This is a genomic window from Micromonospora sp. NPDC000089, from assembly GCF_042899365.1.
Taxonomy (GTDB): domain Bacteria; phylum Actinomycetota; class Actinomycetes; order Mycobacteriales; family Micromonosporaceae; genus Micromonospora.
On the sequence record NZ_JBIAZT010000003.1, the window covers coordinates 449093 to 506763 of the forward strand.

General features: G+C 73.7%; 50 protein-coding genes and 1 pseudogene (1 of these 51 cut by a window edge). 35 read left to right on the top strand and 16 right to left on the bottom strand.

Translation table 11 applies throughout. The features are described from left to right. Window positions 1-169 precede the first annotated feature (169 nt). The 15 genes and pseudogenes from ACFY3U_RS08800 to ACFY3U_RS08870 all read left to right on the top strand — a co-directional run bounded on the left by ACFY3U_RS08800 (window position 170) and on the right by ACFY3U_RS08870 (window position 18167). Window positions 170-535, top strand: a complete 366-nt coding sequence (locus ACFY3U_RS08800; RefSeq protein WP_387197216.1) for an NADH-quinone oxidoreductase subunit A — start codon at window positions 170-172, stop codon at window positions 533-535. A gap of 14 nt (window positions 536-549) precedes the next feature. Beyond that, window positions 550-1227, top strand: coding sequence for a NuoB/complex I 20 kDa subunit family protein (locus ACFY3U_RS08805; RefSeq protein WP_387197219.1), 678 nt, complete (start codon window positions 550-552; stop codon window positions 1225-1227). 112 nt (window positions 1228-1339) lie between these two features. Next, entirely contained in the window at window positions 1340-2077 is a 738-nt protein-coding gene (locus ACFY3U_RS08810; protein ID WP_387197222.1) for an NADH-quinone oxidoreductase subunit C, read from the top strand. After that, window positions 2074-3399 carry an NADH-quinone oxidoreductase subunit D gene (locus tag ACFY3U_RS08815; protein WP_387197226.1) on the top strand — a complete coding sequence of 442 codons (1326 nt, stop codon included), beginning with the start codon at window positions 2074-2076 and terminating at the stop codon, window positions 3397-3399. Before ACFY3U_RS08810 ends, ACFY3U_RS08815 begins: the two co-directional genes overlap by 4 nt. Further along, window positions 3396-4146 (top strand): annotated as a pseudogene (nuoE, locus tag ACFY3U_RS08820) (NADH-quinone oxidoreductase subunit NuoE); the annotation flags it as partial. The gene ACFY3U_RS08815 and the pseudogene nuoE, both read left to right, overlap by 4 nt. A gap of 658 nt (window positions 4147-4804) precedes the next feature. Further along, window positions 4805-6121: an NADH-quinone oxidoreductase subunit NuoF gene (gene nuoF, locus ACFY3U_RS08825; protein ID WP_387197229.1), complete on the top strand. Its 1317-nt coding sequence runs from the start codon at window positions 4805-4807 to the stop codon at window positions 6119-6121. Between the two features lie 55 nt (window positions 6122-6176). Continuing rightward, a complete protein-coding gene (locus tag ACFY3U_RS08830; RefSeq protein WP_387197231.1) occupies window positions 6177-8705 on the top strand; it encodes an NADH-quinone oxidoreductase subunit G in 2529 nt (842 codons plus the stop codon). A 31-nt stretch (window positions 8706-8736) separates the two neighbouring features. Beyond that, on the top strand, window positions 8737-10086 hold the full coding sequence (gene nuoH / locus ACFY3U_RS08835) for an NADH-quinone oxidoreductase subunit NuoH (protein WP_387197234.1): 1350 nt from the start codon (window positions 8737-8739) through the stop codon (window positions 10084-10086). Window position 10087: 1 nt separating this feature from the next. Beyond that, window positions 10088-10729 carry an NADH-quinone oxidoreductase subunit NuoI gene (gene nuoI, locus ACFY3U_RS08840; RefSeq protein WP_387197236.1) on the top strand — a complete coding sequence of 214 codons (642 nt, stop codon included), beginning with the start codon at window positions 10088-10090 and terminating at the stop codon, window positions 10727-10729. Further along, on the top strand, window positions 10726-11496 hold the full coding sequence (locus ACFY3U_RS08845) for an NADH-quinone oxidoreductase subunit J (RefSeq protein WP_387197239.1): 771 nt from the start codon (window positions 10726-10728) through the stop codon (window positions 11494-11496). Before nuoI ends, ACFY3U_RS08845 begins: the two co-directional genes overlap by 4 nt. Window positions 11497-11554: 58 nt before the next feature. After that, on the top strand, window positions 11555-11854 hold the full coding sequence (gene nuoK, locus ACFY3U_RS08850; RefSeq protein WP_132260981.1) for an NADH-quinone oxidoreductase subunit NuoK: 300 nt from the start codon (window positions 11555-11557) through the stop codon (window positions 11852-11854). Window positions 11855-11865: 11 nt separating this feature from the next. Then, window positions 11866-13824 (top strand): NADH-quinone oxidoreductase subunit L, encoded by a 1959-nt coding sequence (gene nuoL / locus ACFY3U_RS08855; RefSeq protein WP_387197242.1) that lies wholly within the window; start codon window positions 11866-11868, stop codon window positions 13822-13824. A 61-nt stretch (window positions 13825-13885) separates the two neighbouring features. Beyond that, window positions 13886-15418 carry an NADH-quinone oxidoreductase subunit M gene (locus tag ACFY3U_RS08860; protein ID WP_387197244.1) on the top strand — a complete coding sequence of 511 codons (1533 nt, stop codon included), beginning with the start codon at window positions 13886-13888 and terminating at the stop codon, window positions 15416-15418. Between the two features lie 27 nt (window positions 15419-15445). Beyond that, window positions 15446-16999 carry an NADH-quinone oxidoreductase subunit NuoN gene (gene nuoN / locus ACFY3U_RS08865; protein WP_387197247.1) on the top strand — a complete coding sequence of 518 codons (1554 nt, stop codon included), beginning with the start codon at window positions 15446-15448 and terminating at the stop codon, window positions 16997-16999. A 91-nt stretch (window positions 17000-17090) separates the two neighbouring features. Next, a complete protein-coding gene (locus tag ACFY3U_RS08870; protein WP_387197250.1) occupies window positions 17091-18167 on the top strand; it encodes a polyprenyl synthetase family protein in 1077 nt (358 codons plus the stop codon). A 127-nt stretch (window positions 18168-18294) separates the two neighbouring features. On the opposite strand, the gene ACFY3U_RS08875 is transcribed toward ACFY3U_RS08870, so the two are convergent. Then, window positions 18295-19479: an MFS transporter gene (locus tag ACFY3U_RS08875; protein ID WP_387197254.1), complete on the bottom strand. Its 1185-nt coding sequence runs from the start codon at window positions 19477-19479 to the stop codon at window positions 18295-18297. A gap of 158 nt (window positions 19480-19637) precedes the next feature. Between ACFY3U_RS08875 and ACFY3U_RS08880 the strand changes: the two genes are divergently transcribed. Further along, the gene (locus tag ACFY3U_RS08880) at window positions 19638-20420 is read left to right on the top strand and encodes an IclR family transcriptional regulator (protein ID WP_387197257.1); all 783 of its coding nucleotides are present in this window, start codon (window positions 19638-19640) and stop codon (window positions 20418-20420) included. 88 nt (window positions 20421-20508) lie between these two features. Here the strand turns inward: ACFY3U_RS08880 and ACFY3U_RS08885 are convergent, their stop codons facing one another. Next, window positions 20509-22635: a PhoX family protein gene (locus tag ACFY3U_RS08885; protein WP_387197259.1), complete on the bottom strand. Its 2127-nt coding sequence runs from the start codon at window positions 22633-22635 to the stop codon at window positions 20509-20511. A gap of 237 nt (window positions 22636-22872) precedes the next feature. Here ACFY3U_RS08885 and ACFY3U_RS08890 point away from each other — a divergent pair, with 237 nt between their 5' ends. Together ACFY3U_RS08890 and ACFY3U_RS08895 are read left to right on the top strand one after the other, a co-directional pair. Further along, window positions 22873-23367, top strand: coding sequence for a sigma-70 family RNA polymerase sigma factor (locus ACFY3U_RS08890; protein WP_387197649.1), 495 nt, complete (start codon window positions 22873-22875; stop codon window positions 23365-23367). Continuing rightward, window positions 23364-24098 (top strand): anti-sigma factor family protein, encoded by a 735-nt coding sequence (locus tag ACFY3U_RS08895; protein WP_387197263.1) that lies wholly within the window; start codon window positions 23364-23366, stop codon window positions 24096-24098. Before ACFY3U_RS08890 ends, ACFY3U_RS08895 begins: the two co-directional genes overlap by 4 nt. Before the next feature lie 125 nt (window positions 24099-24223). Here ACFY3U_RS08895 and rarD read toward each other — a convergent pair whose 3' ends face one another. The 4 genes from rarD to eccE all read right to left on the bottom strand — a co-directional run bounded on the left by rarD (window position 24224) and on the right by eccE (window position 27943). Continuing rightward, complete coding sequence (gene rarD / locus ACFY3U_RS08900; RefSeq protein WP_387197266.1) at window positions 24224-25165, bottom strand: EamA family transporter RarD; 942 nt, start codon at window positions 25163-25165, stop codon at window positions 24224-24226. After that, window positions 25162-25650, bottom strand: a complete 489-nt coding sequence (locus tag ACFY3U_RS08905; RefSeq protein WP_387197269.1) for a GNAT family N-acetyltransferase — start codon at window positions 25648-25650, stop codon at window positions 25162-25164. Before ACFY3U_RS08905 ends, rarD begins: the two co-directional genes overlap by 4 nt. 75 nt (window positions 25651-25725) lie before the next feature. Continuing rightward, window positions 25726-26112 (bottom strand): phage holin family protein, encoded by a 387-nt coding sequence (locus ACFY3U_RS08910; protein WP_387197272.1) that lies wholly within the window; start codon window positions 26110-26112, stop codon window positions 25726-25728. Window positions 26113-26161: 49 nt separating this feature from the next. After that, a complete protein-coding gene (gene eccE, locus ACFY3U_RS08915) occupies window positions 26162-27943 on the bottom strand; it encodes a type VII secretion protein EccE (RefSeq protein ID WP_387197652.1) in 1782 nt (593 codons plus the stop codon). Between the two features lie 362 nt (window positions 27944-28305). Between eccE and ACFY3U_RS08920 the strand changes: the two genes are divergently transcribed. After that, window positions 28306-28623 carry a WXG100 family type VII secretion target gene (locus ACFY3U_RS08920; RefSeq protein WP_387197275.1) on the top strand — a complete coding sequence of 106 codons (318 nt, stop codon included), beginning with the start codon at window positions 28306-28308 and terminating at the stop codon, window positions 28621-28623. Window positions 28624-28650: 27 nt separating this feature from the next. Next, window positions 28651-28944, top strand: coding sequence for a WXG100 family type VII secretion target (locus ACFY3U_RS08925; protein ID WP_387197278.1), 294 nt, complete (start codon window positions 28651-28653; stop codon window positions 28942-28944). Window positions 28945-29079: 135 nt separating this feature from the next. On the opposite strand, the gene mycP is transcribed toward ACFY3U_RS08925, so the two are convergent. After that, window positions 29080-30468, bottom strand: a complete 1389-nt coding sequence (gene mycP, locus ACFY3U_RS08930; protein ID WP_387197281.1) for a type VII secretion-associated serine protease mycosin — start codon at window positions 30466-30468, stop codon at window positions 29080-29082. Window positions 30469-30621: 153 nt separating this feature from the next. Between mycP and ACFY3U_RS08935 the strand changes: the two genes are divergently transcribed. Together ACFY3U_RS08935 and ACFY3U_RS08940 are read left to right on the top strand one after the other, a co-directional pair. Further along, a complete protein-coding gene (locus tag ACFY3U_RS08935; RefSeq protein ID WP_387197284.1) occupies window positions 30622-33735 on the top strand; it encodes an SseB family protein in 3114 nt (1037 codons plus the stop codon). Continuing rightward, entirely contained in the window at window positions 33732-34097 is a 366-nt protein-coding gene (locus ACFY3U_RS08940; RefSeq protein ID WP_387197655.1) for a hypothetical protein, read from the top strand. The genes ACFY3U_RS08935 and ACFY3U_RS08940 overlap by 4 nt, the downstream gene beginning before the upstream one ends. An 18-nt stretch (window positions 34098-34115) precedes the next feature. Here the strand turns inward: ACFY3U_RS08940 and ACFY3U_RS08945 are convergent, their stop codons facing one another. The 4 genes from ACFY3U_RS08945 to acs form a co-directional block, all read right to left on the bottom strand. Beyond that, the gene (locus ACFY3U_RS08945) at window positions 34116-35048 is read right to left on the bottom strand and encodes an alpha/beta fold hydrolase (protein ID WP_387197287.1); all 933 of its coding nucleotides are present in this window, start codon (window positions 35046-35048) and stop codon (window positions 34116-34118) included. A gap of 60 nt (window positions 35049-35108) precedes the next feature. Then, window positions 35109-35528, bottom strand: coding sequence for a hypothetical protein (locus tag ACFY3U_RS08950; protein ID WP_387197290.1), 420 nt, complete (start codon window positions 35526-35528; stop codon window positions 35109-35111). A gap of 254 nt (window positions 35529-35782) precedes the next feature. Beyond that, window positions 35783-38263, bottom strand: a complete 2481-nt coding sequence (locus ACFY3U_RS08955) for an immune inhibitor A domain-containing protein (protein ID WP_387197658.1) — start codon at window positions 38261-38263, stop codon at window positions 35783-35785. 349 nt (window positions 38264-38612) lie between these two features. Further along, the gene (gene acs / locus ACFY3U_RS08960; RefSeq protein ID WP_387197293.1) at window positions 38613-40607 is read right to left on the bottom strand and encodes an acetate--CoA ligase; all 1995 of its coding nucleotides are present in this window, start codon (window positions 40605-40607) and stop codon (window positions 38613-38615) included. Between the two features lie 272 nt (window positions 40608-40879). Here acs and ACFY3U_RS08965 point away from each other — a divergent pair, with 272 nt between their 5' ends. Beyond that, window positions 40880-41626, top strand: a complete 747-nt coding sequence (locus ACFY3U_RS08965; protein WP_387197296.1) for an oxidoreductase — start codon at window positions 40880-40882, stop codon at window positions 41624-41626. Window positions 41627-41663: 37 nt separating this feature from the next. Here ACFY3U_RS08965 and ACFY3U_RS08970 read toward each other — a convergent pair whose 3' ends face one another. Both ACFY3U_RS08970 and ACFY3U_RS08975 read right to left on the bottom strand, forming a co-directional pair. Then, a complete protein-coding gene (locus ACFY3U_RS08970) occupies window positions 41664-42467 on the bottom strand; it encodes an HAD family hydrolase (RefSeq protein ID WP_387197299.1) in 804 nt (267 codons plus the stop codon). Between the two features lie 429 nt (window positions 42468-42896). Then, window positions 42897-43730: a hypothetical protein gene (locus tag ACFY3U_RS08975; protein ID WP_387197301.1), complete on the bottom strand. Its 834-nt coding sequence runs from the start codon at window positions 43728-43730 to the stop codon at window positions 42897-42899. Between the two features lie 445 nt (window positions 43731-44175). Here ACFY3U_RS08975 and ssd point away from each other — a divergent pair, with 445 nt between their 5' ends. From ssd to ACFY3U_RS09010, 7 genes are all read left to right on the top strand, one after another. Further along, window positions 44176-45231 (top strand): septum site-determining protein Ssd, encoded by a 1056-nt coding sequence (gene ssd / locus ACFY3U_RS08980; protein ID WP_387197661.1) that lies wholly within the window; start codon window positions 44176-44178, stop codon window positions 45229-45231. Beyond that, on the top strand, window positions 45228-46436 hold the full coding sequence (locus ACFY3U_RS08985; protein WP_387197304.1) for a TadA family conjugal transfer-associated ATPase: 1209 nt from the start codon (window positions 45228-45230) through the stop codon (window positions 46434-46436). The genes ssd and ACFY3U_RS08985 overlap by 4 nt, the downstream gene beginning before the upstream one ends. After that, entirely contained in the window at window positions 46433-47539 is a 1107-nt protein-coding gene (locus ACFY3U_RS08990) for a hypothetical protein (RefSeq protein ID WP_387197307.1), read from the top strand. The genes ACFY3U_RS08985 and ACFY3U_RS08990 overlap by 4 nt, the downstream gene beginning before the upstream one ends. Before the next feature lie 269 nt (window positions 47540-47808). After that, window positions 47809-48507 carry a type II secretion system F family protein gene (locus tag ACFY3U_RS08995; protein ID WP_387197664.1) on the top strand — a complete coding sequence of 233 codons (699 nt, stop codon included), beginning with the start codon at window positions 47809-47811 and terminating at the stop codon, window positions 48505-48507. Window positions 48508-48571: 64 nt separating this feature from the next. Further along, window positions 48572-48700: a DUF4244 domain-containing protein gene (locus ACFY3U_RS09000; protein WP_208418639.1), complete on the top strand. Its 129-nt coding sequence runs from the start codon at window positions 48572-48574 to the stop codon at window positions 48698-48700. Continuing rightward, window positions 48700-49065 (top strand): TadE family type IV pilus minor pilin, encoded by a 366-nt coding sequence (locus ACFY3U_RS09005; protein ID WP_387197667.1) that lies wholly within the window; start codon window positions 48700-48702, stop codon window positions 49063-49065. The genes ACFY3U_RS09000 and ACFY3U_RS09005 overlap by 1 nt, the downstream gene beginning before the upstream one ends. Next, complete coding sequence (locus ACFY3U_RS09010) at window positions 49062-49442, top strand: Rv3654c family TadE-like protein (protein ID WP_387197310.1); 381 nt, start codon at window positions 49062-49064, stop codon at window positions 49440-49442. Before ACFY3U_RS09005 ends, ACFY3U_RS09010 begins: the two co-directional genes overlap by 4 nt. A gap of 175 nt (window positions 49443-49617) precedes the next feature. Here ACFY3U_RS09010 and ACFY3U_RS09015 read toward each other — a convergent pair whose 3' ends face one another. The 3 genes from ACFY3U_RS09015 to ACFY3U_RS09025 form a co-directional block, all read right to left on the bottom strand. Continuing rightward, entirely contained in the window at window positions 49618-50196 is a 579-nt protein-coding gene (locus tag ACFY3U_RS09015; protein ID WP_387197313.1) for a hypothetical protein, read from the bottom strand. 46 nt (window positions 50197-50242) lie between these two features. Next, on the bottom strand, window positions 50243-50518 hold the full coding sequence (locus ACFY3U_RS09020) for a hypothetical protein (protein WP_387197316.1): 276 nt from the start codon (window positions 50516-50518) through the stop codon (window positions 50243-50245). 68 nt (window positions 50519-50586) lie between these two features. Then, on the bottom strand, window positions 50587-53025 hold the full coding sequence (locus ACFY3U_RS09025; protein WP_387197318.1) for a DEAD/DEAH box helicase: 2439 nt from the start codon (window positions 53023-53025) through the stop codon (window positions 50587-50589). A gap of 138 nt (window positions 53026-53163) precedes the next feature. Here ACFY3U_RS09025 and ACFY3U_RS09030 point away from each other — a divergent pair, with 138 nt between their 5' ends. From ACFY3U_RS09030 to ACFY3U_RS09050, 5 genes are all read left to right on the top strand, one after another. Next, window positions 53164-53511, top strand: coding sequence for an STAS domain-containing protein (locus ACFY3U_RS09030; protein WP_334491466.1), 348 nt, complete (start codon window positions 53164-53166; stop codon window positions 53509-53511). Continuing rightward, window positions 53508-53945 (top strand): ATP-binding protein, encoded by a 438-nt coding sequence (locus ACFY3U_RS09035; RefSeq protein WP_387197321.1) that lies wholly within the window; start codon window positions 53508-53510, stop codon window positions 53943-53945. The genes ACFY3U_RS09030 and ACFY3U_RS09035 overlap by 4 nt, the downstream gene beginning before the upstream one ends. A gap of 363 nt (window positions 53946-54308) precedes the next feature. Next, entirely contained in the window at window positions 54309-56669 is a 2361-nt protein-coding gene (locus ACFY3U_RS09040; RefSeq protein ID WP_387197324.1) for a sodium-translocating pyrophosphatase, read from the top strand. Between the two features lie 101 nt (window positions 56670-56770). After that, a complete protein-coding gene (locus ACFY3U_RS09045) occupies window positions 56771-57313 on the top strand; it encodes a hypothetical protein (protein WP_387197327.1) in 543 nt (180 codons plus the stop codon). Then, window positions 57304-57671, top strand: the 5' portion of a protein-coding gene (locus ACFY3U_RS09050) for a hypothetical protein (protein WP_387197330.1). The gene runs 253 nt beyond the window's last position; 368 of the gene's 621 nt are visible here — the first part of the coding sequence; its start codon is at window positions 57304-57306; its stop codon lies beyond the right edge, outside the window. Before ACFY3U_RS09045 ends, ACFY3U_RS09050 begins: the two co-directional genes overlap by 10 nt.

The following is a 57671-nucleotide window of genomic DNA, read 5'->3' on the forward strand; positions in this document are numbered from 1 at the left end:
AGTCGCGAAACGTAAGCCGGCGCCGTATAGAGAGGCGTGCCCGGGCCGGCGACGGTCCGGGCACGGACAAAGATCGACCCCCGCTGACGAAGGTCACGAGGGACGTGAATAGTGTGATTTTCGTCAAGCACCGGCACCACGGGCAGGGGAAGGACGAGCAGGAGAAGACATGTCGCTCTCGCCGTACGCACCGATCATCGGGCTGTTCGCCCTCGCCGCGGGGTTCGCGCTGTTCTCCGTGGGCGCCGCCCGCTTCGCCGGCCCGCGCCGGTTCAACAAGGCCAAGCTCGAGGCGTACGAGTGCGGCATCGAGCCCAGCCCGCAGCCGGTCGGCGGCGGGCGGTTCCCGATCAAGTTCTACCTGACGGCGATGCTCTTCATCGTCTTCGACATCGAGATCATCTTCCTCTACCCCTGGGCGGTCTCCTTCGACGCCCTGCCGATCTTCGGCTTCGTGGAGATGGTCATGTTCATCGTCGCGGTCTTCGTCGCGTACGCCTATGTGTGGCGGCGCGGCGGCCTGGACTGGGACTGAGGGAGGAACGTCAGATGGGCATCGAGGAGAAGCTCCCCGCCGGCGTCCTGCTCACCTCCGTGGAGAAGCTGGTCAACTGGTCGCGGAAGTCGTCCGTCTGGGGCGCCACCTTCGGCCTGGCCTGCTGCGCCATCGAGATGATGGCCGCCGGTGGTCCGCACTACGACATGGGCCGCTGGGGCATGGAGGTCTTCCGGGCCTCGCCGCGCCAGGCCGACCTGATGATCGTGGCCGGCCGGGTGAGTCAGAAGATGGCGCCGGTGCTGCGGCAGATCTACGACCAGATGGCGGAGCCCCGCTGGGTGCTGTCGATGGGCGTCTGCGCCAGCAGCGGCGGCATGTTCAACAACTACGCGATCGTCCAGGGCGTCGACCACGTGGTGCCGGTCGACATGTACCTCCCGGGCTGCCCGCCCCGGCCGGAGATGCTCATCGACGCGATCCTCAAGCTCCGCGAGAAGATCATGTACGAGCCGCTGGGCGCGAACGGCCGCAAGATGCTCGCCGCCCGCACCGAGCGCGGTGACCTGCCGGTCGTGCCGTACGGCTCGATGCCGTCGTCGTACCGCAACGACAAGGCCCGGCGGGCCGAGTGGACGAAGGCGGTCCGCGAGGGGCGCGAGGAGCAGCTGCGGATCGAGAACTGGATGAACGCCCAGAACCACCTCCAGCCGCAGGGAGGCCCCAAGTGAGCGCGAGGAGTGCAGCGAAGCGGAGCCCCAACCGCGAGCGCGAGGAGCGAGCGCAGCGAGCCCCGCAGTCGCGAGTTGAGGCCAACTCGGTCGCGAACGAAAGGCAGGCACGGTGAGCGCGCCGAACGATCGGAAGGACGACGGCGGGGTGCCGGTGCCGACCACTCCGGCCGGCGCCAGCGGCGGCGCCCCGGCGGAGTACCCGCCGTCCAGCCCCGCCGGGCGCGGCATGTTCGGCATGCAGGGCACCGGCGACGTCTCCGGCTACGGCGGCCTGGTGCGCCAGCGCCACCCGATCGAGGAGACCCCCCGGCCGTACGGCGGCTACTTCGACGAGGTGCGGGACGCGCTGGAGGAGGCGTACCCGCAGTTCGGCGAGGCGATCGAGAAGGTCGTCGTCGACCGCGGCGAGCTGACCCTGCACGTGCGTCCGGAGCGGATCGCCGAGGTCTGCCAGGTGATGCGGGACGACGCCGCGCTGCGGTTCGAGCTCTGCTCCTCGGTGTCCGGGGTGGACTACCTGGGCGCCGACGAGCGCCGGCTGCACGCGGTCTACCAGCTCACCTCGATGACGTACCGGCGGCGGGTCCGGCTGGAGGCCGCGGTCTCCGCCGAAACGCCGCACCTGCCCAGCGTCACCGCGGTCTACCCGACCGCCGACTGGCAGGAGCGGGAGGCGTACGACATGTTCGGCATCGTCTTCGACGGCCACCCCAACCTGACCCGGATCCTGATGCCGGACGACTGGGAGGGCCACCCCCAGCGCAAGGACTACCCGCTCGGCGGCGTACCCGTCGAGTACAAGGGCGCGGAGATCCCGCCGCCGGACCGACGGAGGTCGTACCAGTGACGACGTCGAACTACGCGACCGAGCGGGAGACGACCGAGGGCAAGGTCTTCACCGTCACCGGTGGGGACTGGGACCAGGTCGTCTCCGGCACCGACCCGATCAACGACGAGCGGATCGTCGTCAACATGGGTCCGCAGCACCCGTCCACGCACGGCGTGCTCCGGCTGATCCTGGAGCTGGAGGGCGAGACGGTCCGCGAGGCCCGCTCGGTCGTCGGCTACCTGCACACCGGCATCGAGAAGAACCTCGAGTACCGCAACTGGGTGCAGGGCTCGACCTTCGTGACCCGGATGGACTACCTCGCGCCGCTGTTCAACGAGACGGCGTACGCGCTGGCGGTGGAGAAGCTGCTCGGCATCACCGACGAGGTGACCGAGCGGGCGAACACCATCCGGGTGCTGATGATGGAGCTGAACCGGATCTCCTCGCACCTGGTCTGGCTGGCCACCACCGGCATGGAGCTGGGCGCGATCTCGATCATGCTGTACGGCTTCCGCGAGCGGGAGTACATCCTCGACATCTTCGAGACCATCACCGGCCTGCGGATGAACCACGCGTACATCCGGCCGGGCGGCGTGGCGCAGGACGTACCGGACGACGCGATCCGCAAGATCCGCGACTTCCTGGTGATGATGCCGAAGAAGCTCAAGGAGTACGAGGACCTGCTCTCCGGCCAGCCGATCTGGACCGAGCGGACCAAGCACGTCGCGGTGCTGGACGTGACCGGCTGCCTCGCGCTGGGCGTGACCGGGCCGGTGCTGCGCTCCGCCGGGCTGGCCTGGGATCTGCGCAAGACCATGCCGTACTGCGGCTACGAGACGTACGAGTTCGACGTGCCGACCCACCCGGACGGCGACGTCTGGGGCCGGTACCAGGTCCGGCTCGCCGAGATCCGGGAGTCGCTGAAGCTCGTCGAGCAGGCGGTCGACCGGTTGAAGCCCGGCCCGGTGATGGTCGCCGATCGCAAGATCGCCTGGCCGGCGCAGCTGGCCATCGGCGTGGACGGCATGGGCAACTCGCTGGAGCACGTCGCGAAGATCATGGGCCAGTCGATGGAGTCGCTGATCCACCACTTCAAGCTGGTCACCGAGGGCTTCCGGGTCCCGCCGGGCCAGGTGTACGTCGGCATCGAGTCGCCCCGCGGCGAGCTGGGCGTGCACGCGGTCTCCGACGGCGGCACCCGCCCGTACCGGGTGCACTACCGGGAGCCGAGCTTCGTCAACCTCCAGGCCCTGCCGGCGATGGCCGAGGGCGGCCTGATCGCCGACGTGATCGCCGGCGGCGCCTCGCTGGACCCCGTGATGGGTGGTTGTGACAGATGACGACGACGTTCACTGAAGAGACGCGGGAGCGGGCGCGGGAGATCGTCGCCCGGTACCCGGCCGATCGGTCCCGCTCGGCGCTGCTGCCGCTGCTGCACCTGGTGCAGGCCGAGGAGGGGTACGTCTCACCGGCCGGCGTCGAGTTCTGCGCCGAGGTGCTCGGGCTGAACAAGGCCCAGGTCGGTGCGGTGGCCACCTTCTACACCATGTACAAGCGCAAGCCGACCGGCGACTACCTGGTCAGCGTCTGCACCAACACGATGTGCGACGTGCTGGGCGGGCAGGCGGTCTACGACGCGCTCGCCGAGCAGTTGGGCGTCGGGCACGACGAGACCACCGCCGACGGGACGATCACCCTGGAGCACGCCGAGTGCCTGGCGGCCTGCGACTACGGCCCGGTGATGACCGTCAACTACGACTTCTTCGACGGCGTCGACCCGCAGACCGCGCTCGGGGTGGTCGAGGAGCTGCGCTCCGGCGGCCGGCCGATGCCGACCCGGGGCGCGCGGCTCTGCACGCTCAAGGAGATGGCCGTACAGCTGGCCGGCTTCGCCGACCCGCGCGAGGGCGCGGTCGCCGACGGCGGCCCGGGCGAGCCCACCCTGCGCGGCCTGCGGCTGGCCCAGCAGCACGGCGTCTCGGTGGCGGGCTTCGACCCGAACACCCCGATCCGCAGCAAGGCCGAGGCCGACAAGGCCGCCGCCGAGGCCAAGGCGAAGGCCGAGGCGGCCAAGCCGGCCGCGACCGAGTCGACCCCGGCCAAGCCGGAGCCCGTCGCGGCCAAGCCCGAGTCTGCGCCGGCCAAGCCGGAGGCTACCGCAGCCAAGCCGGCCCTCGCGCCGACCGAGTCCGGGCCCGCCACGCCGGCCCCGGCGGCGACCGAGCCCGCAGCCGCCAAGCTCGAGTCGGGGGTGGGCGAACCGCCGACCGCCGAGCCGGCTCCGGTGGCCGCGAGCAGCGCGCCGGTCAAGGGCGGCGACGGGGCGGCCAGCCCGGCCGCGAAGGCGGGGACGGTCGAGCCGGCCACGCCGGAGTCGCTTGCCACCAGCACCGCGTCTGACGGCAGCGCAGGGTCGGACGACGGCACCAGATCGGACGGCAGCACCACGCCGGACGTGCAGGCGGCGGACGGCACGTCGCCGCAGACGCGTACCGCCGAGACCCGGCAGCCGGACGCGGCGACCGCCGTGCCGGACGCCCCGGGCACCAGGGCGCCGACGGACTCCACCGCGCCGGCGCCGCGCGACGCGCAGGCGGCCCAGGACGCCGGTGCGGCGGCCAACGCGCCGGCCGGCGACGGCAAGCCCGCCGGTGACTCCACCGGCCCGCAACAGCGCAACCTCGAGGAAGCCCAGGCGGAGACGGGCACCGGCCCGGCGACCGCGACCGAGACGGAGGGCCGGAAGTGACCGCTCCCGCGCCGGAGACGCTGGCCAAGCTGACGCCGGTGCTGACCAAGCGCTGGCTGTCGCCGGACGCCTGGCAGCTCGGCACCTACGAGAACCTCGACGGGTACGCGGCGCTGCGCAAGGCGCTCAAGGCCCACCCGGACGACCTGATCCAACTGATCAAGGATTCCGGCCTGCGCGGCCGGGGTGGCGCCGGCTTCCCGACCGGTCTCAAGTGGGGGTTCATCCCGCAGGGCGACGGCAAGCCGCACTACCTGGTGGTGAACGCCGACGAGGGCGAGCCGGGCACCTGCAAGGACCTGCCGCTGATGACCCACGACCCGCACGCGCTGGTCGAGGGCGTGATCATCGCGTCGTACGCGATCCGCGCCAACCGGGCGTACATCTACATCCGGGGCGAGGCGGTGCACGCCGCGCGCCGGCTGCGCAACGCGGTCGCCGAGGCGCAGGCCAAGGGGTACCTCGGGCGGAACATCCTCGGCTCCGGGTTCGACCTGGAGCTGGTGGTGCACTCGGGCGCCGGGGCGTACATCTGCGGCGAGGAGACCGCGCTGCTGGACTCGCTGGAGGGCTTCCGGGGCCAGCCTCGGCTGCGCCCGCCGTTCCCGGCCACCCACGGCCTGTACGCCAGCCCGACCGTGGTCAACAACGTCGGCACCATCGCCAGCGTGCCGTACATCGTGCTGGGCGGCGCCGACTGGTGGAAGACCATGGGCACGGAGAAGTCGTCCGGGCCGATGATCTACTCGCTCTCCGGCCGGATCGCCAACCCCGGCCAGTACGAGTGCTCGATGGGGATCACCCTGCGCGAGCTGATCGAGCTGGCCGGCGGGATGCAGCCCGGGCACAACCTGAAGTTCTGGACCCCGGGCGGCTCGTCCACGCCGCTGCTCACCGCCGAGCACCTGGACGTGCCGCTGGACTTCGAGGGGGTGGCGGCGGCCGGCTCGATCCTGGGCACCACGGCCACCCAGATCTTCTCCGACCAGGACTGCCCGGTCTACGCGACCTACCGGTGGCTGGAGTTCTACCACCACGAGTCGTGCGGCAAGTGCACCCCGTGCCGGGAGGGCAACTACTGGATGGTCCGGGTCTACCGGCGGATCCTCGCCGGCCAGGGCACCCACGAGGACCTGGACACCCTGCTCGACACCTGTGACAACATCCTCGGCCGCTCGTTCTGTGGTCTGGGGGACGGTGCGACCAGCTCGGTGACCTCATCGCTGAAGTACTTCAAGCAGGACTACCTCGACTACATCGAGGGACGTACCGCTCCCAAGCTCTCCGACAAGTCTCTGGTTGGAGCCCACTGATGAGCGCGAGGAACGAGCTTGCGAGTCCCGCAGTCGCGAATGGAAGGCGGCTCTGATGACGGACGTAGCCAAGCAGACCGAGACCGTCACGCTGACCATCGACGGCGTCGAGGTCACCGCGCCCAAGGGCGCGCTGCTGATCCGGGTCGCCGAGCAGTTGGGCACCGAGATCCCGCGCTTCTGCGACCACCCGCTGCTGGCCCCGGCCGGCGCCTGCCGGCAGTGCCTGGTGGAGGTGGAGGGCCAGCGCAAGCCGGTCGCCTCCTGCACCCAGACCGTCGCCGACGGCATGGTGGTACGCACCCAGCTCACCTCCCCGGTCGCCAAGAAGGCCCAGGAGGGGGTGATGGAGCTGCTGCTGCTCAACCACCCGCTGGACTGCCCGATGTGCGACAAGGGCGGTGAGTGCCCGCTGCAGAACCAGGCGATGTCCACCGGCCGCACCGACTCCCGCTTCCACGAGCACAAGCGGGAGTACGAGAAGCCGATGGCGATCAGCAGCCAGGTGCTGCTGGACCGCGAGCGCTGCGTGCTCTGCCAGCGCTGCACCCGGTTCTCCGAGGAGATCGCCGGCGACAAGTTCATCGACCTGATGGGCCGCTCCTCGCACGAGGAGATCAACATCTACCGGGACGACGCGTACGGCGAGGAGGGCGACGAGGGGGACGTCCCGTTCAACTCGTACTTCTCCGGCAACACCGTGCAGATCTGCCCGGTGGGCGCGCTCACCGGCGCGCAGTACCGGTTCCGGGCCCGCCCGTTCGACCTGGTCTCCTCGCCGAGCGTCTGCGAGCACTGCTCGGCCGGCTGCGCGCAGCGCACCGACTGGCGGCGGGGCAAGGTGCTGCGCCGGCTGGCCGGCGACGACCCGCAGGTCAACGAGGAGTGGAACTGCGACAAGGGTCGGTGGGGCTTCCAGTACACCCGCGCCACCGACCGGCTGACCACCCCGTTGGTCCGCGACGAGCGCAGCGGTGAGCTGCGCGAGGCGTCCTGGAGCGAGGCGCTGACCCGGGCCGCCGAGGGGCTGCGCGCCGCCCGGGACGGCGGGTCCGGCGCCGCGGTGCTGACCGGCGGCCGGCTGACCGTCGAGGACGCCTACGCGTACGCCAAGTTCGCCCGGGTGGCCCTGCACACCAACGACATCGACTTCCGGGCCCGGCCGGTCTCCCGCGAGGAGGCCGACTTCCTGGCCAGCAGCGTCGCCGGGGTCACCGAGGTGACCTACGCGGACGTGGAGAACGCGCCCGCGGTGGTGCTGGTCGGCCTGGAGCCGGAGGAGGAGTGCCCGATCCTCTTCCTGCGGCTGCGCAAGGCGTACCTGAAGAAGAAGCTGACGGTGTACGCGATCGCGCCGTTCGCCACCCGCGGCCTGGAGAAGCTCGGGGCCAAGCTGGCCCGGGTGGTGCCGGGCGAGGAGGCGAGCGTCCTCGCCGAGCACGACACGGTGGCCGAGGCGCTGGGCGCAAAGGGCGCGATCCTCTTCGTCGGCGAGCGGCTGGCCGGCGTACCCGGTGGGCTCTCCGCCGCGGCCGAGGTGGCCCGGCGGACCGGCGCGAAGCTGGCCTGGGTGCCGCGGCGGGCCGGTGACCGCGGCGCGGTCGACGCCGGCTGCCTGCCCAACCTGCTGCCCGGCGCCCGCCCGGTCACCGAGCCGTCGGCCCGCGCCGAGCTGGGCGAGACCTGGGACATCCCGGCCGGGGTGATCCCCAGCCAGGCCGGCCGGGACACCGACCAGATCATCGCGGCGGCGGCGAACGGCCAGCTCGGCGCCCTGGTGGTGGGCGGGGTCGACCCGGCCGACCTGGCCGACCCGCGGCTGGCCGAGCAGGCGCTCGACGCGGTGCCGTTCCTGGTCAGCCTGGAGCTGCGGAACACCGCGGTGGCCCGCCGGGCCGACGTGGTGCTGCCGGTCGCCCCGGTGGTCGAGAAGGCCGGCAGCTTCCTCGACTGGGAGGGGCGGCTGCGCCCCTTCGAGGCGGTGCTGCACACCGCCGCGATGACCGACGGCCGGGTGCTGGACGCGCTCGCCGCGCTGCTCGACGTCCGGCTCGGCACCGGCGACGTGCTGAGCGTCCGCCGGGAGCTGGGCGCGCTGCCGCCGACCCGGGCCGACCGCCCGGCCGCGCCGGCCGTCGAGCCGGCGGCCGCGCCGCACGCCGGCCCCGGCGAGGCGGTGCTCGCCAGCTGGCACCAGCTGATCGACTCCGGCAGCCTGACCGAGGGCGACGAGCACCTCGCCGGCACCGCCCGCCCGCCGGTGGTCCGGCTGGGCAAGGGCACCGCCGAGGCGCTCGGCGTCGCGGACGGCGAGCCGGTCACGGTCGGCACCGAGCGTGGGGCGGTGACCCTGCCGGCCGCGCTCACCGAGATGCCGGACGGGGTCGTCTGGCTGCCCACCAACTCGCCCGGCTCGACGCTGCGGCGCAGCCTCGGCGTGACGTCCGGCGCGGTGGTACGGATCTCCGTGCCCACCGGCGGCCCGGCCATTCCGGGCGAGCGGACCGCGGCGGACGGCCCGGTCGCCGCCGATGCGGCCGGTCGCCCGGGCCCGCTGCTCAACTCCGGAGGTGGCGAGCTGTGAGCGCAGTCGCGAACGGAAGGGGAGCTCAGTGGTGACCTACCTCGCCCAGGACCCGACGCTGGCCGACTTCGGGCGGGACCCGTGGTGGCTGGTCCTCGGCAAGATCGTGTTCGCCTTCGTCTTCGGCCTGCTGGCCACGCTGCTCGGCGTCTGGTTCGAGCGGCGGGTGGTCGGCTTCATGCAGGTCCGGCCCGGCCCCAACCAGGTCGGCCCGTTCGGCCTGCTGCAGACCCTCGCCGACGGCCTGAAGATGGCCTTCAAGGAGGACATCCTGCCGCGGGCCGCGGACAAGGTCGTCTACTTCTTCGCGCCGACCATCTCGGTGATCTGCGCGGTGACCGCGCTGTCGGTGGTGCCGTTCGGCCCGATGGTCAGCATCTTCGGCCACCACACGCCGCTGCAGGTGACCGACGTGCCGGTGGCGGTGCTGGTGCTGCTGGCCTGCTCCTCGATGGGCATCTACGGCATCGTGCTCGGCGGTTGGGCCTCCGGCTCGACCTACCCGCTGCTCGGTGGCCTGCGCTCCAGCGCTCAGATGATCTCGTACGAGGTCGCCATGGGGCTGAGCATCGTGGCGGTGTTCATGACCGCCGGCACGATGTCCACCAGCGGGATCGTCGCCGCCCAGGCGGACGCCACCCGGCTGACCGTGTTCGGCACCGAGATCCCGGCCCCCGGCTGGTACGCGATCCTGCTGCTGCCCAGCTTCATCATCTTCTTCATCGCCACCGTGGGTGAGACCAACCGGGCGCCGTTCGACCTGCCCGAGGCGGAGTCGGAGTTGGTCGCGGGCTTCATGACCGAGTACAGCTCACTGAAGTTCGCGCTCTTCATGCTCTCCGAGTACGTCTCGATGGTGACCATGTCCGCGGTCACCACCACGCTCTTCCTCGGCGGCTGGCGGGCGCCCGCGCCGATCACCACCATCTGGGCCGGCGCCAACTCCGGCTGGTGGCCGATGCTGTGGTTCTTCGGCAAGGTGATCGCGCTGGTCTTCGTCTTCGTCTGGCTCCGGGGCACGCTGCCCCGGCTGCGCTACGACCAGTTCATGCGGTTCGGCTGGAAGGTCCTGCTGCCGATCAACCTGGTCTGGATCCTGGTGCTGGCCGGACTGCGGTCCATCGAGGACTGGCAGTCGCGGGACCGGCTGCTCGCCACCGCCGTCGGTGCGGGGGTGCTGCTGCTGGCCACGGTCTTCTGGCCGAGCCGGAAGCCGGCGCCGACGCCGGCCCTGCAGGAACAGGTCGACAACCGGCCGCCGGGCAGCTTCCCGGTGCCGCCGATGGACCTTCAGGTACCACCGAGCCCGCGCACCAGGCGCGTGGTCGCCGAGCGGGAGCCGGCCAACGTCGCCGCCGGCTCGGACACTCAGGAGGTGTGACGTGGGCGCGATCACCGGAACGTTCAAGGGATTCGGGGTCACCTTCTCGCACATGTTCAGGAAGGTCGTCACCACCGACTACCCGTTCAAGCCGCCGGTCTCGGCGCCGCGCTACCACGGGCGGCACATCCTGAACCGGCACCCGGACGGCCTGGAGAAGTGCATCGGCTGCGAGCTGTGCGCCTGGGCCTGCCCGGCGGACGCGATCTACGTCGAGGGTGGCGACAACACCGACGAGCAGCGCTTCTCGCCGGGTGAGCGGTATGCCAGCATCTACCAGATCAACTACGCCCGGTGCATCTTCTGCGGGCTCTGCATCGAGGCCTGCCCGACCCGGTCGCTCACCATGAGCAACGAGTACGAGCTGGCCCGGGACAACCGGCAGGACCTGATCTTCACCAAGGAGCAGCTGCTCGCGCCGCTGCTGCAGGGCATGGAGCAGCCGCCGCACCCGATGCGGCTGGGTGACAGCGAGAAGGACTACTACGTCGGCGCGCTGGAGAACCCGGGCACCTCGGCCGGCGCCGAGCACTCGCCGATGGGCCCCGGCCGCTACCGCGTCGAAGAGCACCCCGGGGTGACCTTCCCCGGCGCCGAGCAGCAGGCCCAGCGGGCCGAGGCGGGCAAGGGAGCAGGGGAATGACCACGTCTACGGTGCTCGCCGCGGCGGGCCAGGTCTCCGGGGGTGAGCAGGTCACCTTCTGGATCCTCGCCCCGCTCGCGCTGATCGGCGCGGTCGGCATGGTGTGGGCCCGCAACGCGGTGCACTCCGCGCTCTGGCTGGTGCTGACCATGCTCTGCCTGGGCGTGTTCTACGTGCTGCAGGCGGGGCCGTTCATCGGCATGGTGCAGATCATCGTCTACACCGGCGCGATCATGATGCTCTTCCTGTTCGTGCTGATGCTGGTCGGCCGGGACGCGTCCGACTCGCTGATCGAGACGCTGCGCGGCCAGCGGGTCGCCGCGGTGCTGCTCGGCCTGGGCTTCGCCGGCCTGGTCGGCAGTGGCCTCTACCGGGCGCTGGACGGGACCGTCGCGGTCGGCCTGGCGCAGGCCAACGCCGAGGGCAACGTGCAGGGCATCGCCCGGCTGCTGTTCACCAAGTACGTCTTCGCCTTCGAGCTGACCTCCGCGCTGCTGATCACGGCGGCGGTCGGCGCGATGGTGCTGGCCCACGTGGAGCGGCGCCGGGAGGACAAGATGGACCAGATCGCCACGATGAAGGCCCGGTTCCGGCCCGGCAACTACCCCGGCCCGAAGCCCGGCCCGGGCGTCTTCGCCACCTCCTCCTCGGTGGCCACCCCGGCCCGCCTGCCCGACGGCCGGCTGACCGACCGCAGCACCCCGGCGATCCTGCCGCAGCGGGAGCTGACCGCCGAGGAGACCACGCTGAAGGGGACCGACCGGTGAGCGCGAGGAGTGCAGCGAAGCGGAGCCCCGCAGTCGCGAACGAAAGGCAGGCTCAGCAATGACGCCGGACTACTACCTGATCCTCGCGGCGGTGCTGTTCACCATCGGTGCCGTCGGCGTGCTCGTCCGGCGCAACGCGATCGTGCTGTTCATGTGCGTCGAGCTGATGCTCAACGCGGCCAACCTGACGCTGGTCACCTTCAGCCGGATCAACGGTGACCTGAACGGTCAGATCATGGCGTTCTTCGTGATGGTGGTGGCGGCGGCCGAGGTCGTGATCGGGCTCGCGATCATCATGTCGATCTTCCGGACCCGGCGCTCGGCCAGCGTCGACGACGCCAACCTGCTGAAGTACTGAGGGGCTCCGCGGTGGATGAGATTCTGACGTACGCCCAGGCGGAGCCCGCCGGGACCGTCGCCTACGGCACGGCGACCGGCCTGCTGAGCAGCGTCTGGCTGCTGGTGGCGATCCCGCTGGTGAGCGCGGCGATCCTGCTGCTGCTCGGCAGGCGGGCCGACCGCTGGGGGCACTGGTTGGGCGTGGCCGCCATCGGCGCCGCGTTCGTGCTGGGGCTCGCCTCGTTCTTCCAGCTGCGCGGCCTGGAGAACAGGTCCGTGGAGCTGAGCCTCTGGGACTTCATCGCCGTCGGGAAGCTGCGGGTCGACTTCGGCCTGCTCTTCGATCCGCTGGCCGCGGTCTTCGTCCTGCTGATCACCGGGGTGGGCTTCCTGATCCACCTGTACGCGGTGGAGTACATGGCGCACGACGAGGGTCGACGCCGGTTCTTCGCGTACTTCAACCTGTTCGTCGCGGCGATGCTGCTGCTGGTGCTCGGCAACAACTACGTGATGCTCTACTTCGGCTGGGAGGGCGTCGGTCTGGCGTCGTACCTGCTGATCTCCTTCTGGTACGGGCGGCCGAGCGCGGCCACCGCCGGCAAGAAGGCGTTCCTGATGAACCGGGTCGGCGACGCCGGCCTGGCCATCGGCATCTTCCTGATGTTCGCCACCCTGGGGACCACCCAGTACGACGAGGTCTTCAACGGCGTCGGCGCGTTGGCCGGCGGCACGGTGCTCGTCCTGGGCCTGCTGCTGCTGCTCGGCGCGGCCGGCAAGTCCGGTCAGTTCCCGCTGCAGGCCTGGCTGCCGGACGCGATGGAGGGCCCGACCCCGGTGTCGGCGCTGATCCACGCCGCCACCATGGTCACCGCGGGCGTCTACCTGATCGCCCGCTCCAACCCGATCTTCTCCGCCAACTCGACGCTGCAGCTGGTGGTGGTGAGCGTCGGCGCGCTGACCCTGCTGATGGGCTGCGTCATCGGCGCGGCGAAGGACGACATCAAGCGGGTGCTGGCCTGGTCGACGGTGAGCCAGATCGGCTACATGTTCCTCGGCGTCGGGCTGGGCGGTGGGGCGTACGCGCTGGCCATCGTGCACCTGCTGGCGCACGGCTTCTTCAAGGCCAACATGTTCCTCGGCGCCGGCTCGGTCATGCACGGAATGCACGACCAGGTGGACATCCGGCGCTTCGGCGGCCTGTCGAAGTACATGAAGGTCACCTGGCTGACCTTCATGATGGGCTGGCTCGCCATCATCGGCATGTTCCCCTTCTCCGGCTTCTTCTCCAAGGAGCCGATCATCGTGGCCGCGTTCGAGCGGGAGGACTGGACGGCCTGGCTCTTCGGCGGCGCCGCGCTGGTCGGCGCGGGGCTGACCGCGTTCTACATGACCCGGCTGTTCGTGCTCACCTTCCACGGCCCGGCCCGCTGGACCGAGGAGATCGAGCACCCGCACGAATCGCCGAAGCTGATGACCATCCCGCTGATCCTGCTGGCCATCGGCTCGGTCGGCGCCGGCTTCCTGCTCGCCACCTCGGTGCCGGACTGGCTGACCGCCACCGCCGGGCTCGGCACCGAGGAGGCGGAGCACGCCGCGGTCCTGCCGCACTGGCTGCTCACCACGCTGTCGCTGGTGGTCACCGTGCTCGGCGCCGGGCTGGCCTGGATGATGTTCCGCAACGGCACGGCCACCGCGCCGCAGCCGGCCGGGGTGCTGGTCACCGCCGCCCGGCGCAACCTCTACACCGACGCGGTCAACGAGGCGGTCTTCGAGAAGCCGGGCATCTTCCTCACCCGGGCGCTGGTGTTCCTCGACAACCGGGGCGTCGACGGGCTGGTCAACGGGCTCGCCGCGGGCGTCGGTGGCGGTTCCGGCCGGCTCCGGCGGCTGCAGACCGGCTTCGTCCGGTCGTACGCGACCTCGATCCTGACCGGCGCGCTGCTGGTGGTGGCGGCGTTCCTGGCCGTGCAGGCGGGGTGGCTGGCGTGATCGACCTCAACTCCGCCCCCGCCGGCGGGCCACGCAGTCACGACGGAGGTAAGGCCGCATAATGTCCAACTTTCCGTTCCTCTCGGTGCTGACCGTGGCGCCGCTGGTCGGCGCCCTGGTCGTGGCCCTGCTGCCGCGCACCCGGCCCGACCTGGCCAAGCAGGTGGCGTTCGGCTGGTCGCTGCTGGTGTTGGCGCTGTCGGTGGTCATGTGGTTCACGTTCTCCGCGGGCGGCGACCGGCTCCAGTTCCACGAGTCGTACCCGTGGATCCCGACCTGGGGCGTGCGGTTCACCTTCGCCGCGGACGGCATCGCGCTGGTCATGCTGATGCTGATCGCGATCCTGGTGCCGCTGGTGATCCTGGCGTCGTGGCACGACGCCGAGTCGTCCAAGCGGTCGGTGCCGGTCTACTTCGCGCTGCTGCTCGTCCTCGAGTGCACGATGATCGGCGTCTTCGCCGCCGCCGACGTCTTCCTGTTCTACGTGTTCTTCGAGGTCATGCTGGTGCCGATGTACTTCCTGATCGGCAGCTACGGCGGCCACCAGCGGCAGTACGCGGCGGTGAAGTTCTTCCTGTACTCGCTGGTCGGCGGATTGTTCATGCTGGCCGCGGTGATCGGCCTGTGGGTGGTCGGCGGGAAGACCTTCGACTGGGAGGCGCTGACCAAGGTGGACATCTCCACCGGTACGGGGCGCTGGCTCTTCCTCGGCTTCTTCCTCGCCTTCGCGATCAAGGCGCCGTTCTTCCCGTTCCACACCTGGCTGCCGGACGCCGGTGGCGCCGCCCCGGCCGGTGCCGCCGCGCTGCTGGTCGGCGTGCTCGACAAGGTGGGCACCTTCGGCATCCTGCGCTACTGCCTGCCGCTGTTCCCCGAGGCGTCGAAGTGGTTCGCCCCGTGGGCCCTGGCGCTGGGCGTGATCGGCATCATCTACGCGGCCCTGCTGGCGGTCGGGCAGTCCGACCTGAAGCGGCTGGTGTCGTACACCTCGATCGCGCACTTCGGCTTCATCGGCGTCGGCATCTTCGCCTTCACCACCCAGGCCGGCACCGGCGCGGTGCTCTACATGCTCAACCACGGGCTCGCCACCGGCCTGCTCTTCCTGGTGGTCGGCATGCTGATCGCCCGGCGCGGCTCGGCCATGATCCGGGACTTCGGCGGCGCCGGTCGGCTGGTGCCGCTGCTGGCCGGGGTGCTGTTCTTCGCCGGTCTGGCGTCGCTGGCACTGCCCGGCACCGCGCCGTTCGTCTCCGAGTTCCTGGTGCTGATCGGCACCTTCACGGTGAACAAGCCGGTCGCGGTGATCGCCACCGCCGGAATCATCCTGGCCGCGGCGTACGTGCTGTGGATGGTGCAGCGCACCACCCAGGGCACGCTCAACCCCGAGCTGGCGAAGGTCGAGGGCATGCGCCGCGACCTGAGCCTGCGCGAGAAGGTGGTGGTCGCGCCGCTGATCGCCCTGATCGTGCTGCTCGGCTTCTATCCCAAGCCGGTCACCGACGTGATCAACCCCGCCGTCCAGGCGACCATGAACGACCTCGGCCGGACCGATCCCGCCCCGACGGTCGGCGACGTCCAGGAGGCCGCCAAGTGATGAGCGCAGCTAAGGAAGGGCCGGCCCATGTCTGAGCTCACGTTGCCGTCGATCGACTACGCGGCACTCGCCCCGATCCTGATCATGCTGGGGGTGGCGCTGGCCGGCGTGCTGGTGGAGGCCTTCGTGCCGCGCCGGCTGCGGCACCTGACCCAGCTCACCCTCGCCCTGCTCGCGGTGCTCGGCGCGCTGGTGATGGTGGTGCTGAACGCCGACGACCGGCTGATCACCGCTGGCGGCGCGATCGCGGTGGACGGCCCGACCCTGTTCCTGCAGGGCGCGATCCTGGTGCTCGCCGCGATGGCCCTGCTGCTGATCGGGGAGCGCACCGTCGAGCGCGGCGGCGCGTTCGTCGCGCAGGCCGCGCTGACCGCCGAGTCGGCCGACGACCGGCGGCAGGCCGAGGGCAGCAACGGCGCCACCGAGGTGTACCCGCTGACCACCTTCGCGATCGGCGGCATGCTGATCTTCGTGGCGGCGAACGACCTGCTCACCATGTTCATCGCGCTCGAGGTCTTCTCGCTGCCGCTCTACCTGCTCTGTGCGCTGGCCCGTCGCCGTCGGCTGCTGAGCCAGGAGGCGGCGATGAAGTACTTCCTGCTCGGGGCGTACTCGTCGGCGTTCTTCCTGTTCGGGGTGGCGTTGGTCTACGGCTTCACCTCCGGCATTCCGGGCCGGTCGGCCGGGGTCGACTTCGCCACCGTGCACGCCGCCGTCGGGGCGTCCCCGGCCAGCCCGGTGCTGCTCTTCGCCGGCATGGCGCTGCTCGCCATCGGGCTGCTGTTCAAGGCCGCCGCCGCGCCGTTCCACGTCTGGACCCCGGACGTCTACCAGGGCGCGCCGACCCCGGTCACCGCGTTCATGGCGGCCTGCACCAAGGTCGCCGCGTTCGGCGCCCTGCTGCGGGTCTTCCACGTGGCGTTCGCCCAGGCCGCCTGGGACTTCACCCCGGTGCTGGGCGCGGTGGCGGTGCTGACCATGCTGGTCGGCGCGGTGCTGGCGGTCACCCAGACCGACATCAAGCGGCTGCTGGCGTACTCGTCGATCGCCAACGCCGGCTACCTGCTGGTCGGGGTGCTCGCGCCGACCGGCGCGGGCGTCTCCGGCACGCTGTTCTACCTGGCCGCGTACGGCTTCACGGTGCTCGCCGCGTTCGCCGTGGTCACCCTGGTCCGGGACGCCGACGGGGAGGCCACCCACCTGTCCCGCTGGGCCGGGCTGGGCCGCCGGTCGCCGTTCTACGCCGCGATCTTCACCTTCATCCTGCTGGCCTTCGCCGGCATCCCGCTGACCAGCGGCTTCACCAGCAAGTTCGCGGTGTTCGGGCCGGCCCTGGAGAGCGGGCACGCCTGGCTGGTGGTGGCCGGCGTGCTGACCAGCATGGTGCTGGCCTTCCCGTACCTGCGCGTCGTGGTGATGATGTGGCTCTCCGAGCCGGGCGAGAGCACCCCGACCGTCACGGTGCCGGGTGGGCTGACCGCCACCGCGCTGATGATCGGCGTGGTGGCCACGCTGGTGCTGGGCGTGGTGCCGTCGCCGCTGCTCGACCTGGCGGCCGACGCGGCGACCTTCGTACGGTGATCCGATCCGGTCGTCCCCGCGGGGCCGGTGCGCTGGGCGCGCCGGCCCCGCGGCCGTATCCCCGGGCCGGAGCAGGTCGAACGGGTGTGGCATGGTTGATGGTGTGGTGAATCCGGCGGGCGAGCGTTCAGGTGCCGTCGGCCTCGGCGGTCGTCGGGGCTCGACGGGCACGGGTCAGATCGGCGTGCACCTGGCGGATCCGCGCGTCGAGGCGTCCGTGCTGGGGCTGCTCGACTCCGTCGAGGCGGAGCTGTGGGCCGGGGTGTCCAGCGCCGACCCGTTGATCACCGAAGCGGCCCGGCACCTGATGGAGGCCGGCGGCAAGCGGTTCCGGCCGCTGCTGGTGACGTTGGGCGCGCAGTTCGGCGATCCGGAGCGTCAGCAGGTGGTCCCGGCCGCCGTGGTGATGGAGCTCACCCACCTGGCCACGCTGTACCACGACGACGTGATGGACGAGGCCGCCGTGCGGCGGGGCGCCCCGAGCGCCAACTCCCGCTGGACCAACTCGGTGGCCATCCTGGTGGGCGACTACCTCTTCGCCCGCGCCGCCGACCTCGCGGCCGACCTGGGCCCCGAGGCGGTACGCCTGCAGGCGCGCACCTTCGCCCGGCTGGTGCACGGTCAGATCGCCGAGACCGTCGGCCCGCGTGAGGGCCAGGACCCGGTCGACCACTACCTCGGCGTGATCGCCGACAAGACCGGCTCGCTGATCGCCACCTCGGCCCGCTTCGGCGGCATGTTCGGCGGCGCCTCGCCGGAGCACGTCGAGGCGCTCGCCGGCTACGGCGAGACGATCGGGGTGGCGTTCCAGCTCTCCGACGACCTGCTCGACATCGCCAGCGAGTCGACACAGTCCGGCAAGACCCCCGGCACCGACCTGCGCGAGGGCGTGCCGACCCTCCCGGTGCTGTACGCGCTGGCCGGCGACGACTCGGACGCCGCCTCGGTGCGGCTGCGCGAGATCCTGGCCACCGGCCCGCTGGTCGACGACGCGCTGCACGCCGAGGCGCTCATCCTGCTGCGCGAGTCGCCGGCGCTCAAGCGCGCCCGGGAGACCGTCCGCAGTTACGCCGAGGACGCCCGCTCCCGCCTGGCCCCGCTCCCGCAGGGCCCGGCCCGCCGCGCCCTCGAATCCCTCTGCGACCACATCGCCGACCGCACCAGCTGACCCCCCGGGGCGCGCTGCCCCCGCCCCCGTGTGTCGTCGATCTAGGGGTTGTTGTCGTTCGAGGAGATCAACTCACGACACTTGGCCCTAGATCGACGAGCAGAAGCGCCGGGGACGGCGGCCGCGCTCAGCGGGTGGGGCGGAGGAGGCGGCTGGCCAGGAGCATGAGGGCGGCGGCGGCGAGCATGGCGATCGCGGCGACGGACCACATGGTCGGATAGCCGGCGTGGCCGGCCAGCGCGCCGAGGCCGAGCGGGCCGACGCAGCCGCCCGCGTACACCCCGGTCTGGGTGATCGAGGTGGCGGCGGCCGGAGCCGTCGGGTGCAGCCGGACCACCGCGAAGTTCATCACCCCGGGCCAGGCCCAGCCCAGGCCGAAGCCGAGCACCACCCCGACCACCAGCGCCGCCGCGCCGCCGAGCGCGAGCAGGCCCAGCCCGGCGGCGCCGACCAGCAACATCCCGGCGATCACCGCGATGTGGCCGCCGCTGCGGCGGTCGGCGAGCCAGCCGCCGCCGATCCGGGCGGCCACGCAGACCGCGCTGCCCAGGGTGAGGGTGAGCCCGGCCAGCCCCGGGGCGAGCCCCCGGCCGGCCGCGGAGTCCACCAGGAAGGTGCCCAGGGCGTTCGCGGCGCCCGCCGCCAGCGTCGCCGCCACCCCGACCAGCACCAGGCCGGTGGTGGCCCCACCGCCGCGCGTCCGTGCCGGCCGCCGACCCGGTCCGGCCTCCGCCGGGGGTACGGCGGGCAGCGCGGCGAGCGCGGCTCCCGCGGCGGCCACGAACGCCCAGCGCCAGCCGACGGTCAGCGCGACGGTCGGCACCGCCGCGCCGGCCAGCAGGGTGGAGACCGGGATGGCGGCCTGCTTCACCCCGAACGACAGCCCCTGCCGCCGGGGCGGCACGTGCTCGGCCAGCGCCACGTTGCTGGCGAGCTGGCCGAGTGCGTTCGCGGTGGCGCTCAGCGCCAGCAGGCCGACCAGCACCGGGTACGACCGGGCCAGCACCGCCACCGCGAGCATGCTGCCGGCGGCGAGCAGGATGCCGGCGCGGGCCACCACCGCCGGGCCGTACCGCTCGACGAGCCGCCCGGACGGCACCGAGGCCAGGGCGCTGACGCCGAAGTAGATCGACACGGCCAGCCCCAACCCGGTGGGGGAGAAGCCCAGGTCGGTGCCCATCTGCACGGCCAGCCCGCCGACCAGGAACACCGGCAGCACGGAGGCGATGGTGGTGGCCACGGCACCGGCGCCGGCCCGCAGGGGGCGGACGGCCGGCCGGCTCGGGGAGGGGGTGAGCGCGGTGTCGGTCATCGTGCCGCCAACCTACGCGAGTCTCGTTGCCGACAGTTCGGCGTGTCAGCGCGGCGACCCGCCCGGGCGGCGGCTGATCTGCGATCCTCCACCCGATCGGGCGTTCCGTCGCCCGGCCGAATTTCATATGGTGTAAGTCCCTGGCTGCGGAGGTGGTTGTGCGCGACCCCCTGGCGGAGCCTTCGGACCTGATCCGGAGCGTCTCCCGCGCGCTGCGCGTGCTCGAGTCGGTCGGTCGTGCCCCGAAGGGGCTCACCGTCAAGCAGATCGCCCGGCGCTGCGAGCTGACCGTGGCCACCACGTACCACCTGGTCCGCACCCTGGCGTACGAGGGCTACGTGATCCGTCGCGAGGACGGCACGTACATCGTCGGGCTGGAGGTCGCCGACCGGTACCGCGAGCTGGTGACCGCCTTCCGCGGGCCGCCCGCCGTCGGCGAGACGCTGCGCCGGGCCGCGGTGGACACCGGCTGGAGCCACTACCTGGGTCGGTTCGTGGGTGGCCAGGTGGCGCTCACCGCGGTCGCCGAGGGCCACCGCTCGCCGTACCTGGAGGACCTGGTCCCCGGGTTCGACGAGGGCGCGCACGCCACCGCCCTGGGTAAGTCGCTGCTGGCCACCCTCACCGCCGAGCAGCGCTTCCGCTACCTGCGCGAGTACGGCATGCGGCCGTTCACCACCGCCACCCTGACCAGCTCCGAGGCGTTCGAGGCCGACCTGGCCGCCGGGGACCGGCGGGGCATGCAGCTGGAGCTGGGGCAGTTCCGGCAGGGGGTGGCCTGCGCCGCGGTGCTGGTCACCCCGGACAAGGACATGGAACGCCGGGTGGTGCTGGCCTGCGCGCTGCCGGCCAGCGAGATGATGACCTCGGCCCGGGTGGTCCGGGCGAAGCTGCTCACCGTCGCGCGTACGGTCGCCGACGGCATCGCCACCGAGATCTGAGCCGGCCGGTCCGCAAACGCGCAGGGGCCCCTCCCGTACGGAAGGGGCCCCTGGTGGGCGGTCCAGCGCCGGACCGCCGGGTGGAACGTCAGCTGCCGATCGGGCCGCCGTCGAGGCGCCAGGTGACCACCACGCCCGGCTTGGCGTAGTCGCCGTCCGGCCAGGTCGACGCCGGCTTCTCGACCGATGCGCCACTGATCTCGCCGGGGTGCTGGATCGCGACGAAGACCGAGCGGTTGTCGCCGGTGACGAACGGGCCGCAGGTCTCCGCGCCGTACGGCACGGTCAGGAACTGCTTGAGGTGACCCCGCTCCGGGCCCTCGACGGCGGTGGCGAAGAGGCCGTCGTTGCTGCCCAGCGCGTTGCCGTCGGTGGCGATCCAGAGGTTGCCGGTGGCGTCGAAGGCGACGTTGTCCGGGCAGGAGATCGGGGAGACCTGGCTCTTGTCGTACCCGGCGAAGTAGGTCGACGGGTCCGTCGGGTCGCCGCAGACGATCGGCAGCGACCAGGCGAAGGTCTCGGCGGCGTTGTCGCCCCGGTCCTCGACCAGCTCCAGGATCTGCCCGTGCTTGTTGGCGTTGCGCGGGTTGATCTCGTCGGCGGGGGCCTTGCCGGCCTTGCCCCGGTCGGTGTTGTTGGTCAGCGCCACGTAGACCTTGCCGGTGAGCAGGCTCGGCTCGACGTCCTCCGGGCGGTCCATCTTGGTCGCGCCCACCTTGTCGCCGGCCAGCCGGGTGAAGGTGAGCACGTCCGCGGCGGTCATCCCGTCCACGTACGACTTCTTGCCGCTGACCAGCTTGATCCACCGGCCACGGCCGTTGAACGCGCCGTCGCTGGGCAGCTTGCCGGAGCCGTCGATCTCGCCCGCACTGGTCTGCTCGAACTGGGCCACGTAGAGCGTGCCGGACTCCAGCAGGGTCAGGTTGTGGTTGCGGGCCACCCAGGAGTTGCCCGGCATGTACTTCTTGTCGGAGACGAACTTGTACAGGTAGTCGAACCGCTCGTCGTCGCCCATGTACGCGATCACGTGGCCGCTCTTCGCCACGATGACGTTGGCGCCCTCGTGCTTGAGCCGGCCCAGCGCGGTGTGCTTGCGCGGGCGGCTCTCCGGGTCGAACGGGTCGATCTCGACGATCCAGCCGAACCGGTTCGCCTCGTTCGGGTTCTTGGCCAGGTCGAAGCGCTCGTCGGCGCGGTCCCACTTGCGGTTGCCGCTCGGGTAGCGGGCGGTGGTGCTGATGCCGTAACGGGCCAGCTTGGCCTTATCCGCCTCGGCGACCGCGTCGCCACCGACGAAGTACTGGTTGAAGTTCTCCTCGCCGGAGAGCACGGTGCCCCACGGGGTGACGCCGCCGGCACAGTTGTTCAGCGTGCCGATCACCGTACGACCCTTCGGGTCGGCGGCGGTCTGCAGCCAGGCCGAGCCGGCGGCCGGGCCGGTCAGCTCGAACCTGGTGCTCAGCGCGGTGACCCGGCGGTTGTACGGCCGGTGGCCCTTCGCGACCGGACGCCACTCGCCGGTGCCGCCCACCCGCTCCAGCTCCACCACGGACATGCCGTGCGCCGCCATCGCGGTGCGCAGCTGCTCGACGGTGAGGTTGTCCAGCCCGGTGAAGCCGGGGAACATCAGGTCCTCGTTGGTGTACTCGTGGTTGACCACGAGCAGGGCGCGGTGGCCCTTCCTGTCCAGCGGCAGGACGCCGACGAAGTCGTTGTTGTAGCCGAACTGCTTCGATTGGGCGGCGGCGTTCTGCCCGTGCAGGTTGAACTCGGGGGCACCGGGGACGACCTCGTCGCCCCACTTGATGACGACGGAGTGGTCGTACCCGTTCGGGACGACCAGGGTGTCCAGCTGGTTCGGCGGGATCGGCTTGAAGGTCAGGGCGCCGGTGCCGGGGGACGTCTGCGGGCGGCCGAAGCCGTTCACCTCCGGCACGACCGGGGTGGCGGGCGCGGCGGACGCCGGGGCGGCGCCGGCCAGCGCACCGGCGGCGGCGCCGCCGAAGCCCAGCACCAGCGCGCCGACGGCGCCGGCCCGGACGACGCCGCGACGGGACATCTCCGCGTCGACGATGTCACCGAAGTACGGGTTGTCCGACCCGTTCGGCACCGGGTGGTCACAGGCGTTGCCGCACCGGTAGAGGCACGTCATCGCGTCGCGGTTGGCGTGGCGCTTGGCGCCGAGCAGGGGGAGCAGCCGGGGACGGTCGCTCATGGGTTGGAGCCTCCTGGGGGAGAGACGGTCGGTGCCGTCCGGCACGCATACCCGCCGCACGCTAGGGGGCCGGGGTGAGCGACCATCTGCCTCGGTGTGAATCGGGCGTGAACACCCGCGCGTCGAGGCGGGGGCGGTGAACCGATCCACCCCGGCGCGCGTATCCAGGAATGAGCACCCATCGTCGACCCGCCGCCCGGAGCGGAGGAGACCGCCATCAGCGACCACGACGCCCAACTGCTGCGCGCGCTGCACGACGAGCACGCGGAGGCGCTGTTCGCGCACGCCCTGCGGCTGGTCAACGGCGACCGTACCCGGGCGGAGGACCTGGTGCAGGAGACCCTGCTGCGGGCCTGGCGCCACCCGGAGTCGCTCGACCCGGGCCGCGGCTCCGTCCGGGCCTGGTTGTTCACCACGGCCCGCAACCTGGCGATCGACGCCTGGCGGCGCCGGTCCACCCGGGTCGGTGAGGTGTTCACCGACGACCTGCCCGAGCCGCCGCCGGTGGTCGACGAGGCGGAGCGCGCGGTCGAGGCGTGGACCGTCGCGGAGGCGTTGAACCGGCTCAGCCCCACCCACCGCGAGGTGCTGGTCGAGTGCTTCTACCAGGGGCGTTCGGTGGCCGAGGCGGCCGCCCGGCTGGGCGTGCCGCCGGGCACCGTCAAGTCCCGCACCCACTACGCACTGCGCTCACTACGGTTGGCCCTGGCCGAGATGGGGGTGACCGGATGAGCTGCTGCGAGTTCGCCCACGACGACGGGGCGTACGTGCTGGGCGCCCTGTCCCCCGCCGACCGCGCCGCGTACGAACGGCACCTGGCCGGCTGCCCGGCCTGCCGGGAGGCGGTCGCCGAGATCGCCGTGCTGCCGGGGCTGCTGGGCCGGCTGGACCCGGCCGCGCTGGACGAACTCCTCCCGCCGCCGCCGGACCCGACCCGGCTGCCCGTGCTGCTCGACGCCGCCCGGGACCATCGGCGCCGCGAGCGGTCGGCCACCCGCCGGCGGTACGCGCTGACCGCGCTGGCCGCCGCCGTGCTGGCGGTGCTGCTCGGAGTGGGCACGGCGGGCGTGCTGCGCCCGGTCGCGCCGGGCGGCCCCCCGGGGCAGGCCGCCCCCGCGCCGTCGACCGGGTCGACCGGGTCGACCATCCGGTTGGCCGCGATGCGACCGGTGGCCGCGACGTCGAGGGTGCACGCGGAGGTCGGCCTGCTCGGCACCGAGTGGGGCACCGAGGTCACCATGCACTGCTGGTACGACGACGACGCCGACTACCACAAGGCGTACGGGTTCCGGCTGGTGGCGCACGGGTCGGACGGGACGGCCGAGCAGATGGCGTCCTGGCTGGCCGGCCCCGGCGACGACCTCCGGCTGACCGGCGGCAGCCGCTTCACCGACGCCGAACTGACCCGCCTCGACCTGATCCGCGCCGACGGCACGCTAGTCCTCACCTACACCGTCCGCTAACCCCGCCCCCGCCCCCCGCCCCTCCCCTCTCCTCTCCTCCGGCGGTCTTGCACGTACTGCCCCGGCGAAAGGTGCATAAGCCACTTTTCGCGGGCACAAAGTGCAAGATCGCCGGGGGATTGGGGTCAGTGCGTGGGGGTGGGGAGGTGGGTTTGGGTTGGGGTTTCGGGGCGGGGGCGGGGGTGGGAGCGGGTGCGGTGGGTGTGGCGGAGGGCGTCGGCGGTGAAGATCACCAGGGCCAGCCAGACCATCGCGAAGCCGGCGAGGCGGGCCGGCGGCATCGGCTCGTGGAAGATCAGCACGCCGCAGCCGAGCTGGAGGATCGGCGCGAGGTACTGCAGCATGCCCAGCGCGGACAGCGGGAGCCGGTTGGCCGCACCGGCGAACAGCAGCAGCGGGATCGCGGTGGCCGCGCCGGCCAGCACCAGCAGCGCCGTGTGCCCGGCCGAGACGTGCCCGAAGGTCGAGTTCCCGCCGCGGGCCAGCCAGCCGAGGTACGCCAGCGCGGGCAGCGCCAGCACCGCCGACTCGACGAAGAGCCCCTCCGCCGGGGGCAGCGCCAGCCGCTTCTTGATCAGGCCGTAGCCGCCGAAGCTGACCGCCAGGGTCAGCGCCAGGTAGGGCAGCCGGCCGTAGTCCACGGTGAGCACCGCGACCGCCGCCGCGCCGACGCCCAGCGCCGCCCACTGCGCCGGCCGGAGCCGCTCGCGCAGCACGAAGACGCCCAGCAGCACCGACACCAGCGGGTTGATGAAGTAGCCGAGCGCGGTCTCCACCACCCGGTCGGAGTTCACCCCGTAGATGTAGGTGCCCCAGTTGACCGCGATCAGCGCAGCGGCGACCGCGATCCCGGCCAGGGTGCGGGGCCGGCGGGCCAGCGCCCGCAGGAAGCCGACGTTGCGCAGCGCGGCGAGCAGCAGCGCGACGAAGACCACCGACCAGACGATCCGGTGGGCCAGGATCTCGATCGGCCCGGCCGGTCGCAGCAGCTTCAGGTAGAGCGGGAAGAAACCCCAGATGAGGTACGCCGCGACGCCGTACAGGTAACCGAGCCGGGTCTGGTTCACGCCTGCACCGTAAGGCCCCGACCGTGGTCGGGGCCCTCTCCGGCGACCGGGCTCACCCGCTGGTCGAGCTGCATGAAGTGGCCCGGGTCGACCCCGGTGAAGCCGAGCTTCGCGTAGACCCCGTGGGCGTTCAGCGTGGCCAGCAGGATCCGTCGTACGCCGAGCGACGCGAGGTGGTCGCGGACCGCGCCGGCCAGCCACCCGCCCAGCCCGCGGCCGCGCTCCTCGCGGGCCACGTACACGTCGCAGAGCCAGCCGAAGGTGGCGCCGTCGGTGACGGCCCGGGCCACCGCCACCTGGCCGCCGCCGTCCGGGCGGTGCACGGCGTACCCGATCGAGCCGGCGAAGGCGCGCGCCACGGTCGCCCGGTCCCGCCCGAGCGCCCAGTACGCGTCGGTGCTGAGCCAGTGGTGCACCCGGTCCAGGTCGAGCCGCCCCGGGTCGGTGCTGATCAGGTAACCGTCGTCGCGGGTCAGGGTGAACACCCTCGTCACGCTAGCCGCGACCGTCCCAACCCCCAGTAGCCAATTCCCGGCAGCTGGACCGCGGGTCGGCCGCCGTCAGTCCCGGTCGAGGACCGCGCCGAGCAGCCAGGTCACGATGCCGACGAAGAGCGCGCCGAGCACCGCCGCCGGCCAGAAGCCGTCAACGTGGAACGGCAGCCCGGCCTGCCCGGCGATCCAGCTGGTCAGCAGGAAGAGCAGGCCGTTGACCACCAGCGCGATCAGCCCGAGGGTCAGCAGGTAGAAGCCGCAGCCCACCCTCTTGATGACCGGCTGCAGCACCGCGTTGACCACCCCGAAGATCACCGCCACCAGCACCAGTGTGCTGACCGTCTCGACGGCCGAGTCGGAATCCAGCGTGATGCCGGGGATCAGCAACGTCGCCAGCCAGAAGGCCACCGCGGTGGAGCCCAACCGGATCAGCAGACCCTTCAGGAAACCCATGGCGGGCATGCTGCCACGCGTGATCAGCCGGCGGAAGCCCGGCCGCGGCTCAGTGCCGCCCCGGCCGCCCGATCAGTTGGGTCTCGATCGGCGTGGGGCACAGCAGCGCCCAGCGCAGCGCGCGACGGTTCACCACCGCCACCATGTCCTCCCGGATCCGGGTCAGCCACTCCGCCGAACCGCCCAGCCCCAGGGCCGCCCCGGCCAGCGCTGCCTCCGCCGGGGCCAGCGGCTGCAGCACCGCCAGGTCGGCCCGACCCAGGGTGTCCACATCGGCCGGCGTCAGCTCGTCCCGGATCACCAGGGTGGCCACCCAGGCGCTCCCCGGCGCCGACTCGGGCGGCACCGCGCCGACGTCGACGACCAGCAGCAGTGGCCGCAGCGGGGAACCAGGCGCCCCGGCCACCGGGCGCCCCGGCGGCAGCAGGGTGACACCGCCACCCGCCGTGCCGACGCCCCGCACGAATCGCTCCCAGGCGCCGGGACGACCGGTCTGCACCACCACCACGGCACCCAGCGCCAGCGCGCGCAGCACCAGCAGGTGCGCCGCGCGCACGCCGCCGACGAGCACCAGCCGGGTGCCCTCCGGACGGAACAGCCGGACGGTGACCGCGCCGCCGTGCCGGTTGGCGCCCACCATCAGGCCCGCCTCGCCGAGGGTGAGCTCCAACGGCTCCGGTGCGCCGCCCGCCGGCACACCGGGCGCGGCCAGCGGCAGGGTGGCGGCCAGGCCGTCGAGCTGGGCACCGTCCAGCCGGCGCAGCTGCGCCCCCACCTCGGTGACCAGGTGCCGCAGCGCATGGGCGGCGACGTCCAGCTCGGCCGTGCTGCGGGCGGTGAGGCGTACCGTCAGCTCGACCGGGACCTCGGCGGGGTCCGCGCCCGGCCGCGGCCCGGCGCAGAGCCCGACGGTGGTGCCGGTGGCGGGCAGCGCGAGCAGCCGGGGCACCAGCCGGCGGCCCAGGTCGGTGCGCGGGTCGGGCCAGCGGCCCAGCCGGAACGCCGCATGCAGCAGGCCACCGGAGCGGATCACCTGCCAGTGCTCCCGGACCGGCTGGCCGCCCTCGTGCTGGGCCAGCTCGCCGAGCACCCGCAGCGCGGCGGGCGCGCCGAGCGGCCGGGCGGCGAGCGGGTCGAGCCGGCGCACGATCCGCCGCACCGTGCCGGACAGCGCGGTACGCAGCTCCCGGTCGGACCAGCCGTCCGCGCGCAGCACCCGGACGGCGAGCAGGGCGCGTTCCTGCCCGGGCAGCCGCCCCTCGGTCAGCTGCCGGTACGACGTACCGGCGGTGCCGCCGGAGGCCGACGGCGCGGGCGCGGGCGCGGCGTGCAGCAGCAGCTGGATCCGCACCGGCGGGTGCTCGGGCGTGGCGGGCGGTAGCAGCGCGACGGGCGTCGGCAGCGGGCGTGATCCGTCCCCGAGCAGGTCCCCGGGGTCGCCCAGCTCGAGCAGGGCGGTCAGCCCGGCCGGATCGTCGACCACCGCGGCCGGGCCGCCGGCCAGCTCGGCCGCGTGCACGGCGGCGCCGGGCAGCACCAGCTCCAGCAGGGCCTCCGGGCCGGCCGCCGGGGCCAGCGCGTGCCGCCGGGTGAGGTAGCCCAGGCCGGTCGCGGACCACTCGAACAGCCAGCGGCCGCGCCACCGCCCCCAGGCCAGGGCGAACAGCAACGCGGCGGCGGCCAGCGCCAGCACGGTCGGCCCGACGCCTCGGCCGATCGCGGCCACCGGCAGCGCCACGGCGACCTGCGCGGCCACCACCTGACCGGCCCGGATCGAGGCGGCTGGGCGGCCGCCGGCGGCGACGCGGCGCGCCGGCGAGCGCCGGGCCACCCGGCTCGGGCGGCCGGTCGTGCTCACCGTCACCGCGTCTCCTCCGCCGATCGTGCCCGCTTACTCACCGCCGCCGCATGCCGGTCGTGTGCGGTCCCGGCGCGGCCCGGACCGACGCGTCGGCCCGGGCCGTGGACCCTCAGGGCGACGGCGGTGTGACCCATCGTAGGCGGTCCACCGGGTCCGTGGTTGTCCACAGGAGAGCCCGATGGGGTAGCACGACGGCGATCGGACGGCTACCGTCAGCGACGAGTTTCGCTGACCGTCGCCACGCCGCGCTCCGCGCGCGGGAATTCGGGTGCGGAGCGTCCAGGGTGGACGATCCGGCGGCCAGCCCTGACCGGAGACGAGGTGACGTCCGGGTGTCCCAGACCCAGGCAGAAGCCGCGGTGATGCAGCAGGCCGCCGCGAAGTTCGAGCAGGTCGACCAGTCCCTGCAGTCCATGCTGAGCGGCCTGATGGCCGAGCTCGAGGTGCTCCAGCAGGCCTGGCGCGGCGCGGGCGGCCGATCGTTCGAGCAGGTCAAGCAGCAGTGGTCGCAGGACCAGGCGGCGCTGCACCGGGCGCTGCGGGAGACCGCGCAGGCGATCCGCACGTCCGGCCGGCAGTACGACGTCTCGGACACCGAGGCGGCGAGCCGGGTCGCCGGCACCAACCGCGGCATCCAGTTGCCGCTGTAGACCAGATCGCAAGGGGAGGAGCATCCGATGGACAACGGCGTGCTGGTCGTCAACTTCGCCGCGCTGCAGCAGGCGAGCGCGGACATCCAGAAGGCACTGAACACGCTCGACTCGCAGCTCGGCCAGCTGGAACGGGACGCGGCGCCGCTGGTGGCGAGCTGGGCCGGCGAGGCCCAGCAGGCGTACGAGCAGCGCCAGGCCCGGTGGCGGTCCGCGTCGCAGGATCTCCAGGCGATGCTGCGCGACATCAAGCTGGCGGTGGACGACTCCGCGACCGACTACCTGAACACCGAGAAGAAGAACGTCGGCCTGTTCCAGTGAGGCCGCCCGGCGGCGGCGCCCGACGACCACGTCGGTGCCGCCGCCCCGGTCCCACGGCGGCTCCCTGGCTCGGCGCCGGGTCGCCTGCGGTCCGCGGGCGAAGCCGGTTCGACGGGCCGGGCTCGGGGCCGCGGGTCAGCGCGGGCCGGCGGCGCGCCAGCCGCGCCGGACGCCGCGGGGCAGCACCATCGCCAGCAGCGCCACCGTCGCCACCGCGCCGGTGGTGACCGCGGCGACCAGCACCGCCCGGTCCCGGGCCGCCGCCCGTCGGGCGTGCTGGGCCAGCAGCGCCGGGTCGGCGCGGTCGGCCGGCAGCGCCGCCGGGCGAGCCGTCCGGGCCGGGCCCGGGCCGGTCTCCACCACGGCTCGGTACGGATTCAGCACACCGGCGCCGTAGCCGGCCCGGTCGCCGCCCGGGGCCGGGTCGGCGGTGCGGACGATCCGGTCGGCCACCTGGGCCGCGCTCAGGCTCGGGCGGTACTGGCGGACCAGCGCCGCGGTGGCCGCCACGAAGGGTGCCGCGTAGCTCGTCCCCTCGGCTCGCTGGTGGCCCTGCCCGGGCATGGCCATCAGCACGTCGCTGCCCGGGGCCACCAGGTCGACGTACGAGCCGGTCTGGGAGAACGTCGAGCGGGAGCCGTCGGCGCCGATCGCGCCCACCCCGAGCACCCCGTCGTACGAGGCCGGGTAGGGGCGTGGATCACCGCCGTCGTGCAGGTTGCCGGCGGCGGCCACCACCACCACGTCCCGCCGGACCGCGTACTCGACCGCCGCGCGTACCGCCGGGTCGTCCGCGTACAGCACGACGGATAGGTTCAGCACGTCGGCGTCGTGGTCCACCGCCCAGCGGATCGCCCGGGCGAAGTCGGTCGCGGCGACCGTACGCCCCGACTCCCGGCCGTCGACCACCTGCTGCTCGCTCACCCGTACCGGCAGGATCCGGGCCCTCGGGGCGAGGCCCTCGAAGGCCACCCCGGGGCTGTCCGTGGCGGCGATGATGCTCGCCACCCCGGTGCCGTGGCCGGCGCAGTCACGGCTGCCGTCGCCGCCCGGGTCGAGGAAGTCGGCACCGTCGAGCACCCGGCCGCGCAGCTGGGGGTGTCGCCGGTCGACCCCGGAGTCGATCACCGCCACGACGATCCCGGCGCCGTTGGCGAGGGGGGCGAGCCGCTGCGGGGCGTACCGGCGTTGGGGCCACGGGGTGGCACCGACCGGGCGGGTGGGGGCGAGCGGGGTGGCGCAGCCCGGTGCCGCGGCCCGGACCCCGGCGGCCGGGACCCTGGCGGCCGGGACCCTGGCGGCCGGGACCGCCGCGAGGCCGGGCCGTCGGGCGGATCCGCGAGCGGGGATCGCGGCCAGGGCCGCGAGGGTCGGGGGCCGCCCGGCCGTGGCGGGGGCCGCCCTGGTGGGCCGCTCGGGCGCCGGCTGGGCGGGGGTGACCGAGGACACGGAGAGCGCCGGCAGGATGGCCAGCACGGCCGCTGCCACGCCGGCGAGGGCCGGCCGGGCGCCGGTTCGGGACATCGACCGCCTCCGTATCGTGGCGACTACGGAACGGGATGTTATCGCTTCGGCCGCCCGACGGGGCGCCCCCGACCCTCGACCCATTGTGATCTTGTTTTCACCTTGTAGGTTGTACGCGATGCCTATGGCCTGTTCGCGGGAGGAGAGGTGGCCGTGACCGACTGGGAGCCGGCTACCGAGGCCGAGACGGCGATGCGGGACGCGCTGCGCGCCAACGACCAGGAGGCGTACTTCCGCGTCCTGGCCCGGACGGAGCTGCTCCTGCCGGTCTCCGCCCAGGTTCTCGCCGGCGATACGCCCGTGGGGTGGGGCACCTGGACCACCGGCGGCCGTACGCACGTGCTCGCCTTCACCTCCACCGCCGCGCTGCACGCCTGCCTCGGCGCGACCGCCGGCCCCAGCCGGCGGGTGCCGTTCGCCGACCTCGCCACCGACTGGCCGCAGCACGAGTGGTGGCTCGCGGTCAATCCCGGCCTGCCCGTCGAGGGTTACCTGCCGGCCTGGTTCGTCTCCCAGCTGTCCCGCGGTGACGTCCGGTTGCCCGGTCGCACCATGGGCGCCCGGTCCCGCCTGGAGCGGGCCGAGGCGCTGGCCCGGGCCCGAGGGGAGGCGCCACCCGAGGCGGCCACCGGCGGCGCCGCGGGGCCCGGTGCGATGACCGGTCCGCCGCCGACGGCCCGCGTGCCGGGCGCCGGCGATTTCCCCCAGCGCGGGGCCGGCCCGGACGCTCCGCCGGCCGACCTGCCACCACCACCGGACGCTCCGCCGGCCCACCAGCTGGCCCAGCCCGACCGTCCGGCGGCCGCCGCCGGTGGCGGCGCTACCGCGCCGGGTTCGTCCGGCCCCGCCGAGGGCCGGAGAGCGGCCGCCGAGCTGGGCCGGCCGTCGCCGTTGCGTCGCCGCCCGCTCGGCGAGGAGACCCCACCGAACAGCCGCAGCTCCTTCTTCGAGCCGGCCTCCGGCAGGGGCGCGACGCTGCGTTCACCCCGGGACAATCCGCTGCGCTCGGGGGAGCGGGCCACCCCGCCGGCCCGGCCCGGGCTCGGCGGCCAGCCGTTCCCCCGCCGCCGTCCGGTACGCCCGCACGATGACGCGGCCCCGGGGTCCCCGATGGACCGGGCGTTCCCGATGGAGCGGGCGGACGAGCGTGGCGCGTCGCCGGCCACCCCCGACCGTCGGGCGGACCCGCAGGCGGAGACGCCTCGGGCGTTCCAGCCGGGTACCGCTGCCGGGCCGGGCGAGACGTTGCCCCGCCGGCAGCCCACACCCGCCGAGGTGGCCGCCGAGGAGCGGACGGGCCGGCTGACCGCTCCCGCCCGGGCGACGTCTCCGGGCCCACCGGTGTCGCCGACGGTCCGGGTGGACGACCTGCCGCCGTCCGCCACCGAGCCGGTCTCCGCGCCGCCCGCTCCCCGCCGGGGGCTCTCGCCCATCGTCATCGAGGGCACCGTCGTCGAGTCCCGCGACCTGCCGCACGAACCGCCGTCCTTCCGTTCCGGGCCGTCGGACGCGGGCACCCGCAACGGCGCCACCGCGCCGGCCGCCGACCCCCGGGTCGCGCCGCCGACCGTCGGTCCCCGCCTCGATCCGGTGTCCGCGCCGCCGGCCGCCGGTCCCCACCCGGTGTCCGCGCCGCCGGCCGCGAACGGGGCGAGCTGGTACTCCCGCCCGGCCGACGACACCACGACCCGCGACATCCCGCACGAGGCGGAGCCGACGAGGGCGTTCCGCGCCGGGGCGTTCCGGCCCGGGCAGCCGGAGACCGAGGCCACCGCCGCGGCCCGCTCGGGAGTGGACGCGGCGGAGGCGACCACGGCGCTCCGCTTGGCGGCGGACGAGGCCGAGGCCACCACCGCGCTCCGCTCGGAAGCGGATGCGGCCGAGGCGACCAGGGCGTTCCGCTTCGGGGCGGACCCGGCCGAGGCGACCAGAGCGTTCCGGCCCACGTCGGATCCGGCCGAGGCGACGACCGCGTTCCGGGTGGCGGCGTCGGATCCGGCGGCGGCCGTCCCGCACCTGGCAGACCCGTCCGGCCGGGCGGAGGCCGGCACGCCGTTCCCGGCCGCGGCGCCCGCCCCGGACGAGGCCGCCACCCGCCCGGTGAGCGCGCCGGACGACACCGCCCGCCCCGGGGCCGGGTTGGACGACGCCGGGGCCACGATGGCGTTCCGGCCCGACCCGACCGCGGGTGACGCCGCCCCCGGGGTCAGCCCGGCCGCCGATCCGGCCGCGCCCGCCGAGCCCGGGGTGGCACCCGATCCGGTGGACGCCGACCGGCCCGAGAAGCCCGACGTCGAGGCGTTCCGGCCGGCCAACGAGGTCGAGGAGAACCTGCTGGACGCGGCCGGCGCCGGCAGCACGGACACGTTCCTGTCCACCCTGCTGCTGGCGCGGGTGCTGCTGCCCACCGCGCCCGACTCGGCCCCCGGCAGCCGCCCGGGTGACGCCGGCTTCGTCTGGCGTACGGAGGAGCTGGACGGGGAGCCGTACGTGGTGGTGCACACCTCCCCCGAGCGGCTGGCCGACCACGGCGGCACCGAGGTCGACACGGTCGAGGTGCGGTTCGTCCGGCTGATCCGCAACTGGCCGGACGAGGCGTGGTCGTTCGCGGTCAACCCCGGCACCCCGGTCGGCGCGAAGCTGCCCGGCGAGCAGATCGTGGCCCTGGCCAGCTGGGCGGCCGAGGTGGGCCTCGGCGACCAGCCGGACGTCGAGCCGGCCCCGCCGTCCGCCCCGGAACCGGCCGAGCGCAGCCGGTACGCCCCGGAGGCGACCGACCCGTCCCGGCCGGTGCTGATGCAGAAGGCGGTCGCCCCCAGCCAGCTCGCGTACTACCTGGAGCGCGGCTACGACCGGGTCTCCGGCTTCGTGCACCGCGCCGGCGAGCTGGCCCACCTGACCACCCCGGCGCAGCTGCACGAGGCGCTCGGCCTGGGCTATCCGGACTCCCCCTTCGCCCGGGACGCCGACCGGGTGTACGTGCTGCGCTGGCCGGCCTACCGGCCCAGTCTCTATCGGATCCCGTACGGCGGGCAGAACGAGCCGGCGATGCGGGCCATGGAGGGCTGGGTCATCGAGCGGGCGCCGTTCCGCGGCAACGGGTTCGCCCCGGGCGAGAGCAGCGACGTGGTGGCGGAGTTCAAGGTGGACAGTGCCCGGCTGCCGCACGGCGCGCAGCTGTGGCGGATCGGCGCGGACGGCACCGAGCGGGTGATCGCGGTGCTCGACGCCGACGCGCCGCTCTGGCGACAGATTGGTGCCCCCTGATGCGCGACGGCTACGTGGCCCGGTGGCGGAGCCGGGAGTACCAGGCCAGCCCGGACGGCGACGACGTCCGGATCTACCAGCCGGAGCCGGGGGACGGCTTCGCCGAGGTACGCCCCGGCCGGTACGTCCGGGTAGTCCCGGCCGGCGAGGTGGAGGAGTTGGCGTACGTGCGGACCACCTGCACCTGGCAGGGGCAGCCGTTCATCGTGCTCGGCGAGCACGACGGCTGGCTGCGGGTGGAGTACACCGGCGGCCGCTGGCCGGTGGCCCGGGCGCTGGGCCTGGAGGTGTTCGACTTCGGCGTCTACCAGGGCTGGGCGCCGGCCGCCGAGGTGGTCGACCTGCGCGAGCAGCGGGTCTGACGACCGCGGCGGCGACGGTCAGGACTTGGCCCAGCGCAGCAGCTCGCCGAGCACCACGTCGTGCGCCTCGACGTGCGGGAAGTGCCCGACGCCGTCCAGCAGCCGCCACTCGTACGGGGCGACCACGTAGCGGCCGGAGCCCTGGGCGGTGCGCGGCAGCGAGGCGGTGTCCAGGGCACCGTGCAGTTGCAGGGTCGGGGTGACCAGCGGCTGCTGCATCAGCTTGACGAACCGGTAGCCGTGCAGCCGCAGCACCGAGCGGAACGCCCACCGGTAGCCCTCCAGCGCGCAGAACGCCGCCTGCGGGATCCGCATCGCCTCCCGGCAGCGCTGCGCGTACGCGGCGAAGTGCGGCCCCTGCGTCCAGCTCGGGCCGCCCGCCCGGCGCAGGTACTCCTCGACCGCGGTGGCGTCGTCCCTGGTGAGCAGGTGCTCGTACCGGGGTAGCTGGAAGCGCAGCGCGGTGGTGGAGGCGGCGAACTGCCCGCGCGGGTCGGCGAAGATGGCCGCCCGAAGCCGCAGCGGGTGCGGGGCGCCGAGCACCACCAGCCGGCGGACCAGCGTGGGGTGGAAACAGGCGGCGGCCCAGGCGATCATCCCGCCGGCGCCGGTGCCCACCACGGTGGCGGACCGCTCACCGAGGCTGCGGATCAGGCCGGCGACGTCGGCCGCGAGCGTGTAGCCGTCGTACCCCCGGGGTGGCTTGTCGCTGGCCCCGTAGCCGCGCAGGTCGACGGCGACCGCGCGGAAGCCGGCGTCGGCGACCGCGGGGAGCAGCTCGTGCCAGGCCCACCAGTGCTCGGGGAAGCCGTGCAGAAACAGCACCATCGGGCCGGTGCCGGCCTCGACGACGTGGAACCGGCTGCCGTTGGCGCCCACGAACCGGTGCGTCCACGGCCCCTCGGTCAGCACGTACGACTCGTCGACGGCTCCGCCACGCTGCTCGGTCATGGGCCTCAGCCTAGGGCCCCAGGTCATGGGCCCGGCCGCGTGGCCGGCCGGGCCCCCGGGTCAATCGGTAACGATCCGCATCGGTACGCCCGGGCCGCAGTCCACCGACGCGTCACGCGGGGCGAGCCGCAGGCTGATGAAGCTGCCCTGCTTCAGCTCGCCGGCGTTCGGGCCGTGCAGCGCGTACTGCCGGCCGTTCTCGTCGACGAAGGTGTAGCAGGGGCCGGTGCCGCCGCGGGTGACCCTGCCCGCCACCACGTCGGTGGGGCGGTTGTCGGTGGGCTCCTTGGGCGGACCGGCGGGCCGGCCCAGGGTGGGCGGCGGGGTGGCGGAGAGCGGGGTCGGGCGGCCGGCGGGCGCCACCGGCGAACCGGCGGGCGAGGGGGGCGGGCCGGCGGGCGCGACGGCCGTCGGGGTGGACTCCGACGCGGCGGAGGCGGTGGTGTCGGGTGGGGTGGGCGTGGGCCGGTCGTCGGACACGGAGCCTCCGTTCCCGGCGCAGCCGGCGAGGGGGACGAGCAGCGCCAGCGCGAGCGCGGGGCCGAGGGTACGAGGGGTCACCCCGATCGGACGGCACGGACGCCGTCGCGGTTCCCCGCCAACCGGCGCGTTTCCCGGCCGGACCTGCGCGGACACCGGCTGACGGTCGGTGCCGTGCGGACGGGGCGAAGAAAGGGCGATGCCCGGGCGGGTGACCCGCCCGGGCATCGCTGTGGTGCTGGTGGAGCCTCGAATCAGGAAATGCGGATCTTCATCGAGGTGCCGTCCTGCTGCAGAACCTGGATCTTGACCCCGTTGTTCGGGACCTTGACGCCGTGGTTCGGCAGCTCCGCGTACCAGTACTGCTTGCTGTCGTCGAACAGCGGGGCAGCGGCCTGGCCACGGATGTACTGCGGCTGGCTGTTCACGTGGAGGGTGAACGAGTCGGCCTTGTTCAGGCTGAACGGCGCGTCGTAGATCTGCACTCGGGCGCGCCAGGCGTTCCCGGTCAGGTTGTACAGCGGCTTCGGGCGGGAGTCGATGTTCAGGTTCCGACCCTCACCCGGGTGACCGCCCGGGTTGTTGACCGCGTCGTACGGCATGGTGTTGTTGTCCGCCCACCGGCTGTTCAGGTAGGTGAGCAGCAGGCCCTGCTGGTACGCGTAGTGGTCCACGTAGTCCGGCCGAGTGTTGGCGTAGCCGAAGTAGTACGGACCGGTCTTCAGGTACTGGTCGTACGAGACGTAGGACCGGCTCGCCGCCACGTAGAAGTTGTCGAAGAGCTTGGTGTAGGTCTCCTCGACGATGCTGAAGCCGTTCAGGGCCCAGCCGTTGACACCGTTCTCGGCGCCGTCGGAGAGGACGGTCTGCCCGTCCGCGGTCACCGTGATGGCGTCACCGAAGAAGCCGCCGGCGGAGACGCCGCCGTCGGTGATGTAGTGGTAGCGGAACTGCACGACCTTGCCCGCGGCCACGTCCATCGGGATGGTGAGGTTCACCCAGTCCGGCGTGCCGTCACCATCGGTGTCGGAGTCGCCGTCGAGGGCGTTACGGCCGTTGCCGTCGGTCTTCGGCTGACCGTTGACCAGGAACGGCAGGGCCGCCCAGTTCTGGCCCCCGTCCAGGGACGCCTCGAAGTACATGTAGTCGTAGTCGGTCTCGATGTTGTACCGAGCCTTCATCGACAGCGAGGCGGTGGACTTCCCGGTGAAGTCGAACGTCCGGGTCATCGTGGTGTTGAGGTCGTCGTCATTGCCGGAGAAGTACTGCTTGGTTCCCTCGGCCGGCTTGCCGTTGTTGAAGCTGTAGGCGCGCTGCGGCAGCACGACCACCGCGGCCTGGGCCTTGTTGGAGTTGTACTCCGACGGGCCGAGGTTGATGGTCTGCGGGTCCTGCTTGGCCGGGACCACGGTCTCGTAGTCCAGCCAGCCGAGCTGCAGCTTGTTCCACGCGCCCAGGTCGGCACCGCGCTCGCCGATGCCGGCGTCGTTCTTGGCGCTGACCCGGCTCTGGGCCATCAGGGTCCAGTGCTCGTTGCTGTTGTCGCCGCTGGCGCCGGTGTTGTAGTCGTCCGGCAGACCCAGGTCGTGGCCGTACTCGTGGTAGAAGACGCTCCGGCCGCCGTTCTCCGGCTGCACCGTGTAGTCGCCGATCCACACCCCGGTGTTGCCGATCTGGGTGCCGCCGAGCTTGGCCTGCGGCGGGCCGGTCTGACCCTGGTCGGTGGCGTACGCGTACCACCGGTGGCTCCAGATGGCGTCCTCACCCTGGTACGGGTCACCGTCGGCCTGGTCGCCGCCGGCGTGGACGATCTGGAAGTGGTCGATGTAGCCGTCCGGCTCGTTGAAGTTGCCGTCGCCGTCGATGTCGTAGCGGTCCCACTGGTCGAAGGACTTGACGTCGGCCGCGATCTCCGCGTCGGTGCGACCCTTGGCCTTCTGGTCGACGACCCACTGGTTGGCCGCGTCGCGGACCAGCGCCCAGGTGTTCTGGCAGGTGGTCTGCGCGCAGACCGCCGGGTCGTCGCCGTTGGCGTCGTTCGGGTTGTCGTTGGAGCGACCGTACCGGGCCTCGTTGTACTTGACCTTGACCCAGTCGGTGACCTCGCCGTCGACCGAGTACCGGCCGGACGACTGGGCCTCGTAGTACTGCTTGAGCGACTCGTCGCCCTGCCCGGTGCCGAAGTACAGCTGGCGGTAGTGGTCCGCGCTGTAGTCCGGCTGCCAGACGGTGGAGTTGTCGACGGCCCGGTTCGGCGCGTCGATCTGGTTGTGCAGCGGCCCGTCGAAGCGGGTCGGCCCCGGCGTGGTGGGGTCGATGTCCTTGTCCGGGTAGGACGGGTGCCGCTCGTTACCGAACTCGGCCAGGATCACGAAGATCCGGTCGGTCTTCTCGCGCTCCAGCTCGACGTACTGGTCGGTCGTGGCGGCCGCCAGGTTCGTCGTCCGCCGCGCCGCGGTGTTCTTGCCGGCGGCGTTGGTCGCGGTCTTGCCGACCTTGACCACGGTGCTGCCGTTGATCTTCTGCGCCTTCGCCTTGCCGGTGAGGACCTCGTTGAGGCCCTCCTGGCGCAGCGCCCGCCGCTTGTCCTCGAGCGGGTTGGGCAGATCGTGCTCGACCTGCGCGGTCTCGCCGACCGACGGGGCGGCCGTCGGCAGCTTCGGCGTGGGGGCGGCGCTGGCGGACGTACCCGCCAGCAGCCCCGTTGCCGTCAGCGAAAGCCCGAGCAGACCCACTGCGACTTTGCGCACGTGGTACCTCCGGTGTGAGGGAACCGGCCCAACGGGGGTACGGGCCGGGGAAGGACGTCCCACTAGTGGGACCCATGGTGAACATAGACATTGGCGGGACGGGTGGGAAGATCTGCGCGTCGATTTGTTGCAAGAAGTTGTTGGGAACGCTTTTCACCGTCACACCCCCGGCCGTAACCGAACGTTCTGGCCAGCGCAAATTCGGCGAATCGGATCCACAGTGACGACTTTCGATCAGGGCGGGTCGGCGGGCACGACAAGGCGGGGCCGGTGGCTCATCCGCCACCGGCCCCGCCGTCTATCGTCCGGTCGCCCGCCGGGGATTCGGCCGCCGTCAGTCCTCGTCGGACTTCGTGCCGCTCATCCCGGAGGAGATCAGCTCCATCACCGAGGAGTCCTGCAGGGTGGTGACGTCACCCAGCGAGCGGTTCTCCGCCACGTCCCGCAGCAGCCGACGCATGATCTTGCCGGAGCGGGTCTTCGGCAGCTCCGGCACCAGCATGATCTGGCGCGGCTTGGCGATCGGGCCGAGCGCCTTCGCCACGTGGTTGCGCAGCTCGGTGATCAGCCGCTCGCCCGCCTCGCCTGCGGTGTCCGCGCTGCCGCGCGGGATGGCGAACGCGACGATCGCCTGCCCGGTGGTCGGGTCGGTCGCGCCGACCACCGCCGCCTCGGCCACCGACGGGTGGCTGACCAGCGCCGACTCCACCTCGGTGGTGGAGATGTTGTGCCCGGACACCAGCATCACGTCGTCCACCCGGCCGAGCAGCCAGAGGTGCCCGTCGTCGTCCTTCTTCGCCCCGTCGCCCGCGAAGTAGACCCAGGCGTCGCCACCGGTGCTGCCGGCGCCGGCACCGAACCGGGACCAGTACGTCTCCAGGAAGCGGTTGTCGTCGCCCCAGATGGTGCGCAGCATCGACGGCCAGGGCTCGCGCAGCACCAGGTAGCCGCCGCCGCCGTTCGGCACCGGCTGGCCCTGGTCGTCCACCACGTCCGCGACGATGCCGGGCAGCGGTGCCATCGCCGAGCCGGGCTTCGCCGCGGTGACGCCGGGCAGTGGCGAGATCATCATGGCGCCGGTCTCGGTCTGCCACCAGGTGTCCACCACCGGCAGCTCACCCCGGCCGACGTGCTCCCGGTACCACATCCACGCCTCGGGGTTGATCGGCTCGCCGACGCTGCCGAGCAGCCGCAGCGAGGACAGGTCGTACCCGGCCGGGACGTCCTCGCCCCACTTCATCATGGTGCGGATCAGGGTCGGCGCGGTGTACAGGATGCTCACCTGGTACCGGTCGACGATCTCCCAGAACCGGCCCTTGTGCGGAGTGTCCGGGGTGCCCTCGTACATCACCTGGGTGGCGCCGTTGGCCAGCGGGCCGTACACGATGTAGGAGTGCCCGGTCACCCAGCCGATGTCGGCGGTGCACCAGTAGACGTCCGTCTCCGGCTTCAGGTCGAACACCGCGTGCGCGGTCCACGCGGCCTGGGTCAGGTAGCCGCCGGTGGTGTGCAGGATGCCCTTCGGCCGGGCGGTGGTGCCGCTGGTGTAGAGGATGAACAGCGGGTGCTCGGCGTCGAACGGCTGCGCGTCGTGCTGGGCCGGCGCGTTCTGGACCGTCTCGTGCCACCAGTGGTCCCGCTCCGACCAGGCGACGTCCTCGCCGGTGCGGCGGACCACCAGCACGTGCTCCACCGACGGGCAGTTCGCCACCGCCTCGTCGACGGTCGGCTTCAACGCCGACGGCTTGCCCCGCCGGTAGCCGCCGTCCGCGGTGATCACCACCTTGGCGGTGGCGTCCTGGATCCGGTTGGTCAGCGCGTCGGCGGAGAAGCCGCCGAAGACCACGCTGTGGGTGGCGCCGATCCGGGCGCAGGCCAGCATCGCGACCGCCGCCTCCGGGATCATCGGCAGGTAGATCGCCACCCGGTCGCCGGCCACCACGCCCAGCTCGGTCAGCGCGTTCGCCGCCTGGCAGGTCAGCCGGTGCAGGTCGGCGTAGGTCAGGGTGCGGGTGTCGCCCGGCTCGCCCTCCCAGTGGATCGCCACCCGGTCGCCCAGGCCGGCCGCCAGGTGCCGGTCGAGACAGTTGTACGCCACGTTGAGCCGGCCGCCGACGAACCACTTCGCGAACGGCGGGTTCGACCAGTCGAGCACCTCGTCCCAGTGCCGCGCCCAGTCCAGCCGGTCGGCCTGCCGCTCCCAGAAGGCCAGCCGGTCCGCGGCGGCCTCCGCGTACGCGTCGGCGGTGACGTTGGCCTGCGCGGCGAGCGCCGCCGGCGGCGGGAACTGGCGCGTCTCGTTCGACAGGTTGGCCAATGCCTCGCTCATGCGTGACTCCTTCGTCCCGTGACCTGCGTCTCCTACCCTCCGCAGAGGTTAGTCGCGGCCGATCCGGCCCGCGACAGCTCAGGTCGCGCGCACGCGCTCAGCGGCCCCCGCCGCGCGCTCGACGGCCGGCCCGCCGCGCCGTCCCCCGGGGGTGCTCCGGGCGGGCGCGGAACGCCGATGCCGTGCTTCGGAGAACAGCCGCTGGGGTGGCGCCGGTCGCGGATGCGGCGGGTGGCGGCGGGGTGCGGTGTACCGGTCGCTAGCGTGGCGGGGTGACCACGGATCCGCTCGCGCCGCTGCTCGCGCTCGCCGACATCGCCCCCGCCGTCGAGCGGGCCCGCGAGCGGGTCGACCAGGCCATGCGGCACCGCGCGCTGCGCCGCCACGGCGGCCAGGTCGCGGCCGAGGTCAGCCTGCGGTCCGCGGTGGCCAGCGCCGCCCTCGAGGGGTACGACCACGAGCGCGAGGCGGTCCGCGCCGGCACGGTGACCGAGCCGGTGCTGCAGGGCGCGCTGCGGGTCGCCGGCGCGCTGCCCGGCCTGACCGAGCGGTGGCCGACGGCCCCGCGGCAGGTGCTGGCCAGGCTGCACGTGCTGGCCGCCCGGGACGTGGTCGCCGAGCCCGAGCTGGGCCGCCCGGTGGCCGACCCGGTGGTCGGCGCGCGGCTGGACGGGCTCGCCGCGCTGGTGGCCGGCGGCACCGAGGTCTCCCCGCTGGTGCTGGCCGCGGTGGTGCACGGCGAGCTGCTCAACCTGCGCCCGTTCGCCGGGCCGTCCGGGGTGGTGGCCCGGGCCGCGGCCCGGCTGGTGCTGATGTCGAAGGGCTTCGACCCGCGCGGGCTGGTCGCGGTGGACGTCGGCCACCGCGAGCGGGAGCCGGAGTACGTCGGGTCGGCCGGCGCGTTCGCCACCGGCACCCCGGACGGGCTGCGCTCCTGGCTGCGGCACTATCTGAGCGCGGTGGAGGTGGGCGCCGACCAGCTCACCACGATCGGCGACGAGATCCTCGCCGGCTCCTGACCCCGGGTAGGTTCCGACGCGCCGCCCGGGCGCCGGGTCAGGCCGGCTGGATGGCGCGGGTGCGCCGGTGCCGGCCGTACCAGGCGATGCCGATCGCGACGCCCACCCCGACGCCGAGCGCGGCCGCGGCGACCGGCACGGCAGGCCGCTCGCGCAGCCGGCGGCCCAGTGGGATCGGGTGCCGGAACTCCAGCACCGGCCAGGCGTTCTCCACCGCGAGCTTGCGCAGCGCCCGGTCCGGATTGACCGCGGTGGGGTGGCCGACGCACTCCAGCAACGGCCGGTCGCTGTACGAGTCGGAGTAGGCGTACGAGTCGGCCAGGTCGTACCCCCGGGCGGTGGCCAGCTCGCCGACCGCCTCCACCTTGCGCGGGCCGGCGGCGTAGAACTCCACCTCGCCGCTGTAGCGGCCGTCCTGGACGCTCATCCGGGTGGCGATCACGTCGGTGACGCCGAGCAGCGCGCCGATCGGGCGGACCATCTCGTCGCCCGATGCGGAGACCAGCACGACGTCCCGGCCGGCGGCCTGGTGCTCCTCGATCAGGGCGGCCGCCTCGGCGTACACGTAGGGGTTGATCAGCTCGTGCAGGGTCTCCGCGACGATCTGGCGGACCTGCTCCACCGGCCAGCCCTTGCAGAGCGCGGCGAGGTAGTCCCTGGTGCGGGCCATGGTCTGCTCGTCGGTGCCGCCCAGCCGGAACATCAGCTGCGCGTACGCCGACTTGACCACGTCCCGCCGGGTGATCAGCCCATCCCGATAGAACGGCCGCCCGAATGCCAAGGCGCTCGACTTGGCGATGACGGTCTTGTCCAGATCGAAGAAAGCGGCACTTCGGCCCACGGCGCGAAAGTCTAGCCCGATGGACTATCGTCGGCGGGTGCCCGGGGTCACCACCCCCCTCGACCTGCGGGCCACTCCCCACCACGGCCGCACGACGTGACGGCGGTCACACTCCGCTCTCGCTGTTTCGCAGTCCGTGGGGCGGAGACCACTCGACGTGAGCACTCGACTCCGGCATGCTGTTCCTCACGACGAGTGTTCATGTCTCGGCCGGCTGAGAGACCCTCGGCGGTTGCACCCCCCGCACCGCTGAGTGGGTTCGGCTCACACCCCCCCGGAGCCGGACCTCCCGACGACCCCCGTCGCCCCCCGGCGGGGGTCGTCCCTTGTGTTCCTCCAGCAGGAGAACCGCGCCCGCCGGCCACGTCGTCCCCGCCGATCCCGAGGGCAACGAGTTCCGCCTGGACTGGACGCCCGGCCGCCGGCCGGTCAGCGGATCAGGGCCCGCCCGGCCGGCGGGACGGGCTGGAAGCAGGCCAGTGCCGTGCCGGCCGTGTCGGTGACCACCCACGCGTGACCGAAGTACGTCTGCTGTCGGTGCGTCCCGCCGGGCGGCAGGATCGCGTACCGCTGCCGTTGGCCGCCGTAGTCCAGCCAGTAGACGACCACCTCCGAGCCGTGCCCGTTCACGAAGTCGACGAACGTCTCCGGGCCTCCGGGGGCGGACCGCAGGCCGGGCTCCATCGCCGGGGGCAGCGCAGGGAGGTCGTCCGGCCGGGGCAGCACCACCGGCGGCGCGGGCGGGGTGGAGTTCGCCGGCGGGGTGGTCCGTTGCGGGGTGGTCCCTTGCGGGGCGGGTCGACCGGCCCGGTGGGTGGGCGCGGTTGGGCGGGGCGGCAGCGCGGCACGGGTGGACAGCGACACCGGCGCCGGCGAGAACGTCAGGTCCGTCCTCGGGGCCTCCGGGCCACCCGGGGCGTCCACGTCCTGTTCGACCGGCCTGACCGGGGCCGCCCGGTCCCGTGCCCGGTCCGGGCCGGGCCGGAAGGGCGACAGCGCGAAGACCAGCGTGGCCAGCACGCCGACGGCGACACCGCCCAGCACCAGCGTCCGTCCCCGTCCCCCGGGCGCGGAGTCCGGCGGTCGGGGCGGCGCCGGACGGGGCGCCGCGCCGACCGGTGCCGGCTCGGCGCGCCACGGCTGGTCGCGACCGGTGGTCGGCCGGGCCGGCGACGAGCCGGCGCGGTGCCGGCTCTCCGGCAGCCAGCCACCGATGCGCAGCGTCGGATCGGTGCGGCGCGGGTGGTCGGGCGAGTCGGCCATGGCCCCGCTTTCGAGGACGGTGCCACCTCCGCCGGTGGCATGAGCTCAGATTATCGGCGTACGACGTCGTCCGACGTCAATGGTGTCCGGGATGGCGGACCCGCCAGAAGTGGGCGGGCCGTTCCGTCGCCAGGGTGCGCCGTCAGGTGGGCCACGGGGCTCGATCGGCCGGAGTCGCCGGACGCGCGTACCGGCCGGCCGCCCCTCGGAGCGTTGTCGAACCCCGTGCCTCGGTGGGTCACGGCTTCCAAGGACGGGATCGCATAGCAGATCAACCCGATCCGGGAGGCGCTGTCCACAGGCGACGAAGTTATCCACAGGGGAGGGCCTGCGGCCGGTGCGAGACGGGACGGCGGAGCAGGGTCTCGGGCAGCACCCCTGACCGCTGGAGGCCGGCATGCCGTCCCGTACCTCGATCCCGCCGCACCACCGACTGCCCCTGGTCGTGACCTCGGACGGTGACCTGCTCGACGAGCTGCTCCGCCTCGCCGCGGCCGGCGGCACCGAGGTGGAACTGGCCGCCGACCCGGCCGCCGCGCGTTCCCGCTGGCTGCCCGCGCCGCTGGTGCTGGTCGGCGACGACCAGGCGCAGGCCTGCCTGCGGGCCCGGCTCCCGCACCGGCCCCGCACGGTGCTGGTCGGCCGCTCCGGGCAGCTCGACCCGGCGTGGGAGATCGCCGAGCTGATCGGCGCCCAGCACGTGGCGACCCTGCCCGCCGCCGAGCCGTGGCTGGTCGACCGGTTCACCGAGTGCGGGCCGGACCGCCCGGCCGGTGGGCTCGCCCGGACGGTGGCGGTGCTGGGTGGGCGGGGTGGGGCCGGCGCGAGCGTGTTCGCCGGCGGCCTGGCGGTCACCGCCGCCCGCGCGCACCTGCGCACCCTGCTGGTCGACGCCGACCCGCTGGGCGGCGGGCTGGATCTCGTGCTCGGTTGGGAGGAGCTGGACGGACTGCGCTGGCCGGCGCTCACCGGAGCCGACGGGCGGGTCGACGCGCCCGCGCTGGTGCGCGCCCTGCCCAGCCGGGGCGACCTGGTCGTGCTCTCGTGGGACCGTGGCGACCTGCTGGCCCTGCCGGCCGAGGCGATGGCCGCCACCGTCGACGCCGCCCGCCGCGGCCGGGACTTCGTGGTGGTCGACGTGCCCCGGCAGCTCGACGACGCCGCGGTGATCGCGTTGCAGGCGGCCGACCAGGCGTACCTGGTGGTGCCGGCGGAGCTGCGGGCCACCGCGGCGGCGGCCCGGGTGGTCGCCGCGGCCGCCCCGCACTGCGCGTCGCTCGGGGTGATCGTGCGCGGCCCCGCACCGGGCCGGTTGAAGGCGGCGGAGGTCGCCCGGGCGCTCGGCCTGCCGCTGGTCGGCACGCTGCGCCCCGAGCCGGCGCTGTGCCGGGGGCTGGAACGCGGCGAGGCGCCGGCCGGGGGCGGTCGTGGCCCGCTCGCCGCGCTGTGCCGGCGGATCGTCGGCGAGCTCACCGGCCTGCCGGTGCCGGGTGCGGCATGAGCGAGCACTCCGAGGAGTTGGCCGCCCGGGTCCGGCAACGGATCGCCGGCGCCGCCACCCCGGTCACCCCGGCCGCGATCGTCTCCGCCGTACGCGCCGAGCCCGGCGCCGCCGTGCTCGGGGACAACGCCGTGCTGCGGATGGCCGACCGAGTACGCGACGACCTGGTCGGCGCCGGCCCGCTCGCCCCGCTGCTGGCCGATCCGCAGATCACCGACGTGCTGGTCAACGGCGTCCGGGTCTGGGTGGACCGGGGCGAGGGCCTGTGCCAGGTCGCCGTGCCGCTCGGCTCGGTCGACGACGTACGCCGGCTGGCGCAGCGGCTGACGGCCAGCGCCGGACGGCGACTAGACGACGGCTCCCCGTACGCGGACGCGCGGCTGCCCGACGGCACCCGGCTGCACGCGGTGCTGCCGCCGGTGGCCACCGACGGCCCGTATCTCTCGCTCCGCACCTTCCGCCAGCACCCGTTCACCCTCGACGACCTGGTCCGCCACGGCACCGTGCCCCGGCCGGTGGCGCCGGTGCTGGCGGCGGTGGTGGCGGCCCGACTGGCCTACCTGGTCACCGGCGGCACCGGATCGGGCAAGACCACGCTGCTCAACACGCTGCTCGGGCTGGTGCCGGCGAACGAGCGGATCGTGCTGGTGGAGGACGCCGCCGAGCTGCACCCGGTGCACCCGCACGTGGTCGGCCTGCAGGCCCGCACCGCCAACGTGGAGGGGTCCGGCGCGGTCGGGCTGAGCGAGCTGGTCCGGCAGGCGCTGCGGATGCGCCCGGACCGGCTGGTGGTGGGCGAGTGCCGGGGCCGGGAGGTGGTGGACCTGCTGGCCGCGCTGAACACCGGCCACGACGGCGGGGCCGGCACCCTGCACGCCAACGCCCCGGCGGACGTGCCGGCCCGGCTGGAGGCGCTCGGGCTGCTCGGCGGCCTGCCGCGCGCCGCGCTGCACGCCCAGGTCGCCGCCGCCCTGCAGGTGCTGATCCAGGTCCGCCGGTCGTCCACCGGCCGGGTGCTGGAGTCGATCTGCCTGCTGCTGCCCGAGGGCCCGGAGCGGCTGGTCACCGTCGTACCGGCCTGGCTGCGCGGGCGCGGGCTGGGGCTCGCCGGCCGGACGCTCGCCGCGCTGCTGCGCGATCGTGGGGTGGCCGTGCCGCCGATCCTCTGCGAGCCGTGGCCCGGCTCGGCGGGACCGACCTCGTGACCGGGCCGGTGTGGGCGGTGGTGCTGCTGGTGGTCGGCGCGGCCGCGGCGGTGGTGTGGCCGGTGCGCAGCAGCCGGCGCCGCCGAAGGGCGGTGCTCGGCACCGCGGCACCCGCCGCCCGGGGACCGGCCGCCGACTCACCCGTGCACGGCGGCGAGCCGGCCGTCGGTGACCCGGGCAGCCGGTTCCGCGACGAGACGCCCCGGCGGGGCTCTGCGCGCTTCGGACGACCGCCCTTCCCCGGGGGCCCCGACGGCCGGCAGGGTCCTCGTCGTGACGGTCACGTCCCGACCGGGCGATGGCCGGCGGGCGGTGGGCCGGCGGCCGCACGGCGGGCGGACGGGCGGCCACCCGGGCGTCGGGATGCCCGGCGACCGGCGACGTCGGCCGGTCCGGCGTCGGCGGGTCGGGCGGCGTCGGCCGGTCCGGTGGCGCCGGGCGCCCGGACCGGCGGTTGGCACGCCATCGCGCCCGGGGCCCTGCGGGCGTTCGGCGCGCGGCGGGTGCTGCCGGCGGTCGGGCTCGCCGGGGTCGCGGTCGGCGGCCTGGCGGGTGGGCCGGTGGCCGGGGCGGTGCTGGCCGGGTACGGCGTGCTGGGCGCCCGGGCCCTGCTGCGGCGCGGGACGGGCCGGCGCGCCGAGCGGGAGCGGCGGCGCCGGTTGGACCGGATCTGCGCGCTCGCGGCGGACCTGCGGGCCGGCCTGCCGGTGTCCGCGGTGACCGAGGAGTCGACCGTGGACGATCCCGTGCCGGGTGAGGACAGGTTGGCAAGGCTCACCGAGGCCGCGGTCCGGCTCGCCGACCGGACCGGCGCGCCGCTGGCCGATCTGCTGGAGCGCATCGAGGCCGACGCGCGGGCCGCCGACCGCGGGCTGGCCGCCGCCGCGGCCCAGGCCGCCGGCGCCCGGGCCACCGCCCTGCTGCTCGCCGCCCTGCCACTGGGCGGGATCGGCCTCGGCTACGGCATCGGGGCCGACCCGCTGCGGGTGCTGCTGCACACCCCGGTCGGGGCGGTCAGTGCGATCACCGCGATGGGCCTGCAGATCGTCGGGCTGCTCTGGGCCGAACGGCTCGGCCGGGTGCCGGCGGGAGTCGACCGGTGACCCGCCCTGAGCTGGCCGCCGCCTGTCTGACCGCGGCGGCCGTCGTGCTGGCCCTGCTCCGCCGCCGGCATCTCGACTTCGTCCGACGCCTCGTCGGATTCCGCGCTGCCACCTCCATCCGAGGGTCGTCCGGCGTCGACGCTTCTTCCGCCGCCGGTGGGCTGCCCGAGACTGACGGGGCTTTCTTCACCGGCGGGATACCCGGGACCAGCGGGTCTTCCTCCACCCGGGGGACGCCCGACACCGGCAGGTTCTCCGCCACAGGCGGGATGCCCGAGGTCGGCGCCGCTTCCTTCACAGAAGGGGCACCCGAGCCGGGCGCCGGCACCGGCGGGGAGGAGCCGACCGGCCCGGACGCCGGCGGGACCCGCCGAGGGCCGGACCGGATCCGGCTGGGAGCGGGGCTGGCCGGGCTGGCGGTCGCGCTGCTCGTCGGCGGCTGGTCGGGGTGCCTGGCCGGCGTGCTGGCCGCGCTGGCGGCGGACCGGCTGCTCCGCCGGATGGAGCCACGGGCGGTGCGGGAGCGCCGGCTGCGGGAGTCGGCGGAGCTGCCGCTCGCCGCCGACCTGCTGGCGGCCGCGCTGCGGGCCGGCGCGCCGGTGGACCGCTCGGTCCTCGCGGTGGCCGACGCGCTCGGCGGGCCACTGGCCGTACGGCTCGACCGGATCGGCCGGACGCTGCTGCTCGGCGGCGGCCCCGAGGAGGCATGGGCGCACCTGGACGACGTGCCGGGCGCCGACCGGATGGTGACCGCCGCGCTGCGCTCCTCCCGCAGCGGCGCCGCGCTGGCCGGGGCGCTGACCCGGGTCGCCGACGACCTGCGGGCCGACCGGTCCGTCGCCGCCGAGGCGTCGGCCCGGCGGGCGGGCGTGCTGATCGTGCTGCCGCTGGGGCTCTGCTTCCTGCCGGCCTTCATTCTCGCCGGCCTGGTGCCGGTGATCGTCGCCGTCCTCGGTGACGTGCTCTGATCACCATCCAGAAGGGAAATGTCACGTGCGCAGACTCATCGCCCGGCTCCGTGGGGACGCCGGGATGAACACTGCCGAGTACGCCGTCGGCACGCTCGCCGCGGTCGCCTTCGCCGGCATTCTGCTCAAGGTGCTCACCTCCGGAAACGTGCAGTCCGCCCTGACCGCGGTCATCGACCGGGCGCTGAAGTGATCCGGCGCCGGCGGGCCGGTCGCGACCGGGGTTCGTTCACCGCCGAGCTGGCGGCCGGCCTGCCGGCGTTGCTCCTGCTGCTGCTCACCGGGCTCACCGCGGTGGACGCGGTCACCACCAGGGCCGCCTGCCTGGACGCGGCCCGGGAGGCGGCGCTCGCCGCCGCCCGGGGCGCGCCGGGTGCCGAGGCGGCCGGGGCGCAGGCGCCGCCACGCGCCTCGGTGTCGGTCGCGGTCGACGGTGACCTGGTGACCGCCACCGTCCGGGCGCCGGTCCGGGCGCTCGGGGCCAGGCTGCCCCGGCTCACCGTGACCGGGACCGCCGTCGCCGCCGTCGAACCCGGCGCCCCGGCGGCCCGGCCATGACCGCCCTCCCGAACGGCCGGGCGACGACCGGTCGTGCCGATCGCGGTGGGGCGACGGTCTGCCTGCTCGCGGTCGGGCTGGTGCTGGTGGTGTTCGGGCTCTCCGGTGCGGCGGTCGGCGCCGCCCGGGTCGCCCGGCACCAGGCCCGGACCGCCGCCGACTTCGGCGCGCTGGCCGGTGCCGGACAGGCGCCGCGTGGGGCGGAACCGGCCTGCGCGGCGGCGGAGCGCCTGGTCGCGGCCAATCAGGCCCGCCTCACCGGCTGCCGGGTCGACGGCCTGGACGTGCTGGTGACGGCGGAGGTGGTGGTCAACCCGCTGCCCGGGCTGCACCGGGTCGCGAAAGCCGCCGCCCGGGCGGGCCCGGTGCGCGGCTGAGCATCCGACCGGATCCGCGAAGGAGGTGTCACCGGCTCGAGCAGGGACCACCGCCAACCCGAACCCGCCTGATGCCCGGCCCGGGCGCGAACCACCGCCGACCCGGACCCAGGTTCCACCCGGTCCGGGGCACGCCGCCGGCCATCCGCGGCGTGCCCGGGCGGTGGGCGTGCGGTCAGCGGCCCTGGAGGGCGTCCAGGCCGATCGCCATCGCGATCACCAGTCGGCGGTCGACCTGCGGGTGCTGCACCTCGACGACGTACCGGTCGCGCAGGCCCCACTTCTTGATCACCGAGAAGACCGGCTGGCCCCCGGCCAGGAAGTCGAAGTGGTACGGCAGCCAGGAGAGCGAGTCGACGAACCGGCGCAGCAGCGCCACCGGCAGGCTCCGCTCCTGACCGACGATCGCGGGCAGGCCGGCCTGCTCGACGTGCCACGTCGAGCGCAGCAGCGACTGGGCGAAGTCCTTGCGGAACAGCCCGATCGGGTTGCCGGCGTGGTCGGTGACGTCGTACGTGGCGCCGAGGTCGAGGCGCTGGCGGGCCTTGAAGCCGAGCAGCGGCTGCTGCTTGGTGTCATCGGTGTAGATGGTCACCTGCTCCTTGAAGGCGAGCCGCTTCTGCTGGGCGAACGCCAGCAGCTCGCCCTCGGTGCCGTCCGGCGCGACCGCGTGGACCTGGTACTGGTTGACCATCAGGCGGATCCGCTGCCGGATGTGGAACTGCTGCTGGTGCTGCAAGGTTTCGAGCTGCATGGAATCTCCTCCGAAGGGTGCGCCGGAGTCTCGCACAGACCGCAGGTCAGCGTCCGCCCTCGATGGTGGCCTTCATCGCCCACGTGTTGAGCACCTGGTGGATGCCGCGCAGCCGTTCGTTGAGCTGGTCCAGCCGCTCTGCCTGAGCCAGCGTGGCCAGGGCGGACCCGAGGGCGATCTGCTGGTCGGGGGTGAGCGTCTCCTGGTCGATGGCGTAGAGCAGGTCGACGGTCTCGGCGATGGTGTCTGCCACGGCTCCTCCTGCGGCGGGCGACGGGCGGGGTTCAGGGTCGAGCAGCTCCACGGCCTTCGCGAGGGTCATGGAAGCGCTCCCATACATCAATGCCCACTCGGCGCCCGGCTCATGCACGCATCCCGGAAGGTGGGCGCTCAGCCGGCGCCGGCGAGCCCCCGCCCGTCCTGACGCGGCACCGCAGGACCGGAGCCACCCGCCGAGCCGGAGCCCGCCGGGTCGGCCTCGGCGAGGTTGGCGAGGACCACGTCGAGAACCCGGACGGCGTCCGACTTGGACAGCGGGTTGTTGCCGTTGCCGCACTTGGGGGACTGGACGCAGGACGGGCAGCCGGACTCGCACCCGCACTCGGCGATCGCGTCCCGGGTGGCGCGCAGCCAGGCGGCCGCCGTTCCGTACGCCCGCTCGGCGAAGCCGGCCCCGCCGGGGTGCCCGTCGTAGACGAAGACGGTCGGCGCCTCGGTGTCCGGGTGCGCGGCGGTGGAGAGCCCACCGATGTCCCACCGGTCGCAGGTGGCCATCAGCGGCAGCAGCCCGATCGCTGCGTGCTCGGCGGCGTGCAGGGCTCCCGGCACGTCGGCCGCCTCGACGCCGGCCCGGGCCAGCGACTCGGGGGAGACGGTGAACCAGACCGCGACGGTACGCAGCTCCCGGGCCGGCAGGTCCAGCGGGCGGGTGTCGATCACCTCGCCGCTGACGATCCGCCGCCGCTGGTAGGACACCACCTGGCTGGTCACGTCCACCTCGCCGAGGAACATGCCGACCGGCCCGGCGTCGGTGTACGACCGCACCGACACCACCGACAGCGAGGTGACGTCCCGGGCGTGGGTGGACCAGTCCGGCTCATCGGGGTGCACCAGTGCGCACCCGTCGGCCAGGTCGAGCGTGTCGACCACGTACGAGACGCCCTGGTGCAGGTAGACCGCGCCGGGGTGGATGAGCACGTGCGAGGAGCCGCCGTCGACGGTGCCGAGCAGCCGGCCGGTGGCCTCCTCCACCACGCAGACCGGCGCGCCGCCGGAGCCGCGCAGGTCCACCTCGGGCCGTTCCCGGTGCCGCCAGTACCAGCCGGTCGGCCGCTGCCGCAGCGCGCCGGCCTCGACCAGCGAGTCGACCGCCTCCTTCGCGCCCTCGCCGAACAGCTCCAGGTCGGCGGGGGTGAGCGGGGCCTCGACGGCGGCGCAGGCGAGCTGCGGGGCGAGCACGTAAGGGTTGGCCGGGTCGAGCACGGTCGCCTCGACGGGGCGGCCGAACAGCGCCTCGGGGTGGTGCACCAGGTAGGTGTCGAGCGGGTCGTCCCGGGCCACCAGCACCGCGAGCGCCTCGTCGCCGGAGCGCCCGGCCCGCCCGGCCTGCTGCCACAGCGACGCCCGGGTGCCCGGCCAGCCGCAGATCAGCACGGCGTCCAGGCCGACCAGGTCGACGCCGAGCTCCAAGGCGTTGGTGGAGGCCAGTCCGAGCAGCTCGCCGTGCAGCAGTGCGCGTTCCAGCTCGCGCCGCTCCTCGCGCAGGTAACCGGCCCGGTAGGCGGCGACCCGGTCGCCGAGGCCGGGGACCGCCTCGTCCAGCGCCCGCCGGGCGTTCGCCGCGACCACCTCGGCGCCCCGCCGGGAGCGGACGAACGCCAGGGTGCGTACCCCCTCGGCGACGCTGTCGGCGAGCAGGTCCGCGGTCTCTCGCAGCGCCGACCGGCGGACCTGGAGCAGATCGGCGTCGGGGGAGGAGGCGTCGGAGGAGGGCAGCAGCGGCGGCTCCCAGAGCGCGAAGGTGACGCCGCCGCGCGGCGAGGTGTCCTCGGTGACGGCGGTGACCGGCAGGCCGGTGAGCCGCCCGGCCGACGCCGCCGGGTCGCCCGACGTGGCCGAGGCCAGCACGAACACCGGGGTACGCCCGAACCGGGCGCACTGTCGCCGCAGTCGGCGCAGCACGTGCGCGACGTGCGAGCCGAACACGCCCCGGTACGTGTGGCACTCGTCGACCACCACGTACGCCAGCCGGCGCAGGAAGCCGGACCACTGGGCGTGCCCGGGCAGGATGCCGTGGTGCAGCATGTCGGGGTTGGTCAGCACGAACCGGGAGTGCCGGCGGATCCACTCCCGCTCGGCGCGCGGGGTGTCCCCGTCGTAGCCGGCCGGGCGTACCCCGTCGAGGCCCAGGGCGGCGACGGCGCGCAGCTGGTCGGCGGCGAGCGCCTTGGTCGGCGCCAGGTAGAGCACCGTGGCGCGCGGGTCGGCCAGCAGGGTGGCCAGCGCCGGGAGCTGGTACGCCAGCGACTTGCCGGACGCGGTGCCGGTGGCCACCACCACGTTCGTCCCGGCGTACGCCAGCTCGGCCGCCTCGGCCTGGTGCCGCCAGGGCGAGACCACCCCGCGCCCGGCGAACGCCGCCCGCAGCTCGGGCTGGACCCAGGCCGGCCAGGGCGTCGGCTCCCCGGCGCGGGCCGGCACCCGCTCGACGTGGGTGACCGGGTCGACGCCGTGCTGCCGTCCGCGCAGCCGGCGCAGCAGGTCGCCGGGGGCCGCCGTCGGCGGCCCCACGGGGCCTGGAGCTGCGGATACCGGGGCTGCGGGGTTCACCTGCTGCACTCTCGCACTGGTGTTCGGGGTGGCCGACCGGGGGCCTGGGTAAGGAAGGGGCGTCGGCTGGGCCCGGAGGGGGCTCCGGCGGGGATGGTTAGATGCCCAGGAGAGTTTACGGCTCTCGGAGGAGGACTGATGGAGCTGTCGCTGGCGACCCGCACGGTGGGGGAGCACACGGTGCTCGAGGTCGGCGGTGAGGTGGACGTCTACACCGCACCCCGACTGCGCGAACGGCTCCTGGAGCTGATCGACGGCGGGGCCCGGCAGGTCGTGGTCGACCTGGGGCGGGTCGACTTCCTCGACTCCACCGGCCTCGGTGTGCTGGTCGGCGCCCTCAAGCGGCTGCGCTCCGCCGGTGGCTCGTTCGCGCTGGTCTGCGACAAGGAGCCGCTGCTCAAGATCTTCCGGATCACCGCGCTGGACCAGGTCTTCCCGCTGCACCCCACGGTCGACGCGGCGATCGCCGCCGACCCCACCGCATGATGGCGACCGTCCGGCTCTCCTTCTCACCGGCCCCGGTGCACGTGCGCACCGCGCGCCTGGTCGGCGTGGCGGTGGCCCGCCGGGCCGGGGTGCGCGAGGACCTGCTGGACGAGGTGCGGCTGGCCATCGGCGAGGCCTGCACCCGGGCGGTCGCCCTGCACCGGCAGTACGGCCTGGTCGACCCGGTGCTGGTGGAGATGTCCGACTCCGGGTCGTACGCGGTCCGGGTGGTGGACCGCGCCCCGATCGAGGCCGGCATCGGCCTCGCCAAGCTGAACGCCGACGAGCTGGCCAACGAGTCGCTCACCGACGAGGCGCTCACCACCGGCGTCGGGTTCGCCCTGCTCGCCGGCTTCGTGGAGGACCTCCAGGTGCGCCCGGTCGACGACGGCGTCGGCACCGAGGTCCGGATGGTCTGGCCGGTCGGCCGCTGACCCACCCGCGGGCCGCGCACCGGCCCGGGTCCGCACCGGCCCGAACCACCAGGAGTACGCAGGCCGCGATCCCCGAACGGGGGTCGCGGCCTGCTCGTGCTGACGGTCGCCTATATCAGATTCTTCCTCATAACACAGTTATGAAGATCATCCGAACACGGTGCGCCCCGGGTGTGACCTCGAACACTCAGCGGGGCTACAGTACCGGGGTTGTCGGCAAGTGATCCTTCCCGCAACCAGCGGTTATGCGTGTTCGTCGCTGGCGCGTGCGGTGGGTCGGAGCGCTTCGGGGCAACCGCATCCAGGCGCCGGGTCAGTACGTCCGCTGGCCGGCGCGACAGTGTTCGGTACAGGAGGACATAGATGTCCGGGACCTTGGCCGCCCCCGAGGGCGGCGCGCTGTCCCTCACCGGAGCAAACCTGACGTACGTCGTCATCGCCGCGGTACTCGCGCTGGTGGCACTCGTCTTCGCCGCCGCCTTGACCAAGGCCGTGCTGGCAGCCGGTAAGGGCACCACCAACATGCAGGAGATCTCCGGGGCGGTGCAGGAGGGCGCCTCCGCGTACCTGCTCCGGCAGTTCAGGACGCTGGCGATCTTCGTCGTCATCGCCGTCGTACTGCTCTTCCTGCTGCCGGTGCACGACACCGACGGCAGCCAGCTCGCGGTCAAGATCGGCCGCTCGGCGTTCTTCGTGGTGGGTGCCCTGTTCAGCGCGTCCATCGGCGGTGCCGGCATGTGGCTGGCCACCCGCGCCAACCTGCGGGTCGCCGCCGCCGCCCGGGAGGCCCAGGGCGGTCGGGAGACCGCCATGAAGATCGCCTTCCGGACCGGTGGCGTGGTCGGCTTCCTCACCGTCGGCCTCGGCCTGTTCGGCGCCGCGCTGGTGGTGCTGATCTACCGCGGCGACGCGCCGACCGTGCTGGAGGGCTTCGGCTTCGGCGCCGCCCTGCTGGCCATGTTCATGCGGGTCGGCGGCGGCATCTTCACCAAGGCCGCGGACGTCGGCGCGGACCTGGTCGGCAAGGTCGAGCAGGGCATCCCCGAGGACGATCCGCGCAACGCCGCCACCATCGCCGACAACGTGGGCGACAACGTCGGCGACTGCGCCGGCATGGCCGCCGACCTGTTCGAGTCGTACGCGGTCACGCTGGTCGCCGCGCTGATCCTCGGCCGGGCGGCGTTCGGCGAGGACGGCCTGGTCTTCCCGCTGATCATCTCCACCATCGGGGTGCTGGTCGCGTTCGTCGGCGTGCTGATCACCCGGCTGCGCCCGTCCGACCGCAACGGCCTGACCGCGATCAACCGGGCCTTCTACATCTCCGCGGTGATCTCCGCGGTGCTGGTCGGCATCGCCGCCTACCTCTACCTCCCGGCCACCTTCGCCGAGCTGGAGGGCGGCCTCACCGACGTGGACCGCAACCCGCGGCTGGTGGCCATCGGCGCGGTGGTGATCGGCATCGTGCTGGCCGCCGCCATCCAGGCGCTGACCGGCTACTTCACCGAGACCAACAAGCGCCCGGTGCAGGACATCGGCAAGAGCTCGCAGACCGGTGCGGCCACCGTCATCCTGGCCGGCATCAGCGTCGGCCTGGAGTCGGCGGTCTACTCCGCGCTGCTGATCGGCGCGGGCGTGTTCGGCGCGTTCCTGCTCGGCGGCAGCTCCATCACGCTGTCGCTGTTCGCCGTGGCGCTGGCCGGTACCGGCCTGCTCACCACGGTCGGCGTGATCGTCGCGATGGACACCTTCGGCCCGATCTCCGACAACGCCCAGGGCATCGCCGAGATGTCCGGCGACATCGACTCCGACGGCGCCCGGATCCTCACCGAGCTGGACGCGGTCGGCAACACCACCAAGGCGATCACCAAGGGCATCGCGATCGCCACCGCGGTGCTGGCGGCGACCGCGCTGTTCGGCTCGTACACCGACACGCTGCGCGTCTCGTACGGCGACGCGGGCGTGGCCGACGTCGGGCAGGAGATCCTCAACGCGCTGAACGTGGCCAACCCGCGCAACCTGGTCGGCCTGATCATCGGCGCGGCGGTGGTGTTCCTCTTCTCCGGGCTGGCCATCAACGCGGTGTCCCGCTCCGCGGGCGCGGTGGTGATGGAGGTCCGCCGGCAGTTCCGCGAGCTGCCCGGGATCATGGACCGCACCCAGCGCCCCGAGTACGGCAAGGTCGTCGACATCTGCACCCGGGACGCGCAGCGCGAGCTGATGACCCCCGGCCTGCTGGCCATCCTCGCCCCGATCGCCGTGGGCTTCGGCCTCGGCCCGGGCGCGTTGGCGTCGTACCTGGCCGGGGCGATCGGCGCCGGCACGCTGATGGCGGTCTTCCTGGCCAACTCCGGCGGCGCCTGGGACAACGCCAAGAAGCTGGTCGAGGACGGCGCGTACGGCGGCAAGGGCTCCGAGGCGCACGCCGCGACGGTCATCGGCGACACCGTCGGCGACCCGTTCAAGGACACCGCCGGCCCGGCGATCAACCCGCTGATCAAGGTGATGAACCTGGTCTCGCTGCTGATCGCGCCGGCCGTGGTGGCCTGGAGCGTGGGCGACGACCGGAACACCGCGCTGCGGGTCACCGTGGCGCTGGTGGCGGCCGCGATCGTGGTGGCCGCGGTGGTGTTCAGCAAGCGCAAGGGCATCGCGATGTCCGACTCCGACGACCGGGGGCCCGGCGCGGGCACCCCGGACCAGCAGGCGGAGTCGGTGCACGCCTGACCGGCGCGGGTTCCCCGGCCGGCGAACGGCCGGCCGGGGAGCCCTCCGGGCCACCCGGTTGACCGGTGGCGCATTCAACCCGAGGCCGTACGCTGCATCGCATGCGTACGTGCCGGGCGAGTGCCGCCGGAAAGCTGACGGTGGTCCTGGCCACGCTCGTGCTCGTACTGGCCGGTTGCGCGGCCGGGCCCAGCCCCCGGGCCTGGGCCGCGTCGGTCTGCCAGGCGCTCGCCCCGTGGCGCGCCGAGATCAGCAAGCTGACCAGCAGCACCCACCAGCAGATGACCGCCAAGACCACCCCCGCGCAGGCCAAGGAGAACCTGGTCCGGCTCTTCGCCGGCGCTGAGGAGGCCAGCGAGACCGCCCGGCGCCGGATCGCCGACGCCGGGGTCCCGGAGACCGACCACGGCGACGAGATCTCCGCCGGTTTCCGCGCCTCGCTGGAGAAGATCCGGGACGCCTACGGCCGGGCCCGGGACGCCATCGACCGGCTCACCACCGGCACGCCCACCGCCTTCTACGACGGTGTGCAGGCCGCCGTGAACACCCTCAACACCGAGTACGACGCGGGTGCGCTGGACACCGGCCGGCTCACCTCGACCGAGCTCAAACAGGCCTTCGACGAGGTCCCGGAGTGTCGCTGACCCCTCCCGACCCGCCCCCCGATCCGGTGCGCCAGCTGTCGCTGTTCGGCACCGAGGCGGCCGATCCGTCCGTCGCCGACCTGGCCGGGCTGCTCGCCGGGCCCGGCGGGGTGGGCAGGATGGGGCGTACCGCCCGGGTGTCGATCGTGGTCGACGCCGCCTGGCGGGTGCACGTGCTCGCCGCCGAGCTGCGCTCGCGCGGCCTGGCCACGAGCTGGGAGGCCACCGAGGACCAGCGGTACGCGGTGCGCACGTCGTACCTGCGCACCCTGGCCCCGGTGGCCGCGGCGTGGCTCACCGGTGAGCGCAAGCGGCCGCCGACCGGGTTCCACCTCGACGGCCGGCGGCTGCGGCTGTG

Coding starts and splice junctions, on each gene's coding strand:
- ACFY3U_RS08800 (WP_387197216.1), top strand. CDS start 170: ATGTCGCTCTCGCCGTACGCACCGATCATCGGGCTGTTCGCCCTCGCC.
- ACFY3U_RS09020 (WP_387197316.1), bottom strand. CDS start 50,518: ATGACCCTCGCGAAGGCCGTGGAGCTGCTCGACCCTGAACCCCGCCCG.
- ACFY3U_RS08895 (WP_387197263.1), top strand. CDS start 23,364: ATGAGCTGCTGCGAGTTCGCCCACGACGACGGGGCGTACGTGCTGGGC.
- ACFY3U_RS08870 (WP_387197250.1), top strand. CDS start 17,091: ATGGTTGATGGTGTGGTGAATCCGGCGGGCGAGCGTTCAGGTGCCGTC.
- ACFY3U_RS08885 (WP_387197259.1), bottom strand. CDS start 22,635: ATGAGCGACCGTCCCCGGCTGCTCCCCCTGCTCGGCGCCAAGCGCCAC.
- ACFY3U_RS08860 (WP_387197244.1), top strand. CDS start 13,886: ATGTCCAACTTTCCGTTCCTCTCGGTGCTGACCGTGGCGCCGCTGGTC.
- ACFY3U_RS09040 (WP_387197324.1), top strand. CDS start 54,309: ATGTCCGGGACCTTGGCCGCCCCCGAGGGCGGCGCGCTGTCCCTCACC.
- nuoN (WP_387197247.1), top strand. CDS start 15,446: ATGTCTGAGCTCACGTTGCCGTCGATCGACTACGCGGCACTCGCCCCG.
- ACFY3U_RS09030 (WP_334491466.1), top strand. CDS start 53,164: ATGGAGCTGTCGCTGGCGACCCGCACGGTGGGGGAGCACACGGTGCTC.
- ACFY3U_RS08945 (WP_387197287.1), bottom strand. CDS start 35,048: ATGACCGAGCAGCGTGGCGGAGCCGTCGACGAGTCGTACGTGCTGACC.
- ACFY3U_RS08975 (WP_387197301.1), bottom strand. CDS start 43,730: ATGGCCGACTCGCCCGACCACCCGCGCCGCACCGATCCGACGCTGCGC.
- ACFY3U_RS08845 (WP_387197239.1), top strand. CDS start 10,726: ATGACCACGTCTACGGTGCTCGCCGCGGCGGGCCAGGTCTCCGGGGGT.
- mycP (WP_387197281.1), bottom strand. CDS start 30,468: ATGTCCCGAACCGGCGCCCGGCCGGCCCTCGCCGGCGTGGCAGCGGCC.
- nuoK (WP_132260981.1), top strand. CDS start 11,555: ATGACGCCGGACTACTACCTGATCCTCGCGGCGGTGCTGTTCACCATC.
- ACFY3U_RS08995 (WP_387197664.1), top strand. CDS start 47,809: ATGCCCGAGGTCGGCGCCGCTTCCTTCACAGAAGGGGCACCCGAGCCG.
- ACFY3U_RS08985 (WP_387197304.1), top strand. CDS start 45,228: ATGAGCGAGCACTCCGAGGAGTTGGCCGCCCGGGTCCGGCAACGGATC.
- ACFY3U_RS09045 (WP_387197327.1), top strand. CDS start 56,771: ATGCGTACGTGCCGGGCGAGTGCCGCCGGAAAGCTGACGGTGGTCCTG.
- ACFY3U_RS09000 (WP_208418639.1), top strand. CDS start 48,572: ATGAACACTGCCGAGTACGCCGTCGGCACGCTCGCCGCGGTCGCCTTC.
- ACFY3U_RS08925 (WP_387197278.1), top strand. CDS start 28,651: ATGGACAACGGCGTGCTGGTCGTCAACTTCGCCGCGCTGCAGCAGGCG.
- acs (WP_387197293.1), bottom strand. CDS start 40,607: ATGAGCGAGGCATTGGCCAACCTGTCGAACGAGACGCGCCAGTTCCCG.
- ACFY3U_RS09010 (WP_387197310.1), top strand. CDS start 49,062: ATGACCGCCCTCCCGAACGGCCGGGCGACGACCGGTCGTGCCGATCGC.
- ACFY3U_RS08875 (WP_387197254.1), bottom strand. CDS start 19,479: ATGACCGACACCGCGCTCACCCCCTCCCCGAGCCGGCCGGCCGTCCGC.
- ACFY3U_RS09035 (WP_387197321.1), top strand. CDS start 53,508: ATGATGGCGACCGTCCGGCTCTCCTTCTCACCGGCCCCGGTGCACGTG.
- ACFY3U_RS08805 (WP_387197219.1), top strand. CDS start 550: ATGGGCATCGAGGAGAAGCTCCCCGCCGGCGTCCTGCTCACCTCCGTG.
- ACFY3U_RS08830 (WP_387197231.1), top strand. CDS start 6,177: ATGACGGACGTAGCCAAGCAGACCGAGACCGTCACGCTGACCATCGAC.
- ACFY3U_RS09015 (WP_387197313.1), bottom strand. CDS start 50,196: ATGCAGCTCGAAACCTTGCAGCACCAGCAGCAGTTCCACATCCGGCAG.
- ACFY3U_RS08910 (WP_387197272.1), bottom strand. CDS start 26,112: ATGGGTTTCCTGAAGGGTCTGCTGATCCGGTTGGGCTCCACCGCGGTG.